Raw genomic sequence first — 57,671 nt, 5'->3', positions numbered from 1 at the left:
ACCAAGCGAGTTGTTTACCCGAGGACAAGTTAAAAGAAATTAAAAAATTACAAGCTCAAGGCAAAATTGTAGCGATGGCGGGCGACGGAATCAATGATGCTCCTGCTTTGGCCCAAGCCGATATAGGCATAGCTATGGGAACAGGTACAGATGTAGCTATTGAAAGTGCTAAAATCACCTTAGTTAAAGGCGATTTACAAGGAATTGTAAAGGCCAAAAAATTGAGTCACGCTGTGATGAAAAACATCAATCAAAACTTGTTTTTTGCCTTCTTTTACAATGTACTGGGAATTCCAATTGCGGCCGGAGTTTTGTATCCTTTTTTCGGGATTTTGCTTTCGCCTATGATTGCGGCACTAGCAATGAGCTTTAGCTCGGTTTCGGTTATTGCCAATGCGTTGCGATTAAGAAGAATTACAATTTAACTTTAAAATAAAGAGAGATGGAAAATCATAAAGAAGAAACTAAGAGCGCTAATTACCCCAAGTTTTTCCTAATGTTAGCTTCCTCATTTTTAGCGATGTATGTTACGATGTATTTGAATACGTATGCAATTGATCATGTCTATTTTAGCCTTACTAGGTTTTAAATGACTTGTTTAGGTATTTCTACAATGGCTTTGATAATGTTGCTTTTTATGTGGGGAATGTACACTGAGAAGAAGAAAAATAAGGCAATTTTAGTTGGAAGCTTATTATTGTTCAGCGCCGCTTTATTACTTGTTAGAACGCAAAAACCAATTATTGGCGATGTTTTATGGTTAAAAGGAATGATACCACATCATTCAATAGCTATTATGACTAGCGAAAGAGCTGATATCAAAGATCCTGAAGTTAAAAAGCTTGCGGATGATATCATTAAAGCACAAAAGAAAGAAATCGAGGAAATGAAAATGATGTTAAAAAGATTAGAAAATGAAAAATAGTAATATAATAATTCTCATTTTACTTTTACTAGTAGCCAATGAGTCGATAGGTCAAAAAGTAGTTCGTTACGACTTGCATGTACGCGACACTATTGTTAATTTTTCAGGAAAAGAAAAAAGAGCTATTGCAGTAAATGGACAAATCCCTATGCCAACCTTAACTTTTACCGAAGGGGATACTGCTGAAATACATGTGTACAATCATTTAAAAGAGTCTACCTCCTTGCATTGGCACGGTTTATATTTGCCTAATAAAGAGGATGGTGTGCCTTTTTTAACGCAAATGCCTATCGAACCGGGAGCTGAGTTTGTTTATAAATTTCCAATCATTCAGTCAGGAACACATTGGTACCACAGCCACAGTGGCTTGCAAGAGCAAATAGGGATGTATGGCTCTATGATTTTAAAGAAAAGATTGAATGATCCAACGTTTAGAAAAGGTATTGATGACATTCCTCAAATTCCGGTCATCCTAAGTGAATGGACGGATTACAAACCCGAAAATGTCCATAGAATGCTGCACAATGCTTCGGACTGGTTTGCTATTAAAAAAGGAACTACTCAAAGTTATGCCGAAGCGATTCATGCGGGGCATTTCAAAACAAAATTAACTAACGAATGGAAGCGCATGCTAGCCATGGACGTGAGCGATATCTACTACGATAAGTTCTTGATTAATGGTGCTAATGAAAGTCAGCTTTCCCAATTTAAAGCAGGAGATAAAGTGCGATTGCGTATTTCTAACGGAGGCGCTTCGAGTTACTTTTGGCTTACGTATGCTGGAGGCAAAATCACGGTCGTAGCCAATGATGGAAATGACGTAGAGCCAGTGGAAGTAGACCGACTAATTATTGGAGTTTCAGAAACCTATGACGTTGTTGTGACCATTCCAGCAGAAAATACTTCCTACGAATTTTTAGCCACAGCCGAAGATCGCACCAAATCAACTTCCTTATATATTGGTGGTGGAATCAAGCAATTGATCGCTCCTTTACCTAAGTTGAAGTATTTTGAAGGGATGAAAATGATGAACGACATGATGAATGTTGATGGGACAATGAATGACATGGGTATGAATATGAGTCTTCAAAAAATGGATATGAATACTGTCATGTACCCCGAAATAAGCGGACAAGCACCTATGATGATGCACGGGAAATCAGGCGGAATGAAAATGGATATGAAATCAGATGGAATGCAGATGGATAAAATGGATCATTCGGCTCATGCTATGGATTCGCCAGATATTGAGACTTTGAATTACAGTATGTTAAAAGCACCTCAAATAACTACTTTACCAAAAGACGCTCCTGTTCGTGAATTGCATTTTGAATTAACGGGAAATATGAATCGCTATTTGTGGAGTATGGATAATAAAGTGCTTTCGGAAACGGACAAAATTTTGATTAAAAAAGGAGAAAACGTTCGTATTGTGCTGCACAATAACTCGATGATGCGCCACCCGATGCACTTGCACGGACATGACTTTAGAGTATTAAACGGTCAAGGCGATTATGCACCGCTAAAGAACGTGTTGGATATCATGCCGATGGAAACGGATACGATTGAGTTTAACGCTAATGCCGATGGAGATTGGTTTTTTCATTGCCATATTTTGTATCACATGATGGCAGGAATGAATCGCGTTTTTAGTTATGAAAACTCAGCTCCTAATCCTTATTTGCCTAACAAAGCAGCAGCTTACAAAAAATTACAATCAGAAAGCAATGGATTGCATTTTATGGCAGAAAATAATTTTGCTACCAATGGAAATGATGGACAAGCGATGTTGCAAAATGCACGCTGGAGTTTTGGCACCGAATGGCGTTTAGGATTTCATGACGATCATGGTTACGAATCAGAAACGCATATTGGGAGATACATTGGACGAAACCAGTGGTTTATGCCTTTTATAGGTTTTGATGCCCGTTACAGAAAGTTAGGTATGAATGAAGTTGAGAACAATCTTTTTGGACAGACGAGCACGAAAGATAAACGTATTCAACTGAGTCTAGGTTTTAGTTATACGTTGCCTTTGTTGATTACCGCTCAAGCAGAAGTCTATCATGATGGTAATGTTCGCTTTCAGTTAATGCGCGAGGATATTCCTGTTTCAAAGCGAGTGCGAGGGGCATTTATGGTTAATACCGACAAGGAGTATATGGCTGGTTTAAAGTACATCGCTGGTAAAAACATTGGAATTACCACGCATTACGATAGCGATATGGGAGTAGGTTTTGGTATTAATCTTAATTATTAATGATAATAGAGTAAGAATACTACGGGTGTTTCTAAAAAAAAAGTCAGTACCCTTAATTTTACTGCCGCTAGGAATGAACTGTTTACGTTTTTTTAGAAATAAAATAAATAGTTCCGCCTAAGGTTTTTGGTTTTGCCTTTGCAAATGTAAAAAATAGTCTTATTTTTGCACCCGAAATAAAGCTATGGCCCGTTCGTCTATCGGTTAGGACGCATGGTTTTCATCCATGTAAGAGCGGTTCGATTCCGCTACGGGCTACTAAAAATTCCACTGAACCTCGAAAGTAATTTTCGGGGTTTTTTTGTGTTTAATTGTGAATCCCACTACTGAAATTATTTGCAAGTTATACAGAATATAAATTAGTATGCTTTCATTAGAAATTTTATGAAGTATGAGAAACGGGAGTCTTTTTTCTTAATGCAAATAAACCAATCACAGGTCCAATCGCTAAACAACTGTATATCCAACTGCTATTGGTCGATAATTGCAACCAACTAATTAATTGAATGCTAATAATGGTTATGGCAAAGCCAATACTGTTTACAATGGTTAAGGCGGTGGCTTTTACTTCAGGCGATGCGTTTTGAGCTACCAGGGTAGATAGGAGTGGAGAGTCGGCTACCACGACCATTCCCCAAAATACTAAGAAGGCTATAAATAGTGGAGCTGAGTTTTGTACGAAAAACAAGGGGCTAACGAGGCAACATAGGCAGGACAATGATAAGGCAATAATAGCTATTTTTTTAGCTCCAAATTTTTCAGATAAATAGCCACTCAGTACACAAGCGAGACTACCACTTCCAATAATTATAAAGGATAAGATAGGAATAGTAACATCTGGTATTGCATGTGTCTTCATGAAGGTGTGCAGCATTAAAGGTAAAAAAGCCCAAAAAGCATATAGTTCCCACATATGTCCAAAGTACCCAAACGCAGCTGTTCGTAGCTTTTTATTTTTGAATATGGCTGTAAAAGCTTTTAAAGTAACGCCTTGACTTTGTTTTCGAAATGGTCCATTTGGGACTAACAACAAGAGTAGCAAGCCACCTGAAATGGCGAGCCCAGTTGTACAAATAATTACAAATTCCCATGCTAAACTTCCAGCAATTCCCTTTAGAAAATGCGGAAATGCCGTCCCAAGGACTAAGGCGCCTACTAAAAAACCTAGTGATTTCCCAAGTCCTTGTTCAAAATAGTCAGCTGCAATTTTCATTCCGACAGGATAGATTCCGGCAAGGAAAAAACCAGTTAAAAACCGAATGACAAGTAGGGTTGTAAGCGTGTTTCCTTCCCATAACAAAGCAAGATTAAATGTTGCTCCTACAAGAGCGCTTAGGAAAAAGACTTTAGAAGGCGAGAACCGATCTGCAATTGCCAAAAGGGCATACAACAATGTTCCTAAAATAAATCCAAATTGTACTGCCGAAGTTAGATTTCCAACAGCGGTCGCTTTCAAATCGAAATTTAGGGCGAGATCAGATATGACCGCATTACTGGCAAACCATAGTGACGTACAGCAAAACTGAGCGAGTACAATTAGGGGTAAAATATGTTTTTTTACGACAAGCATGAAGGTGTTTTTCTATTTGAATTACTTAAAGTTGAAGTTACCTATGGTTAAGAAAAGGTAATTCGTTTGTCATTAATAGCGTCAATACGCAACATTTTATAGTCTAAAATATAATTTTGATACATGCGCCAAGGTGCTTTGTTTCCTTGACTTGGCAAAGTTTTGGCTGCTCTAGTAATATAGCCGGAGTTGAGGTTTAGTAAAGGAATAGGTTGCAAATTAGTTTCAATCACCTGTACCTTCATGGCTTTGTAATTGTGTTTGTCTAAATAATGAAGTGCTCTTGAAATATATTCACTAGTCAGGTCACTTTTTAAAGTCCAGGATGCATTCGTGTAACCAACAAAAATAAAGAAGTTAGGCAAGTCGCTTAACATTAATCCTTTGTACACAAATGATTTTGAAACGTCAAAGGGTTTTGAATCAATTTGAAATTGCACTCCTCCAAAAGCAACGAGATCGAGTCCTGTTGCCGTAATGATAATATCTGCTTCAAGTGTTTCTCCTGATTGTAAAACAATTCCGTTGGGTACAAAGCGATCAATGTGGTTTGTAACCACAGCTGCTTTTCCTTTTCTGATGGCTCTAAAAAAATCGCCATTGGGAGCAATACAAAAACGCTGTTCCCAAGGGTTGTAATTTGGAATAAAATGCGGGTCAACAGGAAAATCACCCAAACCTTTTTTAGCTCCGTTGATGATGAAATTTTTCATCTTCTCAGGAAAGTATTGGCACAGATTATAAAAAACGATCGTGTACAAAATGTTTTTGTAGCGAATCAATTTATAAGCCATTTTTTTAGGAAACCAACGTTTTAGTTTAGCCGCCATTTTATCATGATTAGGTAAGGCAGCAATATACGTAGGGGAACGTTGCAACATGGTCACCTTTTCCGCTTCTGCCGCGAGTTCCGGAACAATTGTTACCGCGGTAGCACCACTACCAATAACGACAATTTTTTTATTGGCTACAGCCATATCACTAGGCCATTGCTGCGGATGAATTATATGACCATTAAATAGTGACTGATCTTTAAATTCGGGTGTGTAGCCTTTAGTGTAATTATAATAACCGCTGCAACTAAAAAGAAACTGACAGGTATAAAGCGACTTTTCGTTAGTAACCGGGTTAATGGTGCTGATAGTCCAAAGTTTTGCATGAGTATTAAAATTAAAAGTAACCGCCTTTTGCTGGTACCTAATATGTTCTCTAACTTTATATTCATCAGCAGCTTCGTTGATGTAATTTAAAATTGTTGCGCCCTGAGCAAATGAATTCTTGTCTTCCCATGTTTTGAAGGAATAACCAAAGGTGTACATATCCGAATCAGATCGAATTCCAGGATATTGAAATAAACTCCAGGTTCCGCCCACTTCGGTTCGTGCCTCCAGAATTAAATAACTTTTATTCGGGTTTTTGCGAGACAAATGGCAAGCAGCACCGATACCTGATAAACCGGCTCCTATAATTATAACGTCCTTGTGATTGGAATTCATTTTATGTTTATTGAAAATAATGCTGTTGCAAAATACAAAATACCTAGCATAAAAAACACCATAATAATTGTAGTTATTATGGTGTTATTGTATTTATGATGTTCAGAATAAAAAAGCAATAATTACAATTTAATAAATACTTGCCTTAGATACTTTTAACAAATTCTAAAAACACTTGCTTGTGTAAATCCAAGTCCAAGTTGGGAGATAGGGAAGCACGTACAATATAATCTTTGTCGCCTTCCTTAGTCGTTCCTTGTGTTGAGGTTGCTGGAATTGTCCAATAACATCCTTTTAGTTGACCATAGCTTACGCAAAATTTACTCTCGTTAGGTATCTTCGTAATCATTAAGTTGATCAACTTTAGGTTTAGTTCTCGCTTATGCGCTTCTTTTTCTTCAGGAGTATTTCCTTTGGTTGGTAAGTCTAATGAAAAAACAGAAGGAGTAAAACCTTGGCTCGCTGGTTCTTCGGATACAAAGTTGATTTTAGCATCAGGCAATTCTTTAGTAATAAAATTGACAAAGTCACGTGTGTTTACATACGCGTCAGCAATTCTCTGATTCATCGATGGTAATTGCTCCGCTAAAATAGCATATTGCAAGTCGGTCGCTTCGTTGTCACAAATTGCTAGGTGTAAAGCGATTTTATCCATTAAAGCCGTTGTTTTTTCATTTCCAACGCAATAACCAGCGGTACATTTTCCGCCACTTGGGAATTTAGACCCGCTAGCAAAGGAAATCGTTCTTACGGTGGCAAGGATATCTTCTTCACCTAGAAAATGAACATTAGGACAAAAAGTTTGGTCTAGTATAAAAACGGCATCAATAGCGCTACTTCCTGATGCTGTTTTACGTTCTTGGCTTAATGCATTTTTTAAATCGATAAGGTTAGGAACTTCAACTCTTGGGTTGGTTGGAATCTCAGCAATTATGTAAGGAACCGCATCTTCAAGAGCGATTTGAGCCAGTACGGTATCAATACTTTGCACCATATCGTTATCCCCATCAACAAGAAGGTCTACAATTTCGACATTTGACAAGCATTCAGCAACACGTCGTGCCTGATCGTTTGTTCCACCATAACAATTAGGAGGTACAATAATTTTGATAGCTTTGTTAGGGTGATTGATAGCAGCATCATGAACTAATCCCATCATGATAGCGTACTGAATAGATAATCCGCTGGATGCTACAAGTGGCGTAATAGTCGTATTTGTTATGTTTTGAATAACTTTTAAAACGGCTTTTTTATCGGCAGCAACAGTACTTTTAGTTGCAGTACTTTCTTTTTGCGAAACAAGCGATTGTAAGGCAATTAAAGAGTCAGCTGGAGTCATAGCAACCGTTTCTCTGCGTCGAACGTGTTGAATTGCTGCAACATAATTTTCGTTTTCAGCTCCATTTACAACTAAAACACTTCCTAGTTCTCCGTGAAGACTAATATGGAAATCAACAGAGGTTGGAATCGCAATTTTGCCCACATTCTCCTCCGATGTGATTAAAATCGTACTAGCATCCGAAGACGGAATCATGCTACTATCCGTTATTTTCTTCAAGTCAAAGGAGTAGCCGTAAATATTTTTGATAATTTCAGCATCAAAATGAGTTGGCAACGGACCTATATGATAGATGTTGGTTGCTTTATTGTCTAAACTGTTTTTTCTTAAAACAGCTAGTATAGGAGTAGTTTTTGATGCAAAACTAATCACATTATCCGCTTTTAGGTTGTTTAGTTTAGCGATAGCCCACTCTAAAACGCAAGACAAAGGATGTCCCAGTCGTATGTAATCGTATGCAGTTGATAAATTATCTAAAGCTACTGTCGTCGCATTATTTTGGTTGTACAACGCTTCGAATTGATCTAAGAACTGCGTTTTGGCTAATTTCTCTTCATAAATATCTAGGCGATGTGTTGTTGTGCTTAACCATCCAGCTGGCATATTGCTTAAAACGTCTTGTATATAGGGTAATAAATTGTTTGTCATGATAGCATTTTTAAATCGGGTGCAATTTACGATAATTAGATTTATTTATAGAAGGGTTCCCTGTTTTGTTACGATGGCGTCTCACAGTTTAAACCATGTGAAATAGCAGATTCATTTCCTACGTTCATTCTGTTCGATATAGGATTTCCATTTGTCTTGCTTCAGCTTGCGATTAAGTAGTATCATGAATGTGTTTTGGGTTTGCTTCGTTCCTCGAATAGACTTTTGTTAATGGTCATTGCGAGGAACGACGCAATCTTACGTACGGGAGTACATGAGGGAATCATAGGATTTTTATTAGTGCTACAGCTTGCGATTAAGTAGTATCATGAATGTGTTTTAGGTTTGCTTCGTACCTCGCAAAGACTTTCGTTGGTTGTCATTGCGAGGAACGAAGCAATCCTACTCACGAGAGCAAACAAAGGCAGCGTAGGATTTCCAATTGTCATGAATCAGCTTGTAATAAGGTTTTATCATGAATGTGTTTTAGGTTTGCTTCGTTCCTCGCAAAGACTTTCGTTGGTGGTCATTGCGAGGAACGACGCAATCTTACGTACGGGAGTACATGAGGGAATCATAGGATTTTTATTCGTGCTACAGCTTGCGATTAAGTAGTATCATGAATGTGTTTTAGGTTTGCTTCGTACCTCGCAAAGACTTTCGTTGGTTGTCATTGCGAGGAACGACGCAATCTTACGTACGAGAGTACATGAAATTGATTTGCATGTTCAAATTGCAAAACACAACGATTAGTTAAAAGCAGCACAAATCATTCGTCAGAAATAATTACTCGTCATTTCTACCTTAAGTCCCGCGTGAAGGATGGCAGTGAAAATCCTTTTATGCAGCGCAGCAAATAAAAGATTGCAACGAACAGCCTGACGCACTGCAGCGAAGCGGAGGTGCGGCACGCCCAAAAACAACCACACTAACTCCCTTTTATTTGGTTAAAAATCAGTTGAAAACGCCGCTCAAGGTTCGCTGCTAAAAAGCTTGGTTGGCTTCGAAAAATTTTATAATTTTGCCATCCGAAATTATAATGTAAATTAAAGAAGAAGATGGATATTAAAAGAGTAGCAATAGACGCTGTAAACGAGACGATTGTAATGACAGTGGTTCACATGGATTACAAAGGTCAAGTAGCAAAAAGAATAAACGAAAAAATGCCATTGGCAACTGTAAAAGGATTCAGAAAAGGACAAGTTCCTAAGGATCTTGTTGCAAAACAATACGGTCGTGGGATTAAAGAAGAAGAGGTTAAAAAAGTAGTTGATTTGGCTTTAGAGCGTTTCATTCAGTCTGAAAGATTGAATCTTCTTGGAACTCCGCTTCCTAAAGTAAACGAAAACTTTGATTGGGATGCTGAGGAGTTGACTTTTGAGTACGAAATTGGTTTAGTTCCTGACTTTACATTAGACTTAGAGGCTAAAAACGATATCGTAAAATATGTTGTTACTGCTGATGATAAATTAATCGACGGTCAAGTAGCACGTATCCAAAAACAATTTGGTACTGCAATTCCACAAGAAGTTGTTGCTGCTGACTCTGACGTTACTGGAACTTTCGCTAACGAAGAAAAAGGAATTAACAACGCAACTACTATCGCTGCTGATCTTTTTAAAGACAAAGCGACCTTTGATTTATTCATTGGTAAAAAAGTAGGTGATGTAGTTACTGTAAATACTAAAGGTTTATTCGAAGACGACCACCAATTAATGGACGTTATGAAAGTAGCCCACGATGATGTTCACGGTTTAGAAGTAGATGTTACTTTTACAATCGAAGCAATCAACACGGCTCAACCTGCTGAATTGAACCAAGAATTGTTTGATAAATTGTTTGGTGCAGGAAATGTAGCTACACTTGACGAATTGAAAGCAAAAATTAAAGAGGATGCTGAGTCTCAATTTGCTGCTCAAGCAGACCAAAAATTATTAGCTGATGTTACTGATTTCTTGATCGAAAGCACCAAATTTGATTTGCCAGCTGAGTTCTTGAAAAAATGGTTGCAAACTGTTGGAGAGAAAAAATTATCTCCTGAGGAAGCTGAAGTTGAATACGCTCGTTCTGAAAAAGGATTGCGTTTTCAATTGATCGAAGGTAGAGCTATGGCTCAGTCTGACATCAAAATCACTTTCGAAGACTTAAAAACATTCACAACTAAAAACATCCGTCAGCAAATGGCACAATTCGGACAAACAAATCCTACGGACGAAGAAGTTCAAGGAATTGTAGCTCGTGTATTGTCTAACCAAGACGAAGTAAAAAGACTTTCAGACCAAGTAGTTGCAGAGAAATTATTGGAATTGTTTAAAGAAAAAGCAAACCCAACAACTAAAGAAGTTACTTACGACGAATTTATCGCTGCGTCTTACGGAGAATAAATTTAGTCTTTCAATTGATAAATTCGAAAGTCAAAAGTCCCACAACGGCCTTAGATTAGTAAAATTTTATGATTTGATTACCAAGAGTAAACAATAAAAAATGGTTATATTTGAGCGTCAGAAATTTATTTTTGACGCTCTTTTATTTTTTTAATTCAGGAGCTTATCCAGCCATACGCTGCAAGTTTTCTCCTCTTGTTCTCTTTTTTCTAAGCAAGAAAAGGAGCTTCCGCTGGTCGCTCTTTTCGTGCAAGAAAAAATGAGACAAGATTTCAAAAAGCTTTTCGCTGCTGTCTGGGCTAGAAATAAGACATAATGACACGATTTGTAAAGGGGAACGACCTTTGCAATACCGATACAACAATTTAGAGATAAAGTAATTTAGAACACATACACATGAACTACGGTAAAGAATTTAAAAAGTTTGCTACAAAGCACCAAGGAGTAAATGCCATGTATTACGATAAAATCGTTGCGGCAATGAATCCTACTAATATGACTCCTTATATTATTGAAGAACGCCAGTTGAATATTTCTCAACTAGATGTTTTTTCTAGATTAATGATGGATAGAATTATTTTTCTAGGAACAGGAATCGATGACCAAATTGCAAACATCGTACAAGCACAATTATTATTCCTAGAAAGCGCAGATGCGTCTAAGGACATACAAATTTACTTGAACTCTCCAGGAGGAAGCGTTTATGCAGGTCTTGGAATTTATGACACGATGCAATACATCAAGCCTGATGTGGCTACAATATGTACAGGAATGGCTGCTTCTATGGGAGCGGTATTGTTGTGTGCAGGAGCTGAAGGAAAACGTTCGGCATTGCCACACTCAAGAGTAATGATTCATCAACCATCAGGAGGAGCACAAGGTGTTGCTACTGATATGGAAATCAACTTAAGAGAAATGTTGAAATTAAAAGATGAATTATACAACATCATTTCACACCACTCAGGACAAACTTTTGATAAAGTGCACAAAGACAGTGAGCGCGATTACTGGATGAAAGCTGATGAAGCGAAAGAGTACGGAATGATTGATGAGGTTTTAAGAAGAGGATAAAAATACAGTCGAAAGTCGAAGGTCGAAGGTCAAAAGCAATGCTGTGAACTTTCGACTTTATGACTTTATGACTTTAGACTATAAAGAATGGCGAAAGAAAAATTAGAATGTTCGTTTTGTGGTAGAAAAAAGCCAGAAACGAATTTATTAATAGCAGGAATCGATGCGCACATTTGTGATAAATGTATCGAGCAAGCACACGGAATCGTTTTAGAAGAACTAAAATCATCAGGTAGTGCTAATCTTGTAGGTGATTTGATTTTGCAAAAGCCAAAAGAAATTAGAGCTTTTCTAGATCAATACGTTATTGGTCAAGATCAAACTAAAAAAGTAATGTCGGTTGCTGTTTACAATCACTACAAACGTTTAATGCAACAGCAGCAAGACGATGAGGTAGAGATTGAAAAAAGTAACATCATCATGGTGGGTCAAACCGGAACCGGAAAAACATTAGTAGCTAAAACCATTGCTAAAATGTTAGACGTTCCCTTGGCTATCGTTGATGCTACGGTATTAACAGAGGCTGGTTACGTAGGTGAAGATGTGGAGAGTATTTTAACTCGTTTGCTTCAAGCTGCGGATTATGATGTAGCCAAAGCAGAACGCGGAATCGTATTTATCGACGAAATTGATAAAATTGCTCGTAAGAGCGACAATCCATCGATTACACGTGACGTATCAGGTGAAGGGGTGCAACAAGCATTGCTAAAACTACTAGAAGGAACAGTAGTAAACGTACCACCAAAAGGAGGTCGTAAGCATCCAGACCAAAAATTTGTTGAAGTAAATACCCAAAACATCTTGTTTATCGCTGGTGGTGCTTTTGACGGAATCGAAAGAATCATTTCGAAACGTTTGAACCGCCAAGCTGTTGGATATTCGACTTCTAAAACAGCGGACAATATCGATAAAGACAACTTGTTACAGTATATTATTCCTAAAGACATCAAGGATTTTGGATTGATTCCAGAGATTATTGGTCGTTTGCCAGTATTGACACATATGGATCCATTAGACAGAGAAACATTGCGTTCGATCTTGACTACTCCAAAGAATGCTTTGATTAAGCAATACCAAAAATTATTCTTAATGGACGAAGTCGAATTCACCATTACAGATGAGGCTTTGGATTTTATTGTTGATAAAGCATTAGAATACAAGTTAGGAGCACGTGGATTGCGTTCGTTATGCGAGGCAATTTTAACGGATGCCATGTACGAATTACCTAGTTCAGATGATAAAACTTTAGTGATTGACGCAGAATATGCACAAGAAACTTTAAATAAAAATCTATTGAAAAGATTGGAAATAGCATCGTAACCATTGCATTTTTCTCAAAAATAACAACCTGTTCATTGATTTGGACAGGTTTTTTTATGGGTAAATTACAGTATTTGTTATTGTGTAATAAAAGTGGGAGGTTCTTTTTTTTATGCGCTTTAGATTACCGATTTTTGTTGAACAATCAATTCATTAGGTCATGGCAATAGAAGACAAAGAGATTATTTTATTAAAAGTTTCTGGACAGGATAAGCCCGGTGTTACAGCGGGACTAACTGCAGTATTAGCCAATTACAATGCTATTGTTTTAGATATTGGTCAGGCTGATATTCATGAAACACTTTCTTTAGGGATTTTGTTCCAAATAGAAGCGGGTTCTAATGCCGCTCCCGTTCTTAAAGATCTATTGTTTAAAGGTTATGAACTAGGAATTAAAGTAAAGTTTGTTCCTATTTCTATTGATGATTACGAAGGTTGGGTACAAACACAGTCTAAACAACGCTACATTATTAATATTCTAGGCGAAAAATTAGCTGCAAAGCAATTAGCTGCCGTAACGAAAATAATGTCAGACCAGCATTTAAATATTGATTCAATCAAAAGGCTTACGAGTCGTGCATCCATAATAATTGAGGAGGACAATCCTCGTTCTTGCGTGCAATTATCGGTTTCAGGAATTATAGAGGACAAGGCGAATATGACCGCTAGCTTCATGGAAATATCAAGAACGCTAGATGTCGATATTTCATTCCAAGAGGACAATATCTACCGCCGAAACCGCCGCCTGGTTTGCTTTGATATGGATTCAACTTTGATCCAAACTGAGGTAATTGACGAATTGGCGGACTTAGCAGGAGTAGGGGAACAGGTTCGTGCCATAACCGAGGCGGCAATGAATGGTGAACTTGATTTTAATGAAAGTTTCAAACAGCGTATGGCCTTACTAGAAGGTTTGAGCGAAGAGGTACTTCAGAATGTGGCAATAAACTTGCCTATAACTAAGGGAGCACATCGCTTGATGCGTGCCTTAAAATACTACGGCTATAAAACAGCAATTCTATCGGGAGGATTTACTTATTTTGGTAAGTATTTGCAAAAAGAGTTAGGGATAGACTACGTTCATGCCAATGAATTAGAAATAGTAGATGGTAAATTAACAGGTAAGTATATTGGTGAAATTGTTAACGGAGAAAAGAAAGCCGAATTCCTAAAAGCAATCGCCGAAAAAGAAGGCATTCACATTAATCAAACAATTGCAGTAGGCGATGGCGCTAATGATTTACCCATGCTTAATTTAGCAGGCTTAGGAATTGCATTTCATGCTAAACCAACAGTTAAAGAAAGTGCCGAGACTTCTATTTCGAGTTTAGGACTTGATGGGGTTTTGTATCTCTTGGGTTACCATGACAGGCATATTGATATGGTGTAAAAGTAATAGGTGTTATTTTTTTGTCAGTAAATCAAGCAATAACGATTGTTACACCATGATTTTAACTTGCATACTCTTCAACTGCTCTAAATAATCCCGTTGGTTAGACAGTCTTGGTATTTTATGCTGACCACCTAGTTTGTTGTGATCTTTTAACCAATCATAAAATAAATTGGCACGCCCGACATTTATCACTAATGGATTTAGAGTCATGTTGTTGTATCTTTTGGCTTCGTAATCAGAGTTTAAGGATTGCAGTGTATCATCAAGAATAGCTCTAAATGCTTCCATATCTTCCGGTTTTTTCCTAAACTCAATCATCCATTCGTGGGCTCCTTTTTCTTTGTCGATCATAAAAATAGGCGCAACTGTATAGTCAATAACTTCCGCATTTGTTAAGCTACAGGCTTTAGCAATCGCTTGATCGGTGTTTTCGACCATTAATTCCTCACCAAAAACATTAATATGGTGTTTCGTTCTACCAGTAACTCTAATTCTAAAAGGGCTTAAGGAAGTAAAGCGAACCGTATCGCCTATAAGGTAGCGCCACAATCCAGAGTTAGTCGTTATCACAATTGCATAATTCTTATTCAATTCGACATCCGCTAGACGGATCACTTTTTGATTGGATGTACCAAAGGTATCCATTGGAATAAATTCATAGAAAATTCCGTAATCCAACATCAACAATAAATCACTTGAATTGTTTGAATCCTGAATCGCAAAAAAGCCTTCGGAGGCATTGTAAATCTCGTAATATTTAAAGTCTTTTTTAGGAAGTATCGTTTTGTATTGGTCACGGTACGGATCAAAATTTACACCGCCATGAAAATAAACTTCTAGATTAGGCCAAATATCAAAGAGGTTGTTGTTACCTGATTCCAGTAGCATTTTATTGAGTAACACTAACATCCAAGAAGGAACACCGGCTAAACTAGTTACGTTTTCTCTTTTAGTTTCGTTGATGATGGCACCCATTTTAGTTTCCCATTCGTGCATTAACGAAATTTTGTTGCTAGGTGTGCTGCTAAACTCTGCCCAAATTGGCATGTTTTCGATCAATATTGCTGATAAATCGCCAAAATAAGTATTATTGTTTTCATAAATTTGAGAACTTCCACCTAAGCGCAAACTTTTGCCAGTAAACAGCTCTGAGTTTTCGTTATTATTTAAATAAAGACATAACAAATCCTTGCTGCCCTTATAGTGGCAATCCTCTAAAGCTTCATTACTCACCGGGATAAATTTGCTCTTGGCATTGGTCGTTCCGCTGGATTTGGCAAACCATTTTATAGGCGTTTCCCAAAAAACATTTTGTTCTCCCTGCCGCGTACGCTCTATTAACGGCTGCAATTCTTCGTAGGTCGAAATCGGAATTCTCTCAGCAAAAGCAGTGTAGGAAGTCATTGAGTCAAAATCATATTTTTTTCCTACAACCGTATATTTTGACGCCTGCACTAAATTCATAAGCAATTCCTCTTGAACCTCATTAGGGTATTTCAAGAAAAGTTCGATCTGATGGATACGCTGTTTGAGTACCCAGGATGCAAACGAATTGATTAGTTGTGTTGGCATTTAATAATGAATAGGGTTATGAAATTTACCTTAGGAATGATAACTTTACCAAAAATAGCAAAATTTGTTAAACATCATATTTAAAATTTAAACTTAATGCAATACCAAGGAGTCCTAACAAAAATGCAAACCGAATTTGGAGACCTTATTCAATACTATTTGGTTTTTGAAGATAGTTTTTTACACCTGAATCAGTTATTGGATAAAACTATTGCCATTGAATTCAGCGGCTACCAATGCTTGAATTGCGGTAAAAAGAAAAAGATTTTCCGTCAAGGATTTTGCTACGATTGTTTTTACTCCAGCGCACAAGTGGGTGATTGGATCATGAAACCCGAGCTGAGCACGGCGCATTTAGGTATCGAAGACCGTGATTTAGTTTATGAGCAAAAGGTGCAATTGCAACCACATATTGTTTATTTAGCCTTGTCAAGCGAGGTAAAAGTGGGGGTTACCCGTGGCACGCAAGTCCCAACCCGATGGATCGATCAAGGGGCTAATGAGGCCATCGCTATCGTCGAAGTACCCAATCGATACCTTGCAGGAATTACGGAGGTAGCCTTAAAAAACCATTATGCTGATAAAACCAACTGGCGTAAAATGTTGACAAATGACATTGAACCAACTGATTTAGTGGCGGAGCGATTGAAAGTACGGGACTTAATTCCGGCTGAGGTGCAGGAATATTTCTATAATGATAAACATGATTTGTACGAGATGCATTATCCCGTTTTGCACTACCCCACAAAGGTCAAAAGCTTAAGTTTGGATAAAACTCCAAGTTTTCAGGGCAAGCTAACAGGTATAAAAGGCCAATACTTGATTTTTGAAGACGGAACCGTATTTAACGTTCGCGGATCAGAAGGGTACGTAGTCCGAATTTCAGTTTAAGCCCATTTTTTGGTGCGTGACCCATTTTAAAAATAAGAAAAATATTTTTAAAATGGGTCGGGCTATTCGCTATATCTTTTATACGGTCCCAAAAAACGGGACTCTATAAAAGGATGCCGCTTCTATCCCTCACGCGACTCAATGCTGGAGAGCACGTTTTGTTTCCTATTGACGCTCATTCATAAATTAAAAAAGAGAAATCAGATTGCTGATTTCTCTTTTCTAGTAAAAACTAGTCTCTATTTATTGACACTGGTAGTATCCACTGCTTTTTTCTTTTTATTAAACAAGCCGTTTATAATAGTGGTTGCTTTGGCTTTCACCTCCTCTTTGGCTTTTTCCTGTACTTCTGCTTTGGTCGTAGGTAAAACAGTTTTAGTTGTGTCACCTGGTTTTTTGTTTTTATTGATCAAATCTGTAAGCGCTGAAGTTCCTTTATTCACTAGGCGTTCTTTTTGCTGCTGCACCAATTGATTGGTCAAATTAGTAACAGCAGTTTTGATATCCGTACTTATTTTTGGACTAGAAAAACTACCTGTTAAAATAGCATTAATCGGAATATTTTCAAACTTAGCCGCATCCGCAGGTGTTAGTTTGGCAATTAATGCACTAGCTTCGGTTCCCAAATACTTACTTGGAACATCAAATTTCACATTGTAATTCATAACCTGATCAAAACCATGTGTTCCGCCTATTGTGGCTTGAATGTCTTTGTATTTAATAGTGAACGGCTTTACATTTACTTTTCCGTCTTTAAAAGTTATAGCTGCTTTTATATCATTCAAATTTAATTTACTAACGTCAATAAATTTTAAATTGTTACCCAATGCAGTTAGTAAAGTAGAGTTATCAGCGTTGACAGTGGTTGACAGCAATTGTCCTAACAAATCTCCTGTTAATGTTTTTAAATCGGGGCTCATAGAATCGGTTAGATTTCCGTTCAATTTGATAGTTGAGTTCAATTTCCCGTTGATAATTCCGGCAAGCGGAGCTAACTTTTTAAGTAGGTCTAATTGAGTAAATGATTCTGCGATATTAACCTGATTTAAGCCTAAATCCATCGCAAAAGTTGGAGTTTTACCTTTGGTAGAAACAGCACCATTTAGTCCTATGGTACCACCAAAAATACTTGTTTTAACGTTATCCATGGTTAATTTTTCGTCTTTTACGATCAGTTTTCCGGACACATTTTTTAGTGTTAAATTATCGTACAATACCGTATTTGCTTTTGCGGTAAGCGTACAATCTAAGAAAGCAGGTATTTTCATAGCCTCGGCTGGCTTTGTTTCTGTTTTAGTGGTTGCAGTTTCTGTGGTCATAAAGTCACTCACCGCTAACTGATTTGAGGTCAGGTTAAAGTTTCCTTCTAAATTTTGATTCTTAAAAATAAAACCATAAAAATTTTCTAACACTCCTGTTACGCCAATATCACTTTTTCCTGTAGTGGCTTTGAACGCTTTTAAATTAACTCTACTAGGATCAAATTGAATTAAAGCTTCACTTATGTTCAAAGTTTTGCCGTTTTCATCCACGTACTTAAAATTAGAGAGGCTCATGGTACCTGCGTTATCGATTTTTTGATATTCGCTTTTTTCGACCGAGGCCATGTCAAATTTAGTAATAACATTCGCATTTAATATTCCTGACAACGGTTTGTCTAGTTTAATTGGATAGGCTTTGGAAAGGTTAGCCAAATTTATCGTCCCTTTCAGCATAGCGTCAACAAGAGCATTTTGGGTTATGTTTTTTATATTGGCTTTGGCGCTAAAAACATCTTGATCAATTTGAAACGAAAGCTTGTCTAGGTTCACATAGGTGTCATTTAGAATTCCCGTTTCGTTGATTATTTTAGTATCAATGACAATATTTTGAACTGATTTAGGTAAATTAGGATATTTAAAAGAAGCATTATTGGATTTGATGTCCACATTAAACTTAGGAACACTGGTGTCAGAGTATAATCCTTTAGCAAAGCCTGCCACTGTAAAATCACCAGTAGTTTTTACATTGTCTAAACTAGCTGCATAAGCTGCAGGAATGATACCCAAGAAATTCTTGAAGGACGAGGTAGGTGTTTTGAATTTTAAATCATACTCCTGACCTGCTTCTACTAATTGTATGAATCCATCAAATTCCAATGGTAATTGGTTTACTAGGGCTTTGTTCTCTTTAAAAGTATACTTGCTATTGATTAAATCGATACCTAAAGTCGCATCTAATGTCAACGGTACTTTATTCATGTAATTCACCTTATCCATATCTAGGCTAATCTTAGCAGTGGACTTTGTCTTTAAATCTAATTTTGAAGCTGTAAAATCACCTGTTCCTTCATGGTTTAAACTGTCAATGACCATTTTTATTTTAGAGCCTTGATCAAAATAACGAAACGTGAAATTTTCGACCTTGTAGTTCTGAATGTTCAGTGCCAGCGGTTTACTTTTGCTATCATCAGTTGCTTTATTATCCTTTATTGCAATGTCATAATTACCAACTCCATCTTTATTAAAAATAATGTTTATAAGTCCGTTAGTGGATGAGATTCCGTCAATAATAATGGGTTCATTGTCGCCTTTAAACAATTCTTTGATCGACATTTTTAAATCTACTGTTCCTAACGAAACTAAGGTATCTCCAGCAAAAGGGGCTTTATTGATTATAGCTAGCTTTTGAATGTTGACGGTAGCGTTAGGGAAATTACGAAACAAACTCAAATCAGCCTCTGCAAAACTTACTTTAGCATCCACTTTATCGTTGATAACCTGGGTGATTTTTTCTTTTATTTTACCATGAAAAAAGAATGGTATAGCAAATAAAGAAGCTACAAGTAGTAAGAGTACAATTCCGAGTATTTTTAAAAGTTTCTTTAACATCTGAAGGGAGTATTTTTAATTTTTAAAATTTCCAGCGGTCTTTCTGCAAGATCGATAGTACAAAAATACTATTTTAAAGAAGAGTTACTTTATAATATTGTTAAAATATGTTATGAGTTTTCTCACTATGAAACAGTTGGCAAGGCTACAAGTATAAAAAAATCCGTTTCTTGAAGTAGAAACGGATTTAAAAGGTAAATCATGGAAAGCGGATTTGTATTACTTGATATTTATTTGAAAAGGAAGCATCGCTTGTACTCCTTTTTTCATTTGTAGGTGTTTTACTTCTTGTAATAGTTCGTAATTTTCGGCGCCTATTTCATTTTTTATAAAGTTTTCTTTAGACTGAGCAAAAGGGAATCCTGCAAGTAGATCGTTAAAGTCTTTTTTATACTCAGGATAATTTTGGGTGGTGTATTTTTTAGTTTTTCCTAACATAGCGGCTTCTTTAATGGCTGCATCAAGACCACCAATTTTATCTACTAAACCAATTTTTATTGCCTCGGATCCAGACCAAACTCTTCCTTGACCAATAGCATCCACTTGTTCAAAGGTCATTTTTCGGCCTTGTGCAACATGCGTTACGAAAGTTTTGTATATAAATTCTACTCCTTCTAAAGTAACTGCTTTGAATTTATCATTCAAAGGAACGAAAGGGCTGTATGGTGCCGCATTTTCATGCGTATTAACTTGCTCTACATTGATTCCAATTTTAGTTGTAAGCTGGCTAAAATTGGGTAAAATACCAAAAACACCAATGGAACCCGTTATCGTATTGTTTTCTGCAAAAATGGTGTTTGCATTACAGGCGATATAGTAACCGCCTGAGGCTGCGTAATTACCCATTGATACAACGATAGGTTTAACTTTTTTAGTTAATTCAATTTCTCTCCAAATCAAATCAGAGGTAAGCGCACTTCCACCAGGGCTGTTTATTCGAAGAACAATCGCTTTTACATCTTTATTTTTTCTAGCATCTTGCAAAGAGCGGCGCATGGAACCTTCACCGATGGTATTTACGTCACCTTCTCCACCTTCAATTTCACCTTGAGCGTAAATAATAGCAATTTGGTCTTTGGCATCGCTTATTTTTGAGGTGGTCATGACTTTTTTAGTGTAATCAGCAATTGAAACTGTGTTGTAGTCTTCGTCTTTGGCTACATCAAGTTTCTTTTTGATGTCATCATGGTAGATGTCTTCGTATGCAATGATGTCTACTAATTTTTGTTCTTTGGCCATTTCAGGTGTACGCGCTAGTAAACCGTTAGCAATTTCATTTAATTTTTCGATCGAGATATTTCTGCTCTTGGAAATATCGGCTGTGACTGAGTTCCAAACAGCATTCAGTAAGGCAGTAACTTGCTCCCTATTGGCAGTGCTCATTTCGTTTTCTAAAAAAGGTTCCACTGCACTTTTGTATTTTCCATGGCGAATGACTTCCATCTTTACACCTGTTTTTTCTTGCAGCCCTTTGTAAAATAGGATTTCCGATGACAATCCTTTAAAGTCCATTTCCCCTACGGGATTAATGTATATTTTGTCAGCAACCGAATTTAAGTAATATTCTTTTTGAGAATATGCATTAGAATACGCCATGATAAACTTCCCTGATTTCTTAAAACCAAGTAAAGCATCTCGTAACGCTTTACTTTGAGCCATGCCTAGTTGTGAGTTGCCATTCAAGATCGAAATACCTTCAATATCAGTATCTGTTTTAGCTTCTTCGATGGCATTAATTACGTCGATTAACCCAATATTTTCGCCTTCAGAAAAAATAGTAACCCATGGATCTTTATATTTTCCGGCATAGTCGTATTGAATATTTTCTAAGTTTAATTCGATAACTGAATTGCTTTTGACAGCTATTTTTTCAGAATCACCACCAAAAACTGCCCCTATAAAGAGTATTCCAAAGAAGAATAGCATAAAAAAAACAAATAGACCAATGATGGTCGCCAATACATTTCCTAAAAACTTCATAAATCTTATTTTATTGATAGGTAGCAATTATGTACTAATTGTTACAGTTCTTTTATTTTATTAGGCACCCCTTTGTGCCAACAGTTTGTGCAAATATATTGCTTATTATAAAATTGTTTTAGTTAATTTGTGCTTAATATGAAATCACAACATCAGGTCGTTTTATCGTTGGGTAGTAATCAAGGTAATAAACTAGAAACTATCGAGGCGTGTATTGCTTTAATACATAAGGAAATAGGTACTGTTATACAGGTGTCAAAAATCTATGAAACACCATCTTGGGGTTTTGAAAGTGCCGCTTTTTATAATTGCGCCTTGGTTTTACACAGCTTTCATACTGCTCAAAAAGTCTTAAATTTAGCGTTAAAAATTGAAAAAAAATTAGGGAGAATTAGAAATAATCAAGCGGGGTACCAAGCTCGAATTATTGATATTGACCTAATCGCATTTGATGAAGAGGTTATCAATACTGATAAATTACAAGTGCCACATCCTTTAATGCAAAACAGGAAATTTGTTTTAATGCCTTTTCTTGATTTAGGGATTCAGTGGAAACATCCCGTTTTACATAAGACGGTTACAGAATTGCTAGAATCCACCACTGACTCAAGTACTTGTACTGTGGTTGCAAAAGTGAGCAATCCACTGAGTAGTATTTCATTCGACCAATTCAATTACGTTGCTTTTGAAGGGAATATTGGAGCAGGGAAAACAACTTTAGTTACTAAAATAGCAGAGGATTTTAATGCTAAAACGGTGTTAGAACGTTTTGCTGACAATCCTTTTTTGCCTAAGTTTTACAAGGATCAAAATAGGTATGCCTTTCCATTAGAAATGTCTTTTCTTGCAGATCGTTATCAACAACTATCTGATGATTTAGCACAATTTGACTTGTTTAAAGATTTTTTAGTTGCCGATTATCATATTTTTAAATCACTAATTTTTGCTAAAATTACTTTGGCAGAAGATGAATATCGTTTGTACCGCAATTTGTTTGATATTATTTATAAAGAAATGCCCAAGCCTGACTTGTATGTTTATTTATATCAAAATTCAGAGCGCTTGCTCCAAAACATTAAAAAGAGAGGACGTAGTTACGAACAAGATATTTCGGCTAGTTATCTAGAAAAAATTAATAGTGGCTATTTGGACTATATCAAGTCACAATCGGATTTGAATGTACTTATTATTGATGTTTCTGATAAAGATTTTGTAAAAAATCAAGAAGACTATCTTTTTATCCTAGATGAAATTAAAAAGAAGTTGAATTAGTCTCTATTATCTTTTCAAGGAAAAATGACCTTTTTTCTCCATCCCGGACTCATCAAGTTTTAAAACATACCAGTAATCATCTGCGGGTAATGGGCTTCCGTTGAAAGTACCATTCCATTTTGGATTTTTCGGAGTAAGAATGCCTATTAATTTTCCATAGCGATTGTAGATACTCACCTTGGCAGTAGGAAATTCGAGTAGTCCATCGACTTGCCAATAATCATTATAAGTATCATTGTTAGGTGTGAAATATTTAGGAACTACTATAGCAATGAAGGTTTCGCTGGCACTACTACAAAGGTTTACTTCTCGTACATAAGCAGTTTGGGTTCCGCCAGGAGCGTTATAAAACACATTGGCTTTTTGGTAATCAATTCCGTTTATAGAAAATTCATAATAATCCTGACTTTGACTTAAGTTAATTGTTACGGTAGAATCATTGACGTCGATGGAACTTATTACAGGAACCTCGTGTTCAGTCACCACAATAGTTTTTTCACTAGTACAATTATCGCTATTGGTGATTGTTACCGTGTACGTTCCTATTGTAGTAACTGTAATTTTTTGGGTGGTTTCGCCAGTCGACCATAAATAAGACAAATTGGGTAGTCCAGCGTCTAATAGTAACGAATTATCTTGTTGGCATTTTACAACTTCTTCACTCGTAGTTGATGGAAGAGGAAAGATACGTACCTCGACTGCGGTTCGGCTGGCGCTCGTGCAACTGTTATTGACAGCTTCTGCGTAGTAAGTTGTGGATTGATTTAAAAACGGACTTGTAAAACTATTTCCAGTTGCTAATAGTCTACCGTTATTGGGTGCATCATACCAATTAATTGTTCCTACTGAACTCGTTGCAGTGATTGTTGCAGTTCCAGGGCCACAACTTGAAGAGGGACTTGTGCTTACAATAGTTGGAATCGAGTCAATGGTAGCGGTTACAGCTGTTCGGGTCAATGTGGTACAATTATTTGCCGTTGCATCCACATAGTAAGTGGTTGTACTTGTCAAGCTAGGAGTAGTAAACGCATTACCAGTCGCTATTGCTGTTCCTCCAGTTGCAGTTGTATACCAATTGATCGTGCCTTCAGAAGCCGTAGCCATAAGTGTTACCGGTCCGGCTTGACACCGTGCCGCAGGAGTGGTAGTTGCAATTAGTGGCGTTGGAATTATAGTAGCGGAAACCGCAGTTCTTGTTGCTGTAGTACAGTTTGCATTGTTACCTTCTGCATAGTAGGTTGTAGTTGATGTTAGTGTAGGTGTCGTAAAGGAAGTACCATTAGCAAGTGCCGTTCCTCCTGTCGGACTACTATACCAGGAAACAGTTCCAACCGAAGCAGTTGCTTGCAGTGTTACAGTACCGCTACCGCATCTAGTAGCAGGTGTTGTCGTGGTGATAGTAGGTGTTGCTGTTACTGTTGCTGTTATGGCAGTTCTACTGCTGCTGACACAGCCATTATTAATTGCGTCGATGTAATAAGTAGTGCTGTTAGAAAGGGTAGGTGTGGTGAACGTATTTCCCGAGGCAAGTGGCGTACCACCAGTTGAAGCAGCATACCAATTTATCGTTCCAGCTGAAGCAGTTGCCGATAATTGAACGGAACCCGTATCACATCTTTGAAAAGGAACAGTTGTGGTAATTGTGGGTATCGGAGAAATAGTCGCGATTACAGGAGTTCTAGCTCCAGTTGTACAGCCATTCGCGTTGGTAGCTGCGTAAAAAGTAGTTGTTGTATTTAGTATGGGTGTTGTAAATGATGTACCAGTTGCTAATAAAGTACCATTGGTAGGGCTATCGTACCATTGAACAGTACCACCATTTGCAACAGCTTGCAGTGTGCTGCTTCCTGCCCCACATCTAGTGCTTCCGGTACTTCCAACAATGTTAATCATTGTCATTTTCGTGCTTGCCGATGTTTGAAGAGGTGTTTCACCTGGTAATCCGCCGTACTCAACGATGTACCCTTTTGGCTGGTAGTTTCCGCTAACATCACCAGTTAATACTAAATCATTCCAAGAGCCAGGAATTCCAATCCCAGGTGCTGTAATATGGGCATAATCTTCGTTAGTGCCATTGGATTGATTTGGTTCACCATTGTTCCAAAAAGCGAAGTTAAATGGTGCAGTAGTAGTTCCGTTTGCTTGTCCTATCCAAAAAGTAATTCCGGTCCCTAAATTAGCAAGTCCTTCCGGTCCAGTAACCCATTTCCAAGTACCTTCAATCTCACTATCGCTGCCGCCGATCCATCCTGCTCCTGGCGCTTGTGTACCAGCGAGCTGTGCTTCATCTGCTGCAGTTAAAGTAGCAAGATACCCTTGTAGACCGTAGTAGTTTCGAGCACTAGCAGCATTACGAGCATCTATCCACGAAATTCCAAGTGCTGATACGTATTCATAAAAATGCCCATTACTAGGTAAATAACTAACGTTACTTAAACCTAAGTTTATTGAAAAAGCCCTGTTTCCAGTTGGTGAAAGTGACGAACTGGAATAGACCACATCTTTTATAGCTGCTTCAAAATCAGAATAAGGAATGCCAATTGGGTTAGAGAGTGTGAGTTTTCCTTCTAATGAAGACCAACTACTAGTAATGTTCGGATGAGACCCAATTAAACTCAGTAGGTCTTGCGCAATCACATATCCTGATGCTATTTGTATTGTAACCGATTTGGTTGTTGGTTCTAAGGGGTCATTAGTTATAATGACGGTCTCTACAATTTTTTGTTGAGTACCGGGACAATATATTTGGTTTCCGGTTACCGTTATGGTAGGCGGAATAATTGCAGCAATTGTGCTTTTTTTGTTCTTTTTAAGTAGATGTTTAGTTTTTTCAGTGCTATTAGCAAATCCTGTATTTGAATAACTCAAGGACAGCAGTGCGAATAAAAATAGGAGGCCAAACTTTTTCATGGTGGAAGATACAAAAAGGTAAATAGTAAAACAATTAATTAGGATATTGCATCTTAGCAAACAAATCCCACACCACGATTCCCGCGCTAACTGATATGTTTAGAGAATGCTTAGTTCCTAATTGCGGGATTTCGATGCATCCATCACACATAGCTACAGCATCTTGAGATACACCATGAACTTCATTACCAAAGACTAAGGCGTATTTTGTGTTTTTAGTAACCGTAAAGTCTTGCAAAAAAACTGCACTTTCCACTTGTTCAATAGCTAAGGTAACAATATTTTCCTTTTTTAAGTTTTCAAGTACTTCAAGTACATTTTCTTGGTGTTCCCAGATAACTGTTTCGGTTGCGCCTAAGGCTGTTTTGTGAATTTCCTTATTAGGTGGAGTAGCGGTTATTCCGCACAGGTAAATCTTTTCTATTAAAAAAGCATCTGCCGTTCTAAAAACAGAGCCAATATTGTGTAAACTTCGAATATCATCAAGAACTAATATAAGGGGAGTTTTATCAGAAGTTTTAAAATCTTCAATTGATTTACGTTCTAGCTCGTTGTTTTCCAGTTTTCTCATTCTAAAAGAGGTATTGTTTTTTTAATAAAAAAAGCCCCCGCTTTGGCGGGAGCTTTTTATTATGTCTTAATTTGAAATTTAGCTTTTTGAAGCATTGTCATCTAAAACTACTCCTTTTATTGTTAGGATTTTAGTTGCTTGTCCTTCAGCGTTTGAAGTTACAGTAACTGTTTTTGTAAATGGACCCACTCTATCAGTAGCATATTGTACACCAATTACACCTTTTGCTCCTGGAGCGATTGGCTCTTTTGGAGAAGTTGGAACAGTACATCCACAAGATCCTTGTGTATTAGTAATAATTAATGGTTTAGTTCCATTGTTGGTGAAAACAAATTCACGTTTCCCGTTTGAATTGTGAGCAATTGTTCCGTAATCGATTGTTTCCGAAGCGAAAACCATTCCTGCACCATTAACTTTAACCGTTTTTGCAGCTGTTGCTTTGATTTTTTTAGCAGTTTCTTGAGCGTTAGAAGAATTGATTCCTAAAACGGCAACTAAGGCAAGTAAAAATATTTTTTTCATTTTAATACAACTTTATAATTATTAGAACAAATTTAAAGAAAAAATCGTGCCAATGACTTAAATTTTCCTTAAAAATGCTTTTAATTTTTGATTTAGGCGTTATTCGCCTTAAAATATTTAAATTCGCTGATCTATTTTCTCATTAATTAAAATACAAAATAAGTTGGCATCTAAAGATAAAACGGTTAAAGAAACTCCATTAATGAAGCAGTACAATGAAATCAAAAGGAAGTATCCTGATGCTTGTTTGTTGTTTCGCGTGGGAGATTTTTATGAGACATTTGGCGAAGATGCAGTTCGAGCTTCAAAAATTTTAGGAATAACATTGACCAAGCGAGGAGCTGGCTCAGAAACCGAAACCGCTTTGGCTGGTTTTCCGCACCATTCGATAAATACTTATTTACCTAAATTAGTGAAGGCGGGTCTTCGAGTGGCTATTTGCGATCAGCTGGAAGATCCTAAAATGACGAAAACTATTGTCAAACGAGGTGTAACTGAACTCGTGACGCCAGGTGTTTCGATGAATGATGAAGTGTTGCAGTCTAAAACAAATAATTTCTTAGCTTCGATTTATTTTTCAAATAAAAGCATAGGGGTTTCATTTTTAGATGTGTCTACTGGTGAATTCCTAACTGCACAAGGAAACGCAGAATACATTGATAAGTTATTGCAGAATTTCAATCCCTCTGAGGTTTTAATCCAAAAAAACAATAAAAACACGTTCCGAGAAACTTTTGGTGATGATTTTCATTGCTTTTACCTAGAAGATTGGATTTATAAGGAAGATTACGCCTTTGAGACCTTGACGAAACATTTTCAAACCATTTCATTAAAAGGGTTTGGTATTGAGGAGTTAAAGGAAGGGGTGATCGCTTCAGGAGCAATTTTATATTATTTATCCGAAACGCAGCACAATAAAGTACAGCATATTACGGCAATCCAGCGTATTGCTGAGGATGCGTATGTGTGGATGGATCGCTTCACCATTCGTAATCTCGAATTGTATCACAGTTACAACCCTAACGCAGTTACTTTATTAGATGTAATTGATAAAACGCTTTCGCCAATGGGTGGTCGTTTGCTAAAAAGGTGGTTAGCGCTTCCTTTAAAAGATCCAACCAAAATTAGAAATCGCCATCAAGTGGTGACCTATTTGAAGGAAAACCAAGAGGTTTTGCATAAGATGCAAAATCAAATTAAACAAATATCGGACTTAGAACGCTTAATTTCTAAGATTGCTGCCGGAAAGGTATCGCCACGCGAAGTGGTTTATTTAAAAGAATCCTTGGACGCGATTATACCGATCAAAACTTTAGCGCTAGAAAGTAAGCAGGAAGCCGTTAAGATAATTGGTGATAGCTTGCACAGTTGTGACTTGCTGCGTGAAAAAATAAAAACAACCTTAAATCAAGATGCGCCTGTCGCTGTTGCAAAAGGGAACGCGATTGCCAAAGGCGTAAATGCTGAGCTAGACGAGTTGCGAGCGATTTCTACTTCAGGAAAAGAATTTTTAGAAGGTATTGAGGCTAGAGAGTCGGAACGCACGGGGATTACTTCATTAAAGATCTCTTTTAATAATGTTTTTGGATACTATATCGAAGTACGAAATACCCATAAAGATAAGGTTCCTGCGGAGTGGATAAGAAAGCAGACTTTAGTCAACGCCGAGCGATACATTACCGAAGAGTTGAAAGAATACGAGGCTAAGATTTTAGGTGCCGAAGAAAAAATTCACAAAATTGAATCAGAATTATTTGAGCAATTGGTACATTGGATTGCGACGTATATCAAACCAGTGCAACTGAACGCAAATTTAGTGGCGCAATTAGATTGTTTGTGTTCCTTTACCCAATTAGCTTTAGAAAATAAATACGTTTGTCCTGAGCTCGATGAATCATTTGATTTGGAAATAAAAAATGGTAGACATCCTGTTATCGAAAAGCAGCTTCCTGTTGGGATTCCTTATATTGCTAATGACGTTTTTTTAGATAGAGAAAGCCAACAGCTGATCATGATTACGGGTCCTAACATGTCGGGTAAGTCCGCTATTTTGCGTCAAACGGCTTTAATCGTATTGCTAGCGCAAATGGGAAGTTTTGTCCCTGCTGAAAATGTACGTATGGGAGTTGTAGATAAAATTTTTACTAGAGTAGGAGCCAGTGATAATATTTCGATGGGAGAATCTACTTTTATGGTCGAGATGAATGAAACAGCTTCCATCTTGAATAATATTTCTGATCGCAGTTTAGTGCTGCTAGATGAAATTGGGCGTGGTACGAGCACCTACGACGGAATTTCGATCGCATGGGCTATTGCCGAGTTTTTGCATGAGCATCCTTCAAAGCCTAAAACCTTATTTGCTACACATTACCACGAGTTAAACGAAATGAGCGAGCTATTGCCTCGAATTCAGAATTATAATGTAGCAGTTAAGGAATTAAAAGATACGGTGCTTTTTGTTCGAAAACTAGTAAAGGGAGGAAGTGCTCACAGTTTTGGAATTCATGTTGCTAAAATGGCGGGAATGCCGCAAATTGTAATCTTGAAAGCGCAAAAGCTTTTGAAAAAATTAGAGAAAGATCATTCGGGCGAAGCTTTAAACGGAATTAAATCCGAGAAAGAAGAGATGCAAATGAGTTTCTTTAACTTAGACGATCCCTTACTGGAAGAAATCAAGGAGGAAATACTAAATTTAGATATTAATACAATTACACCAATGGAAGCCTTGATGAAATTAAACGAAATTAAGAGAATGTTGACTCGAAAGTAATTTTTTTTTAATTTTTAAAGTTTAGGTTATCAAAACGTTAGCTTTTTTATTGATTTTTTTTCTAAAAAAGGCTTGTTTAATTCAAAAAAGGTGCTAAATTTGCATCCGCAATACAGAACAAGTATCGCGGTTCTTTTTAAAAATTGAAAATGCGAAAATAGCTCAGTTGGTAGAGCGCGACCTTGCCAAGGTCGAGGTCGCGGGTTCGAGCCCCGTTTTTCGCTCGATACCAAATAATGCTCGGATGGTGAAATTGGTAGACACGCTGGACTTAAAATCCAGTGAACAGCAATGTTCGTGCGGGTTCAAGTCCCGCTCTGAGTACAAAGAAAGCTTCAAACTATGTTTGAGGCTTTTTTTTTGTCCCCAATAATTAGGGTTGGTCAACGAATTACAAGGTCTAAAGTTGTAATAGTGGTCGTGATTGTGGTATGTTTGCGTGATCACGCTTAAAGTGGTAATTAACTTGTTTGTTCTAAAAAAAAACTATGGCTTCTTTTGTAATTAGTAAAAGATTTAGTGGAGATTATAAGTTTGAATTTGCTTCTCGCAAAGGCAAGCCTATTTTTACAAGTAATGCTTATGAGTTAAGGATGGATTGTGAGTCGGCGGTAGAGTACTTGCGATCAGTACTTGAAACTTGCTCTTATGTGAAGTTTAAGACTTCTAAAGGAAAGTATTTCTTTCGTGTAGTTATTAATGGGCAAGTAGTGGCGGTAAGTCGTAAATACAGCACGGAATTAATGGTGCAGAAAGGAATCGATGAAATTGTAAAGTACGGGTCTAAAGCTGAGATTTTAGATTTTTCAAACAACAATTTTGAATTTACAGATTAGTAGCGTTCTGCACTAAAAATAAGTATCTCGGTCTTTATAAAAAAAAAAATATTGGCACAAAAAAAAGCCGCTACTAAAGTAAACGGCTTATTTTTTTTTGCTTGTGTCTGAAATTATTCAGCAGCAGGAGCTTCAGTAGTTGCAGCAGCAGCAGTATCAACAGCTACAGTATCAACAGCTACAGTATCAACAGCTACAGCAGTAGTATCAGCTACAACTTCTTCAGCAGGAGCTTCAGCTTTTTTACAAGATACAACAGTTAAAACAGCAACAACAGCTAAACTTAAAAATACTTTTTTCATCTTAATTTAATATAAAAGGTTAATTATTAATTCGGAGCAAAGATATAAAATTTTTGATATGTAGAATAAATTTTCAATTTTTTTTTAAAAATAATATTTTCAACCCTTTTTCTTGATTCTGTTTTACGTAACCTGCTGCCTGTAAAGGGGTTTACGTGCTTAGTTGCTTGACAAAGGAGTCTGTTTGTTTTTCATAGCAGCCACTAAGGCTCTTCTTTAGCTGTTGTTTAGTGGGTGAGTAGGCAAATATTTGATTATGAATAGTTTATATTTTGCCAAAATAGGATGGCCGAATAAGTATTTATCCAAATAAACTAAAGCAAAATTTTATAAAAACGCAAATTCGAACTGTTTTAACTGCTTCAACCAATAGAAATGCAGTGCTATTGCTATCGAAATTGATTTTTTGACAGAAAGCAAGAAATTAAAGACATAAAAAAGAGAGTGATCCAGTTATGGAGCTATCGTATTTAAAATGATGTTGGTTGCTCCTTTATTCATTGTTACAAATGTGCTACATATATGTCCTTTCTCGGTTCGGTATGTTGCATCTGCGTTCAATTCAGTAATCGTGTTTTTTAATTGTTGCGCATTAGAAATTGCGTGACAACCTTGTAATCTGATTAAGGCAGTTGCTTCCGCAAAGTGCGAATAATTGGGGCCTATAATGATTGGTATTCCAAAGGTGGCTGGTTCTAATATATTATGCACTCCGGGATTTCCAAATCCTCCTCCCACGTAAGCGATATCAGCATAACTATAAATCTTAGTTAGTATACCAATGGTGTCTATGATAAAAACATCATATTCTGCTAATGGCATAGTAGGATTGTAAAGGTAATCGGAATAGAGTACTGTTTTTTTAGTGATCGAATTTTTCAAGCTGGTAATTTGATCTTTTTTGATGTTGTGAGGCGCGATTACTACTTTTATATTATGCGCTGTTTGATTGATGTATTTTGTCAGTAGGGCTTCATCTTTTGGCCAAGTACTTCCCGCAACTAGTGTTGTTTTGTTGTTTTTAAAAGCAGCAATAAACGATAAACTGTTGTCTTTTTCTAAAATGGTTGCTACACGATCAAAGCGCGTGTCTCCGGAGACAGCAACATTTGTTTTGCCTAATTGCACTAGTAGGTTTTTAGATTTTTCGTTTTGAACAAAAAAGTAGGTAAAGGCATCTAGTGCTTTTACGTAGAACGCCCCATACCATTTAAAAAAGAGTTGGTTTTCTCTAAAAATCCCCGAAACTAAATAAGTCGGTATTTGGTGTTCCTTTAATTCGTTGAGGTAGTTAGGCCAAAATTCGTATTTGATAAAAAATACCATATCAGGATGAACGGCTTTTATAAATTCCTTTGCATTTGATTTAGTATCTAAAGGCAGATAAACAGTAGCGTGGGCCACTATATTGTTTTTACGTACTTCATAACCTGAAGGCGAAAAAAAACTGATTATTATTTTGTGCGAAGGGTATTTGGCTTTTATACTTTCAATTACAGGAAGACCTTGTTCGTACTCTCCTAATGAGGCGGCATGGAACCATATAGTAAGGTCTTCGGGTTTTATTTTGCTGGAAAGTTCTTTAAAAACCTCTTTTCTACCATCGACAAAAAGTTTGATTTTTGGTGCGAAAAGCGCAATCCCAGGTAATAGCGAACTAGCGATATTGGTTAAAATATTATACAGAAAAAGCATATGAAAAGTTTTATTTTGCTAAAATACTGTTTCTTTTGTTTATCATTTAAATCTTAGCGGTTAAATTGCTATTTTTGCAATAAGAAGTAGTAGAAAAGGCGTTAGTTGGCGATTTCGAATACAATTAAAATTTCTTCCCAACTAGGTTGAGGTAGCAGCGGGCTTTGCTCAGTCTTCTAATTTTAACTTTAAAAGCTGCTTCTGGTAAATTTAAATAGAGATGAAAAAAATACAAATGGTTGACTTAAAAAGTCAATACGATAAGATTGCTACCACTGTTAATGATTCAATCCAAGAGGTTTTAGACACTAATACTTATATTAACGGACCACAAGTACATCAATTTCAAAAATCATTAGAGGAATATCTTGATGTAAAGCATGTAATTCCTTGTGCTAACGGAACCGATGCTTTGCAAATCGCCATGATGGGATTGGATTTAAAGCCGGGTGATGAAGTGATTACTGCTGATTTTACTTTTGCTGCAACTGTGGAGGTAATAGCTCTTTTACAATTAACACCGGTTCTTGTTGATGTGGATCTGTACAACATGAATATTTCTATTGATCGCATTAAAGCGGCAATTACACCTAAAACTAAGGCGATTGTTCCGGTACATTTATTTGGACGTGCTGCTAATATGGAGGCAATCATGGCATTAGCTAAAGAACATAATTTGTATGTTATTGAAGATAATGCTCAAGCGATTGGAGCCAATTGTAAATTCTCTGATGGAACCAAAAAGAAAGCAGGTACAATAGGACATGTAGGAGCAACTTCATTTTTTCCATCTAAAAACTTAGGTTGTTATGGTGATGGTGGAGCTATTTTTACGAATGATGATGCCTTCGCTCATAAGCTACGCGGAATTGTAAATCACGGAATGTACGAACGTTACCATCATGATGTAGTAGGTGTAAACTCTCGTTTGGATAGCATACAAGCAGCTGTGTTGAATGCTAAGTTACCTTTATTAGACTTGTACAATAAGTCGCGACAAGATGCCGCTAGAAAATATTCTGCTGCATTTGAAGGACATAAAAATATTATTGCTCCGCAAATTTGTGATATCTGCGATTGCCACGTTTTTCATCAATATACCTTACGTATTATAGATGCTGACCGCAATGGCTTAATGCAACATTTATTAGATAACGGAATTCCATGTGCTATTTACTATCCAATTCCTTTACATGCTCAAAAGGCGTATCAAGATGAGAGATACAAAGAAGAGGATTTTCCGGTAACGAATCAGTTGGTTAAAGAAGTGTTATCGTTGCCGATGCATACCGAATTAGACGACGAACAAATTAAGTTTATCACCGACTGTGTTCTGAGCTTTTTAAATAAATAAAATAGAAAGGCACGGTAATTCGTGCCTTTTGCATTACAAACGAATAAATAGTCGTTACAGAAAAAGAAAATAAATGAAGATACTAGTAACAGGAGGTTTAGGATTTATAGGTTCACATACTGTTGTGGAACTGCAAAAAGAAGGATATGAGGTCGTTATTATTGACGATTTATCAAATACTTCTTTAAAGGTTATGGATGGTATTGAATCAATTTCAGGAATTGTTCCTGCTTTTGAAAAATTAGATTTACGTGAGAAAGGTAAAGTCCAAGACTTTTTTCAAAGACACTCTGATATAGAAGGAGTCATTCATTTTGCCGCTTCAAAGGCAGTGGGCGAAAGTGTTGGAAATCCTCTTCTATATTATGAAAATAATGTTAATGCTCTAGTGTACTTATTACAAGAACTACAGAAAAAAGAAACAGCTAATTTTATATTTAGTTCGTCTTGTACCGTTTATGGTCAAGCCGAAAACATGCCAATCACTGAAAATGCGCCAATTCAAGTAGCCATGTCGCCCTATGGAAACACCAAACAAATTGGTGAAGAAATCATTACAGATACGGCCAAGGTAACGGGAATTAACGCCATTTTGTTGCGTTATTTCAATCCTATTGGAGCACACCCTTCGGCAGCGATTGGTGAGTTGCCGCTAGGAGTTCCTCAAAATTTAGTTCCGTTTATTACTCAAACCGGAATGGGGTTAAGAAAAGAACTAGCCGTTTATGGCGCTGATTATCCAACTGCAGATGGAACCGCTGTACGAGATTATATTCATGTTGTTGATTTGGCAAAAGCCCATGTAATTGCCTTGCAACGACTACTAAATAAAAAGAATCTTGAAAAAGTAGAAACTTTTAACCTAGGTACAGGTACAGGAAGTTCGGTATTAGAAGTCATATATGCTTTTGAAAAGGTAAGTGACAAAAAGTTACCATATAAATTAGTGGATCGCCGCGAGGGAGATGTCACCGAAGCGTATGCTAATACCACCAAAGCAAATACTATTTTAGGTTGGACCGCCCAATCTACTTTAGAGGAAGCATTAGCAAGCGCCTGGAAATGGGAACAAAAAATTAGAGAATAAAAAAAAGACTGTCAATAGACAGTCTTTTTTTTTTTTACTTCTTAGATTCTTCTTTCATTTCCTCTGCTTTTTCATTCATTTTAGCAGCTCCTTCTTTCATTTTGTTGCTAATTTTAGATTTAGTAGAATCGATGGCAGCGTCTACTTTTACAGCTGCGGTATCAACGGCTTGGTCCATTTCGTTTCCTATGGCATCTGTAGCTTCGCCTACTTTGTCTTTGGTTTCTTGTTTACAAGAAACGATTGTTAATGCTGCAACAATCGCTAATCCTAAAAAGGTCTTTTTCATTTTTATTCGTTTTAATAGTAATTATTCGATTTTTCTAAGATTTAAAGATAAATAAAAAATCCCCACAATCTAAGGTTGTGAGGATAATTATAATCTAGCGGTTAAAAAGCGGTTAAGCGTTTGCAGTAGCAGCTTCTTTATCTATTTTTCCAATTAAGCCTGCTAATACTTTTCCTGGACCAACTTCTGTAAACAAAGTTGCTCCATCAGCGATCATTTGCTGAACTGATTGCGTCCATTTTACGGGAGCAGTTAGTTGAATGATTAAATTTTTCTTGATTTCATTGGCATCAGAGACTGCTGTTGCTGTTACGTTTTGATACACTGGGCATATCGGTGTAGAAAAAGTAGTTGCTTCAATAGCTGCAGCCAGTTCTTCTCTAGCTGGTTCCATCATAGGCGAGTGGAAAGCACCACCTACGGGTAATAACAAAGCGCGTTTTGCTCCCGCTTCTTTCATGGCAACACAAGCAGCTTCTACAGCAGTTGTTTCGCCTGAAATCACTAATTGTCCTGGGCAATTGTAATTGGCAGCAACAACAATTCCGTCAATTGAGGCGCACACTTCTTCTACCACATTATCAGCAAGTCCTAAAACAGCTGCCATGGTCGAAGGTTTGATTTCACAAGCTTTTTGCATTGCTAACGCTCTTTGTGACACTAATTTTAATCCGTCTTCAAACGATAAAGCACCATTAGCAACCAAAGCCGAAAATTCGCCTAATGAGTGACCCGCTACCATTTCGGGTTTAAAGTCAGCACCTAAAGTTTTGGCTAATATAACCGAGTGTAAAAAAACAGCTGGCTGCGTCACTTTGGTCTCTTTCAATTCCTCTGCCGTGCCTTCAAACATAATATCAGTAATTCTAAAGCCCAAAATAGTGTTTGCTTGCTCGAACAAATCTTTTGCTAAAGCGGAGTTTTCATATAAATCTTTTCCCATTCCTGTGAACTGAGCGCCTTGACCCGGAAATACATATGCTTTCATATTTTTATTTTATAGATTGAGTGATTTTTAAATTTCATGAGTAAATCAGCAACAAAAATACTATTTTTTTAAGAACTACCATAGTAAGGTATAGGAGCAGCACTTTTGGCATTCATAACACATTTACTCCCGCTTTCGCTTGTATCTCTTCACTTCGTTACGAGGATGCCAGCTCAATCGGGGCTATTTCTGGCGTATACTGCTTCTAAAACGGAAGTTTTTTACCTCTCGATTCATTTATGAAGTACTATTTTTTAATGAAATGCCGCCTTTTAAGTGTAACAAAAAAGGTAATTCAATACTAATAGAGTAAATTATATGGTGTTATGAAAAAAAGTGTTTCGATTGTTTTTTTCCTGTTTGTTTGCTTTTTGCTGTTTTATGTAGGCATGCCAACAATCAACTACGGTTTTATAGGGTTGCCTTTTACGTTGTTAGTTTTGACTGTCTTGGCAGTCGTTCTTTCCACAGGATTGAAAATGTCAGCCGATAAAAAACAAGTGCAAATCGCTAAAAAGCCTAATCGCTTTTTATTTATTACAATAGCGGTTTTATTAGGATACATGATTGTCACACCTATATTAACCAGTCTTCCGTTGTTTCGAGCAGCTTCTTATCAAACCTTGATAGGTAAAGTGGCTAGTGGCCAAAAGATATCCAACCATATTGCGCCTATTTCTATCGACGAAATCAGAGTAGTCGACGAGGATTTAGCCCATCTTTTAGGTGAAAAAGTGTTAGGATCGCAACCGGCCTTGGGTAGTCAAGTGGAGCTTGGAGAATTTTGTATTCAAAAAGTCAAAAACGATCTGTATTGGGTAGCACCATTATTGCACTCTGGTTTTTTTAAATGGATGAATAATCAAGAAGGAACAGCAGGTTATGTGATGGTATCAGCAACCAATGAACGAGATGTGAAGTTGGTTCAAAATATTGAAGGGAAAGATGTTAAGATAAAATACCAACCCGAAGCTTATTTTCAATCTAATATTCAACGACTTTTATATTTCAGTGGCTATAGTACGGTTGGTTTAACCGACTTTAGCTTTGAAATTGACGACGAAGGTATTCCTTTTTGGGTAGTTACAAAATACGAAAAAAGAATCGGTTTTAGTGGTAACGAAGCGGTTGGAGTTGTGCTAGTAAATGCTCAGACGGGTGCAATTAAAGAATATTCAATCGCAACAACCCCAACATGGGTAGACCGCATTCAACCCATTAGTTTTATCGAAGATCAACTAAACGATTGGGGAGAATACGTTCATGGTTACTGGAATTTTTCTAATGCTAATAAACTGCAAATTACAGAAGGTTTAACGCTGGTATACGGAGATGATAATAAATCGTACTGGTACACCGGTTTAACATCGGTAGGGAAAGAGGAGTCAGCAGTAGGTTTTGTTTTAGTAGATACTAGAACTAAGGAAGCGACTTTTTATAAGCAAAGTGGTGCCACCGAATATGCTGCACAAAGCTCTGCACAGGGTAAAGTACAAGAAAAAGGGTATGAAGCTTCTTTGCCAATACCGTATAATATCAACAACATTCCAACCTATGTTATGACTTTAAAGGACAAAGGAGGATTGGTAAAAATGTTCGTTATGGTTGCCATATCTGATTATACTATTGTTGGAGTTGGTAATACCATGCGAGAAGCCCTGACTTCGTTTAAGAATGTCTATAATATGTCAGGCAACAAGATAAACCCTAACAGCGTTTCGAATAAAAAAATCATGAATTCGGTTGTAACCAGAATTCAAAATGATGTAAAAAATGGGAACAGTTTTTACTATTTTAAAATAAAAGATTACCCCAATATTTTTGTAGGCTCGTCTCAAATTTCGAGTCAGCTGCCTGTAACTATGATTGGAGATTCGATAAAAATATCTTTCGATGTAGACACAGAGGAAGTGATTGATGTTTCGACTTTTGAAAACCTCAATTTAAAAAAGAAATAATTTTGGTTGATTATTTGTAGTGAAAAGAGGCTGAATTCATTGGTTTGAATTCAGCCTTTTTGTTTTTAAAAATGTAACCTCTTGTTACGCGACTGTGGTATTATTCTAGTAAAATTGTTTTGATGAAAGTTATTAGTAGTTCATAGGAACTTCCATCAGCAGGATTTCGGCTGCTGTATTTGTATGAATTGCTAATTGGTTTACATCTTGTATCCCTAAAGCATCTCGGGTATCTAATTCGTGACCGTTTATTGTTAAATTACCTGATAATATAAAGGCATAAACGCCATTGCCTTCTTTTTTTAAATCGTAGGTAATGCTGCTATTTTTATCAAATTTACCCAAATGAAACCAAGCATCTTGATGAATCCATACTCCTTCATCCTCTGGATTAGGAGATAGGATTTGTTGTAAAGTGTTGATTCGGTCTGCTGGGTCTAGCGAAATTTGTTGGTAACGTGGTGTTACATTTTTTTTATTTGGGAAAAGCCAAATTTGTAATGACTTTGTTTTTAGGTCGGCATTTGGGTTAAACTCACTGTGTTGAATCCCAGTTCCTGCACTCATTACTTGGATATCCCCGTTTTTTATAGTCGCAGCATTTCCCATACTGTCTTTGTGCGCTAAATCACCTTCTAACGGAATTGTAATGATTTCCATGTTGTCGTGCGGGTGTGTACCAAATCCCATTCCTTCACCAATGATGTCATCGTTTAGAACCCGTAAGGCTCCAAATTGAATTCGGTCTGGGTTGTACCAGCTACCAAAACTAAAACTAAAGTTAGCTTGTAGCCAGCCATGATCAGCATGTCCTCTTGTATTTGCTTTATGTAAAACGGTATTTTCCATTGGATATAATTCTGCAATAGTATAATGCAAAGTTACCTACATTGGTCCCAACGAACCCTTAACCTAGGTTAAGAAAGGTTATGGATAAAAATTAAATTTTAATGTATCGACAGAGTGTTGGATTTTAACCGGAAAAGCTAGATGTTACTACTTTAAAAGTAGCAGTTCAAAAAAAAGTAGCGCGTAACCAGTTATAATGTCTTCTCTTTCCCATTGGTATGCAAGTATAAAATAGGTCTGTGTCGCCTATAGAAAAGGATGATAAATCTCAAACTTGAGGGATTTCTGGAACCAAAATTATAATAGTCACAGCCGATTTAGAAAGTATTCTAAAGGAATTAGATGCTTTAAAAGCTGAAAGTGAATTAATAGGAAGGGGCGTTCAAGTAGTCACACGGTTTCCTCTCAATTCCAGTAGAGAGTGAAATTGTCTTTGCCAAGAAGTAGTTTGGTTCTAAGTGTTAGTTTTTTTTGAGCTTAGAATTGTTATTGTTTTTGGTCTGTTTTCTTCTCTTCGGGTATTAATTTAAAGGATGTCGCCACGAAACGGTCGTTTACCACTGCACCAACTACTTCTGCTTTTCGGATTGCTGCACAAAAACCATCTGCTGCATGAGCATCTCCATGAGAATCTATAGAAGTGCCATCGACAAAGTACGATTTGCCATCAATACGCACAGCAAGGTCGCAGGCATCGCCTTTCATCCCAAATTGGCATTGACCACAAGAAGCTTCAACAATTTGTGCTTTAGGAGCTTTTTTCTTTTCTTGAGCGCTAAGTGATACACTAATAAGTAAGAGGGCTGCAATGATTATTTTTTTCATGATGACTTTTTTAAAAGCCTAAGGTAGTTCTTTTTTAAAACACTGCGTCTAATTAGAATAATTTTTGAACATATAAATCCAAAGTAATCTTGAAAAGCGGATGTTAAATGCTGAAAAAGCTAACATTACTGTCATAATGATGGGTATCATTCTCAAATCGAATGTTTCTTCAAAAAATAAATGAGCCACCATATAAGTAGCAATTCCTTGGGCTACAGATAAACCATAGTTAACGTACATAGCACCAAAAAAATAACCGGGCTCTTTCTCAAATTTATAGTTACAAGTTAAGCAGTATTCGTTCATTTTTGGAAATTTAAATTTAAAGAAGATGTTCTTTTCTTTAAATACCTTGCCTTGTTTGCAGTTTGGGCATTCGTTGTTTAGGATGTGTGCGAGCATGTGTAGCATGGCAATTTTATTTTTTACAAAGGTATTCGTTATCTAGTTTCTAGCTATTTTCTATCTTCGCTAATTATAGGACAAAAAAGACATTTCATCATGAGCAAATATCCCGTTTATTCTATTGACCAATTTAATTGTAACTCAGTTACAAGTGATTTGTACATTAACACCTTCAAGGATCATTTGGTTAATCATAATTTTATTGAAAAGCCACATCGTCATGATTTTTATGTTTTGGTTTTTTTTACAAATGGTAGTGGATCTCATGAAGTCGATTTTGATCGATTTTTGGTTCAACGTGGTAGTGTTTTTGTATTGCAACCGGGGCAAATGCATCATTGGATTTTATCTGAGGATACAGATGGGTTTATTGTTTTTTATAGCGCTGAAATCTATAATCTCTATTTTGGGAATAAAACAATAGACAACTATCCATTTTATTTGTCAGTACAGAATAGCCCTGAAATTATACTGGAGGAACCTGAAATAGCTGCTGTATTACCTTATTTTGAGAAGTTGATCAGTGAAACGTTAACAAATCAGTTATTTAAACGAGATAAGATTATGAATTTATTAGATAGTATTCATATTGATTTAGCTCGAAAGTATAGTGAGCTTCATTGGCATGAAGCCCACTCGTATAATTTAAAAATTAAGAGTTTTGAGCAACTTTTAGAAAAGAAATTCAGAGAGGAAAAATCAGCAGCTTATTATGCTGCAGCTTTAAATATCACCTTAAAACATCTAAATCGTATTTGTAATGAAATACTAAAAAAAACAACTACCGAAGTAATTGTAAATCGTATTATCCTTGAAGCAAAACGAATGTTACTTGATCAAAATTGGGCTGTGAACGAAATAGGTTCGGCATTGGGGTACGACGATTATTCCTATTTTGCTCGCTTATTTAAAAAAAGCTGTGGTATGACACCAACCAATTTTCGATTACAAAAAAAATATTAAGCTAGTACATTTATTAATGCAGCCGCTTTTTTTGCGCTGTCTACAATGATTTCTATAGGTGTTTCTATGGAATCGTTTACCAAGGCAACTCCCATTCTGCGGTACGGTCTTGAACTTGGTTTTCCAAAGATTCTAAAGTCTGTTTTGGGTAAGTAAGCAATTTTTTCTATTCCTGTAAATGTTGGATTAGTGGAGTTTTCAGAGGCTAAAATTACAGCACTCGCTCCCGCTTTTTCCAAGGTGATTTCGAAAATAGGTAGGCTTAGAATAGCTCGTAAATGCAATTCGAATTCATTAAAGTTCTGTGTGCCGGCTAGGGTTACCATACCTGTGTCGTGGGGTCGTGGGGAAAGTTCCGAAAAGTAAACACCATCATCAGCTAGGAAAAATTCCACTCCAAAAAGTCCTGCGCCACCAAGAGCTTCGGTTACTTTTTCGGCCATGTCTTGAGCTTCGTATAAATCCTTGTCCGAAATTCGGGCTGGTTGCCAACTTTCTTGATAGTCTCCTCGTTCTTGGCGGTGACCAATTGGTGCGCAAAATAAGGTTGGATTGTTGTTTTGAGTGACCGTTAATAAGGTAATCTCTGAGTTGAATTTCACAAAAGCTTCTACAATAACTTCGACAACATCTCCTCGAGAACCTTCTACGGCATAATTCCATGCTTTTTCTATGTCGGCAGTGGTTTTTATCGTCGATTGTCCTTTTCCTGATGAAGACATCAAGGGTTTTACAACGCAGGGCATACCTACTGCTTCAACTCCTTTTTGCAATTCTTCGGCAGTTGTAGCATAGCGATAATTAGCTGTTTTTAATCCTAGTTCTTTGGCGGCTAGATCACGAATGGCTTTTCGATTCATTGTAAAGTTGGCCGCTTTCGCAGAAGGAACTACGGTAATGCCTTGTTTTTCGTATTCATAAAAACGTTCGGTTCGAATGGCTTCTATTTCAGGAACGATAAAATCAGGTTGGTGTTTAGTCACAATGCGATCCAGTTCAGCACCGTCCAGCATATTAATGACTTCAAATCCATGAGCTACCTGCATGGCTGGTGCGTTCTCATAACTGTCTACAGCAATTACGGTTTGCCCGATGCGTTGTGCCGCAATTACAAATTCTTTCCCTAATTCACCGGAACCTAGCAGTAGTATTTTCATTTTTTGAAGTCTTAATTAGAATGTAAAAATAAGGAATTGCTTTTTTTTCAGTGGGAATTGATGGATTATTTTCTGTTAAAAAAATAGTATTAGGATGTTTAATCAAGTAAGAAGGTATCAATGACTTTGTGATATTGTGATTGAAAGATAATTTGTTTTTTTGCGTGAAGGATAGGAGCGGCATCCTTTTATATGGTCCCGATTTTTTCGGGACTATATAAAAGATAGAGCGTATAGCCTGACCCTTTGGGCACGCCCAAATACAACAAAACCCCAAGAAAATCTTGAGGCTTTGTTTGTATCGTGTGAGTTAGATTTTATGACTTTGGACTATCCTGCTAAAGCCTCTTTAATTCGTTTTAAAGCTTCTGTTAAAATGGCATCACTTGTTGCGTAAGAGAATCGAATACAGTCAGGATTACCAAATGCGTCACCTGTAACTGTGGCTACATTAGCTTCGGCTAATAAGTACATTGATAAATCCATGGCGTTTTTGATTTCAGTTCCTCTCAATGTTTTTCCGAAGAAAGAAGACACATCAGGGAAGACGTAAAATGCGCCCTCAGGAACATTGATTTTTACTCCAGGAATTTCTCTAAGCAAACCTACCACTAGGTCTCTACGAGAATGGAAGGCGTCAACCATATGTTTTAATACAGATGGGTCAGCATCGACAGCGGTAATAGTAGCACGCTGCGCAACTGAATTGGCTCCCGAAGTTACTTGACCTTGTATTTTAGTGCAGGCTTTAGCAATAAATTCCGGTGCTCCAATATAACCAATGCGGTATCCCGTCATTGCAAATGCTTTGGCAACTCCGTTCACCGTGATTGTTTTTTCAAACATTCCTGGGATCGATCCTATGCTACAAAAAGTTCCTGAGAAGTTAATGTGCTCATAGATCTCATCAGCAACAACATATACATGTGGATGTTTTTCCAAAACGACTGCTAGAGCAGTAAGTTCCTCACGGCTATATACCGATCCTGACGGATTGCAAGGAGTAGAGAACCACATCATTTTTGTTTTTGGTGTGATTGCTGCTTCTAATTGTGCGGGTGTGATTTTAAAATCGGTTTCGATAGAGGTAGGAACTTCTACGGGTACACCGCCAGATAATTTTACAATTTCGAAATAAGAAACCCAGTACGGTGCAGGTAAAATAACCTCGTCGCCATCGTTTAACATCACCTGAGCGATGTTGTATAGAGATTGTTTTGCTCCTGTCGAGACAACAATGTTTGCTGGTTTGTACTCTAAATTATTGTCTCTTTTAAATTTTCGGCAGATAGCCTCTTTCAAGTCGCCATATCCATCTACTGGAGAATAGGTGCTGTAATTGTCATCGATAGCTTGTTTCGCTGCTTCTTTGATGAAGTCAGGCGTATTAAAGTCAGGTTCCCCTAAACTTAAACTGATGATGTCTTTTCCTTGTGCTTTAAGCTCTCTTGCCAAAGCTGCCATTGCTAACGTTTGTGATGTGGCAAGGTTGTTAATTCTGTCTGAAAGTGGATTGCTCATTAATTGTGTGTTGATTCCCTACTTAGTTATCAGCTTTTAGGGTAGTTAGTTATTGTTTAGTTTTTTTAGTTCGTGTAGTTATGCCAGCTCCGGTTTCATCCCCAGTTCTTTTAAATGCTTAAAGTGCGCAACAACTGCAGCACGCATTGTTTTGTATTCATAATAGGGTAGGTTGCATTCTTGCGCCGTTTCGCGGACAATTTTTGCAATTTTACCGTAGTGAATATGACTGATATTTGGGAATATATGGTGTTCTATTTGATGGTTTAATCCTCCCGTGTACCAATTAATGATTGCGTTTTTTGGCGCAAAATTAGTAGTGGTAAACAATTGGTGAATAGCCCATGTATTATCCATTTCTCCTAATTCGTTAGGCGATGGATTAGTAGTCTCCTCTACAACATGTGCTAGTTGAAAAACAACACTTAAAATCAATCCTGCTGTATAGTGCATCACAAAAAAGCCAATAAGCACTTTCCACCAAGTGATTCCAATAACGATAGGCAATACAATCCAAATCGATACATAAATTACTTTGGTGATGATTAAAGTCGTCCAAAGAATTTTTGGGCTTTTAGCCTCTCCATAAGATAACTTTCTTTTTAAGTAGCTTTTCATTTGCTTGAAATCGGTGGTGATTGCCCAATTAAAAGTCAATAGTCCGTATAAAAACACAGAATAATACTGCTGAAAACGGTGAAAATTATGCCATTTTGCATCTTTGGTAAAGCGGATAATTCGTCCTGCATCTAAATCCTCATCGTGTCCTGGGATATTGGTGTAGGTATGATGCAATACATTGTGTTGGACCTGCCAGTTGTATACGTTTCCTGCCAACACATAAATGGTTCCTCCCATGAATTTATTTACCCAACCTTTGGTAGAGTATGACCCATGATTCCCATCATGCATCACATTCATTCCAACTCCTGCCATACCTATTCCCATGACAATCGTCAATAGTAAATGGCCCCAAAAAGGTAAGTCTAGTGTTAGGATTAAAAAGTAAGGCGCAAGAAAAACGGCAAAAAGTATGATTGTTTTTAAGTATAACTTCCAGTTTCCTGTTTTTTGCAGGTTATTTTCTTTAAAGTAGTTGTTTACTCGGGAGTTAAGCGTCCTAAAAAATTTTAGAGTATCCTGCTTGGCAAAAGTAGGTGCGATATTATTCATAAGTCAGTAATAAGTTTCAAAGATAATTATTATAAATTTTTGGATATACAAAATTGGCATAAATATTTTAACTGTAAAGTATTACTTTTGTTAAAAAAAATAGAGATGGACGAGATATTGAAGTATTTTCCTAATTTGACTGCTATTCAAATAGAGCAGTTCCAAAAATTAGATTTTTTATACCATGATTGGAATGAAAAAATTAATGTTATTTCTAGAAAAGATATTGACTCGTTATACACTAAACATATTTTACATTCTTTAGGAATTGCTAAAGTTATGAAGTTCGAACCTGGAACCTTTGTGCTAGACGTGGGTACAGGAGGAGGGTTTCCTGGAATTCCGTTAGCGATTCTTTTTCCGGAGACTCGTTTTTATTTAATTGATGTCATTGCCAAAAAAATAAAAGTAGTTCAAGGTGTTGTTGACGGTCTTGAATTAAAAAATGTAAAAGCAGAACAACTACGCGCCGAGAACGTAAAAGGAGATTTCGATTTCATTGTGAGTCGTGCGGTAACCAATATGCCTGATTTTGTTTCTTGGATAAAAACCAAAATCAAAAAGCAACAAAAGCATAAATTGAAAAACGGAATCTTATATCTTAAAGGAGGGGATTTAACAGAGGAACTTGCTGCTTTCCCTCAAGCAACAGAATATAATTTAGCCGACTTTTTTGAAGATGAATTCTTTGAAACTAAAAAAGTGGTGCATTTACCGTTGAAGTTTGTGGTCTAGTCGTAAGGTCGAAAGTCATCAAGCCTAAGTGCAATAAAAAAGCCGAATCTAATTTTAGATTCGGCTTTTTGGTGTTAACAAAAGTTATTTAAGACTTTCGACTTTTAAACTTTTAGACAATTATTTATTCTCCCAAAAATGGGTATCTGTAATCTACGGGAGTAACAAATGTTTCTTTAATAGTTCTTGGTGAAACCCAACGCAATAAGTTCAAAGGTGAACCTGCTTTGTCGTTTGTTCCTGAAGCTCTAGCTCCACCAAATGGTTGTTGTCCTACAACAGCACCTGTTGGTTTGTCATTGATATAGAAGTTACCAGCAGCATTTTGTAATTTTACAGTTGCTACTTCAATTGCGTAACGATCAGTACTGAAAACAGCTCCTGTTAAGGCGTACTCTGAAGTTGAATCAACTAATTCTAAAGTCTCTTCCCATTTAGCATCTTCGTAAACGAAAATCGTTATAACCGGTCCGAATAATTCAGTTTCCATTGTTGAGTAATGCGGATTTGTAGTTACGATAACCGTTGGCTCAATAAAGTATCCAACTGATTTGTCGTAGTTCCCTCCAACGATGATTTCAGCGTCAGCATCCTTTTTAGCTTGGTCAATAAAACTAGCTAGTTTATCAAAAGAACCTTCGTGAATAACTGCAGTAACAAAATTGCTAAAGTCTTCTGGTGAACCCATTTTCATTGATTTTACATCAGTGATAATTTGCTCTTTCACAGCTGGCCACATACTTTGCGGAACGTAAGCTCTCGATGCCGCTGAACATTTTTGACCTTGAAATTCAAAAGCTCCACGTACAATCCCTGTAGAAACTTGTTTTGGGTTAGCACTAGAGTGAGCGATGATAAAGTCTTTTCCTCCAGTTTCCCCTACGATTCTTGGGTATGTTTTATAGTGGTGAATGTTTGTTCCTATTTTTGCCCAAATATCTTTAAATACATGAGTTGAACCCGTAAAGTGTAATCCTGCGAAGTCACGGCTAGCTAGAACAGTATCGGTTACCATTAAAGCGTCTCCAAAAACTACGTTGATAACGCCATCAGGAACTCCCGCTTCTTTGAAAACTTCGATAATAATTTGAGCTGAGAATACTTGACTATCACTTGGTTTCCATACCACAACATTACCCATCATTGCAGCACTCGCTGGAAGATTGGCAGCAATTGCTGTAAAGTTAAAGGGTGTAATCGCGTATACAAATCCTTCAAGAGGACGGTATTCTAGACGGTTCCACATGTCTGACGACGATGCTGGTTGGTCAGCGTAAATTTGAGTCATGAATTCTACGTTAAAACGTAAAAAGTCAATCAGCTCACAAGAAGCATCAATCTCTGCTTGGTGAATATTTTTAGATTGCGCGATCATTGTCGCTGCATTGATTCTAGCTCTGTAAGGTCCTGCAATTAGCTCTGCTGCTTTCAAAAAGATAGCTGCACGTTGCTCCCAAGCCATGTTTGCCCACGCTGTTCTAGATTCTAATGCATTTGCAATAGCTTTTTCAACATGCGATTTTTCAGCTAGGTGATAAGTTCCTACGATATGTTTGTGATCGTGAGGAGCCGTCATGTTTTTTGTATTTCCGGTTCTAATTTCTTCGCTTCCGATGTACAACGGAACGTCAATTTTAGAATTCCACATTTTTGTGTAAGCTGCTTGTACGGCTGCTTTTTCAGGTGAATTTGGTGCGTACCCTTTTACTGGTTCATTTACCGCTTTTGGTACGTGAAAAAATCCTTTTAGCATGATATTGTAATTTTTAAATCTGTTATGAGACAGATAAGATTAGACAATTGTAACAACAAACTACTCAAAAATAGTTTGAATAATTCGTGATACAACAAAAGTACAAAGGATTAATTACAATCTTGTCAAATAAAACAGAAGAAGCTAGAAAATATTACAAAGGGTTTTTAATTAAGTGCAAATGGAGCAGCCAATTTAAAGTTAGGGATAGCTACTTTAAAGTTTCGAGTACTCGTAAAGTTGACCATATTAAAATACCCTTTCATGCCTCCAAAAGGCGATGAGAGTAAACAGCCTGAACTGTAAGTGTGTTGTTCGCCGGGTCTTAAGATTGGTTTTTTGCCAATGACTCCCTCACCATCAACTTCTTCTTTATCGTTTAAGGAGTCAAAAATATCCCAATGACGAGTCATGAGCTGGACCGTGTCTTTACTATGGTTTTCTATTGTGATGTGGTAGCTAAAGGCATATTGCAGTTTGTAGTTTTGATAGTAGGTGCCTTCAAAACTAGTTAGTACAGATATTTTTATGCCGCTTGTTATTTGAGATACCATAATGACGAACTTAAAAGTGAGTGATTATCAAAAATACGTAAATTGATTTTAAATAAGTCTTGCTACTTTTGTTTTTTAATTGATAACATTGATCGAGTTAGCATTTCCTTTACCGATTACTCGATCGTATCGATCAATACTTTCCTTGTAATAAACTAAAATTGTATATTCATTTTCAGTTTGATAAAAATTACCGTCAATGGCGTCTTCATAATCAATCTTGCCTTTTGCATCAGCAATAGTATATTCGTAATTGGTGAAACCTTGTTTGATTAAAATCGCCTTTTCATAAAGGCCTTTTTTAGTGTTATACTCCATTTTGAACTCGGGATTCAAGCTGTAGTTATTAAACATTCCAACTACATAAATATCTTTGTCTGATTGAAAAGCAGGTGCCGAAAGTGAGAAGTAAACCCATGCATAATCGGCTTCAATTGCATTGTTAAATCCATTAATATTTTTTACAACAAAATTACCATTGACATCTTGATAAAAAGTATAAGGCAAATTAGCTCTTGCTGTATTTGTATAAAGCAGTGAACTGTAAATGGCTGTACTAGAATCCGATCGAGAGACATTGTTACCAGCGGCTCTTATATCCTTGTTTTCAAAATAATGGAATTCGTTTCCAGCCCAAAATTGGGTTTCTCTGTCGTATTTGTACACTAGTTGATTGCCAATCGTGTATTGTGGTACAATGGTTTTAATAGCATTGTTGATTTTTCCGTTTTGCATCAGTAGCACTTTTATGTTTTTCAATGGATTTTGAAAATTGATTGTGCTTGAGCTGATGCTGAAATCCAGGTTGTGTTTCTGTTCTATATTGCTTAATGTTCTGCTTCGTTTTACTTGAATTGGAACCGAAGCTAGATCTTCGTAAAGGATGAATTTTCTTGAGAATAGGACTTCTCTGTCCTCATTTAAAATCTTTAAAATATAATTACCGCTAATTAATAGTTGTTGGGTAAACTTGTTGGGTAGGGATAAGGTATAGTGCGAATAAAGTTGCAGCGCATTGAATGAGTTGCTGTAGTCTTGGATTCGTTGGTTGTCAAATCCTTGTAAGTATTCGTTTTTAGGAATTGCGGTGGGTACCCAATTGTAATCGCAATGAACAATTTCGTAGTAATAATCCGCTTCGTTGCCAAATAAGTCATCGAAAACAAATTGAAAACCATTACCTAAGGGAAATATAGGAACGACATTTTGATTATCCTGCAAAAAGCTAACTGTCTTAATATTGTAAGGCGGCGCTATTTCATTTTCTACTTGAGAAAAAGCGGGCTGTAGTGAAAATAGCAGAGCGATTATTATTCTGATAAATGATTTAAGCATATGATTCAAGTTCCTAATTGTAAATATAACTAATTAAGTAGCGCTATTATTATGCCATTTATGATTTCACTCAGGTAGATTATTTAAAACAAACCGGAATTATCTCTCCCTTGGCCAAACAATATTTTTCTACTAATTCAGGCGCTAGGGTGTTAGTGTAATCTTCTTCTACTACCGTAAAACCAATGCTTCTTAATTTATCAAAATAATCACGACCATAAATACGTACGTGATCGTATTGACCAAAAATCTTTGCGCGTTCTTTTTGATCGGTAATCGTATCATCTGCAAAAGTGGTAGCCCGTTTTAAATCCTGCGGAATTTGTAAAATTGCCATTCCGCCTGGTTTCAGGACACGATACAATTCCTGCATGGCTTTTGTATCATCCGGAATATGCTCTAAAACGTGGTTGCAAAGAATTACGTCATACTGATTGTCTTTAAAAGGCAAATTGCAAATGTCCGCTTTCACATCCGCTAGAGGCGAAAACAGATCGGTTGTTGTGTAATCTAAGTTTTTTTGATTGCGAAACAGTTTATAAAACGCTTGCTCAGGTGCAAAATGCAATACTTTTTTAGGTGCTGTAAAAAAGTCGGTTTTATCATTTAGGTACAACCATAACAAACGGTGTCTTTCCAGCGAAAGTGTACTTGGTGAAAGCACATTGTTTCGCTGCGTTTCATAACCGTACGGCAGCATCGATTTAAAACTTTTGCCATCAATAGGATCAGTGAATTTATCTCCCTTTAGAGAAAAAGCAATAATAGGACGCGCCACATAGCTCAATCTAATTAATAAGGGACGAGGAATGGTATTGAGTACGAGTTTAAATAATTTTTTCATATTGGTTACACAGAGATTTACAAAGATCACGCAAAGATTCACGAAGTACTTAAATTTCCTTGTTTGAATTTATAAACCGTTTTATATTGTTTTTTAATATTTTAGAATTAAAATTTATCAATAGCCCTAAAGGGTACTTTCCTAATTTTAGATAAGTCAGTATTTGAGCAAAATGAACGGATGTAAATTCATCCACTGTTTTTAGTTCAATTACTAGGATATTTTCAATTAGCAAGTCTATCCTATAACCTTGATCTAATTTGATTTCTTTGTATTTAATAGGAAGTCCTACTTCTTTTTCAACTTTTAATCCCGCTTTTTGTAACTCATAAATCAAACAGGCTTGATAGGCTGATTCTAAAAGACCAGGTCCTAAAGTGCGATGTACTTCAATAGCCAATCCAATAACTTTGTAGGAAAGTGCATTTAACTCCTCACTCAATTCTAGTGGCCTGTCTTCCATTAAACTGTTTTTAAAACTTTGTGAATCTTAGTGTTTTCTTGGGTACTCTTTGCGAAAGTTTATACTACTAGCGGCACTTTTCTGAACTCATCCTCTTCATTGCTAACAATTCCTAGTGCTTTATAAATATAGGCGAATGTTGAAAGCAGTTCTGGTTTTCCGTCAATAAGAGCGATATCGTGTTCAAAATGTGCAGAAGGTTTTCCATCGGCAGTCAATATTGTCCAACCGTCTTTTAGCTGTTTGATGTTGCGTGTACCTTGATTAATCATCGGCTCTAGCGCGACAACCATTCCTTCTACAAATAATTTCCCACGGCCTTTTTTACCATAATTTGGCATTTCAGGATCTTCGTGCATTTTTTGACCTAAGCCATGACCTACTAGTTCACGAACGACCCCGTAACCATGGCTTTCAGTATATTTTTGAATTGCATTACCTACATCCTCTACACGGTTTCCAATTTTAAACTCACGGATTCCTACGTACAAAGATTCTTTAGTTACTTGCAATAATTTTTTAGTTTCTGGAGCAACTTCACCTACTTCAAAAGTATAAGCGTGATCACCATGATAGCCATTTTTATAAGCACCACAATCGATAGAAATGATATCTCCGCTTACAAGAGGTGTATTGTTGGGAATCCCGTGAACCACCTGTGCATTTGGACTCATACAAAGCGAATTTGGAAAACCATACAAGCCAAGGAAAGAAGGTTCAGCACCATGATCACGAATGAAGGTCTCGGCTAATTTGTCAAGGTATAAAGTGGTAACTCCCTCTTTAACTTCGGCAGCGAGCATCCCTAATGTTTTGGATACGATCAAAGCACTTTCGCGCATTAATTCTATTTCTTCACGTGATTTTACGATAATCATAGTTCTAATTTTTGAGTGTGCAAAAGTACAATTTTAATTTATTTAATCGGGATTTGCCATGATTTTATATAGTTCGGAGTTCGACACACAATACTCATTGCGCAAAGCGATGGCAGCTAATTGTGCAGTAATTAAACTACTCTCACGGCTATTGATCAAAAATAATGAGCTTTCGCCAAAAATAAACAAGCGCTCCTCTGATTGTAGCATAGTGTTGTAATCCCGTGCTAACTCATTAGCCATTAGTCGTTGTTTGTTTAAGGATGTGATAACCTCTTTTTGAGCTTTTATTTTATTCGAAAGTTGTAAACGTTCGAGATTTAAGCTATTGGTTGTTTCTTGGATTTTGAATTTGGCTAGTTTCAAACTACCACGTTCTTTTCGTAGAAAAATAGGATAGGCAAAGTTGATTCCCAGCTTGTAATTTTCGAATTTGTAGCTATCAATATACTGCGGCTCAGAAATATAGGAGTAGGAGAGGTCAATTTTAGGCAACAATGCGTTTGCTTTCAACTTACGATCCACCTCTAACATATCTATTTTAGTTTCTAAAGCGCTAATTTTTGGATGTCCATCTATAGAAAAGTTGTTGGCAAGCAAATCATTTGTTTTCAAGGTTTCTTGAATGGTGTTTTCAATTAATTGCTCAGGAAATAATACATCTGATAGTTCCATAGGAATGGAATTGTCCAACCACAGGAAATTAGATAATTCTAGTTTAGACTTTAGTAATTTTAGCCGAGAGTTTTCCAAACTAAGCTGACGGTTTTTTAAACTAATACCTGCTTCAACACTATCAATAGCCCTTTTATCTCCTTGTTTGATTAAGGATTGGATGGCTTTAAAACGTGTCTCTGCATTAGTATTGTACTGCGAATACATTTGAAATTCTTCGTAATTTTTTTTCCAATTAAAATAAGCAACTGATGCGTCATACAAAACCGCAATGGCAAGTAGTTTTCTCTCCGCTTGCCCTAGTGTCATTTGTAATTTCGCTTTGCGCAAATCAGCCATTCTTTGATTAATAAACAAACCTTGTCCTAAAGGAACCGAGATTCCAACAGCAGCTAAACCATCGGCAGGAACGGTGTTTTGCGGATTTAAGTAGTATCCTTCATTTTGTTCAAAACCGGCTTTTATTTCGATTCCGTACCAAGTAGGGATTTTGAAACTACTGTTTAAAATCGAATAATATTCAGTGTCTTTGAATTGCTTTTTATCAAAGTCCACCGCAATTTTAGGATCAAACGCACCTCTAGCAGCCATTAATTCGGCTTGCGCTTTATTGATTTCTAGATTAGCGGTTTTTACCAATGGATGAAACTTTTTGACATACCCTAGGTATTCATTAAAAGTGAATTCCATTTGTTGTCCAAGTTTTGTTTCATTCTCTACTTGTTGCCCTTGGCTATGCCAAGCGAAAAAGAGTAAAAATAAAATGGAATATTTCATTATTTTTTTTCTTTAGATTTTGGTGCTTTTTCAGGTACTTCATAGTAATCTGGCGGGAATCCGTTAAGGGTACGCCATATTTCAAACCAAACTGGTACTGTATTTAACAGTGCAATTGTTTGCGCTCCTGATCCTATACTCAATTGTTTTGGCCATGGAGCTTCTTCGGGATCGGGTGCAATTAAAACTCTGAATTTTCCATTGTCGCTTATGAATTTTTCAACGGCAATTATTCGGCCTCCAAAGGTTCCGTACGACATATCAGGCCATCCTGAAAAAACAATCGTTGGCCAACCATCAAACCAAATTCTCATTTTTGCTCCTTTTGAAATCAATGGTAAGTCCAACGGATTGACAAAAGTCTCTACGGCAATATCGTATTCAGATGGCATAATAGTCGCAATAGGCGTTCCTTCCTTGATTGTTTCGCCTATACCTGCTTGCAGTGCACGGTTGATGTAGCCATTTTGTGCAGCCTTAATGTAGTACATCCCGTTACGAATACTATAATTCGCATATTGATTTTTTAGTTTGTTTACTTGCGCTTCCGTATCATATTGATTGCTTAATGCGGTAAACTGATCACTCTCGGCTTTTGCGACCTTTTCGTTATATTCAGCTACGATGCGGTTTAATTCTACTTTAGCGTTAAGTAATTCATTTTGAGTGGTTAATAATTTGTTTTCTTGTGTAATAATTTTAGCTTCAACTTCTTGTTGCTTTAATCGCTTTTCCTCGACATCCGTTAGCGCTTTAAGGCCTTCATTGTTCAATTGAACCGCACGATTGAACTGCGTATTGGCAATTTTTAGTTGTGTTTTTACAGCTACTAAATCAATCGAATCACTTTTTATTTTGAAGCGAGCTTGTTTTAATTTGTTTTCAGCTTGCTGTAGCTTTAGGCTTTTTTCACTTTGGATGGACGCAATTTGACTCTCTAAAGCGCCATATTTAGAGCTATATGAATTCAAAGCTTGGCTTTTAGCATCTAATTGATTTTTAGTATTTTGAACTAAATTAGGGTCCATGTAGTCCTCCTTTATTTCTGAAATGAATAAGATGGTGTCTCCTTTTTTTACATAGTCACCTTCTTGTACATACCATTTTTCTATTCGGCCGGAAATCACACTTTGTATGGATTGTGGGCGCTGGTTGGGTTTTATAGTCGTAACCGCACCTTTTCCGTTAATGTTTTGTGTCCAAGGTAAAAATAATGTTACCAATGCAATGACCGCTATTATAGTTATCAATCGGTTTAATATTTTATAATAGGGTCTAGATGCTAAGCCTTTTACTGTTTTAAACCGATCCAAGTGTGCGGATGCATGTTTATTGTTGTCAGATATATTTAACATAAATTATATTTTTTGGTCTAAAATGATTTCTCCTTTTTGCATAGATATAAGTCGAGAGCATTTGGTCTTCCAATATGGATTTTTAGAAGAGACAATAATGGTCCAATTGTGTTCCTTAGCAGTAATAAAATCGATGATTTGGTTCGCAATTGGATCATCCATATGATCAGTAGGATCTTCGTAGAACAAAATTTTAGGTTTACTGACAATACTTCTCGCTAATAATATTTTTTGAGCATTAGATGACGACAGTTGCTTTCCTTCCGGGAATAAAGGGGTTTCGAGACCTTTAGGCAATGCCATGATAAACTCTTTTAACTGCATCCCTTCAATCGCCCATTTTAATGTTTCGTCATTTACGGCTTTAGTTTTAAAGGTGATGTTCTCTAAAACCGTACCCTCGAACGGTGTTTCTCCATAAATGATACTTTCTATTTGTGAACGAAACTGATTCAAATTAATCTTTTGAAAGCTATTATCATTAATAGAAATTGAACCATTTTGGGGTTGTATTAAGCCGGATAATACCCGAATTAAAGTAGTTTTTCCAGAGCCGTTTGGTCCTTCAATAAAGATGCGCTCTCCTTGATTAATGTGTAAAGAGATATTATTTAGGATTTTAGTTTTTGAATCGGGGAATTTAAAATTAATTTTCTCTACTTCTAAGGCTATTGAAGTATAACAGTTGTCGTAATCAACAGGGAATTCCTCTTCTAATTTCATATCCGTTATTAAACCAATTTTTTCTACAGAGGTCAAGACATCATACAAAGTTTCAAGTCCAATAACGATTTTCTCAACAGAATTGATTACCAACAAAATGATGATTTCAGCCGCTACAAATTGTCCAATATTCATTTGCTGCGAAAGCACTAAGTAACCACCGATAGATAATAAACTTGCTGTAATTATTATTTTAAAGACGATTAGCTGGCTGAACTGATTTTTTATAATCGAAAAATGCTGTTCTCGATAACTTAAGTAATCAGACACTAATGCATCATTTTTACTTAAAGCGTAATCATGATGTAAATTATTTCTAAAACTAAAGTTATTTCGTGCTATTTCCTGTAGCCAGCCAGCAACTTTGTACTTATACTTAGACTCTTTCATACTAGTTTCGAGACCTGGATTGTATGAGAACCTAAAGATAAAATATAAAAGCAGCAACAGTAACATTCCAAAAAAGATGAAATAATTGTGGTATAACGATAATAAAATAATACCAAAAATAATTTGAAGGATTGCCGCCGAAAAATCGATTAATAATTTTGCAGTTCCTTTTTGAATCATCAGGGTATCAAAAAAACGGTTCGCTAATTCCGGTGGGTAGGTATTATAGTATTCTTCAAATTTAATCTTTGGTAAGCGTACGGCAAATTCAAATGAAGAACGAATAAATATTTTTTGTTGTAAGTTCTCCATAATACGCAATTGCATCAAGGCGAGAACACCTACAAGGGCAACTCCAAAAACAACCAAAACAATCAAAACAATCCATGAAGCACTTGCTCTTCCGGATTGAATAAAGTTAGTAATTGCTTGGATACCCAAGGGTAGTGATAAACTAATAAGTCCAGATAAGATTCCATAGAAAAACAATTGGTACACGTCTTTCTTATCTAATTCTAGCAAATTATAAAATCGTTTTAAAGGTTTCATATGTTGTATGTTAATTATTTATTGCTGTTTTTTGTGACTAACTCCTTATGCCTTTTTTACTACTATTGTATCGATGAGTTCCAAGAAAAAATCAGTAGGAGAAACGGAGTCATCACAATCAGTAATTGTCGAGAGGTGGTCTTTTAAAAAATGTTGGTGCAAAGATCCTTTCACAATAGTCGAAATTAAACTTTTGGCAAAAGGATAATTGGGATTAATCTCATGTACGATGGCTACAATGCGGTTAATTAATCGCTTGTAAATGATGAAATAACCTTCTTTATTTTCTTCGTCAACCTCTTTAGTATACAATGTTTTGGTAAACTCTATGATTACAATTTTATTTAATTGTTTTTCATTTACATGCGCCGTACGTTCATCATCTAAGATTTTTTCAGTGACGATGGTAATGGCGCGTTTTAGTCGTTCTACTGGATCTTCGATGTTTGTTAACTTAAAAAGCATTCTATATTCGATCCAGCTCCAATACCAAGAACATAGGTAAACCAGTAGTTTGTGTTTGTTTTCAAAGTAACGGTAAATAGAGCTTTCATTAGAGCCAATACGTTCCCCTAATTTTTTAAACGTAAAAGTATCAAAACCTATTTCGTCAATTAAAATAATACTCTCTTTTATTATTTTTTTTCCTAGAACGGATGTTTCAGGATCTTTAACAAAAATCTTTTCAGGAATTTGAATTTTTATATTAGTTGGAATATCAATCATTTTAGAAATTTATTTTAAAACCAAAATTAAGGTTTTTAAGTTCAATACTATCTGGAGTTATATTATTTTCGTTCAAATCTAAACTCTTTAAATGAGAAAGTGAATTCATGTTTCTCGGGATTTCTTTTAATTCATTTTTGCGTAAACTCAAATATTCTAAATTTTGAAGTTTAAACATTTCTTTTGGAATAAAAGTAATATTATCATTCTCTAAAAATAATGATTTCAATTTAGGGAGTTTTGCAAGAACAGTAAGTGATGCAGGCAAATCCATGCTATTTTCATCATTGAGATATAGCGCTTCAAGGTTTTTAAGTTTTGAAAACTCTTTTGGTAAGACTTTCAAGTCGTTCCCACTTAAGTCCAAAGTTTTTAAGTTTTTAAGTAAAAACAACTCTTTTGGGAGCATTGTTAAATGATCGTTTTTTAAACTAAGGTATTCTAGATTGATAAATTTAGAGAAGTCGATTGTAGAAATATCAACTTTGTTATTGGTTAAATCTAAACGTTTTACAGCTGCTGGATTAGAAATATCAGTATCTATTTGTGCTTGTATACTTCCTGTACATAACAGTGTAAATATAAAACTTTGAAGGAATATGTTTTTCATTTTGAGTGAATTTAAGTTAGTTGTTTTTTAAAAAGTGTGATGTAGGCTCAGTTGAATTTGATCTTTACCAGCATTTTCAGTAGATTGATTCATGAATCCCACTTGCAATCGTACTTTGTCTGTTAATCCATATCCTAC

Annotated in this window: 46 protein-coding genes, 3 tRNA genes and 1 pseudogene (2 of these 50 only partly in view); 19 read left to right on the top strand and 31 right to left on the bottom strand. The window is 36.5% G+C overall.

What is annotated here, in order from left to right; genetic code table 11:
• The 4 genes and pseudogenes from ACZ2G0_RS01210 to ACZ2G0_RS01195 form a co-directional block, all read left to right on the top strand.
• On the top strand, positions 1-425 hold the end of the coding sequence (locus ACZ2G0_RS01210; RefSeq protein ID WP_470308643.1) for a heavy metal translocating P-type ATPase. The gene continues 2,071 nt to the left of window position 1, outside the view; the window shows 425 of its 2,496 coding nt (coding positions 2,072-2,496); its start codon lies beyond the left edge, outside the window; the stop codon is at positions 423-425.
• Between the two features lie 17 nt (positions 426-442).
• Positions 443-925, top strand: a pseudogene (locus tag ACZ2G0_RS01205) (DUF305 domain-containing protein).
• Positions 915-3,185, top strand: coding sequence for a multicopper oxidase domain-containing protein (locus ACZ2G0_RS01200; RefSeq protein ID WP_470308642.1), 2,271 nt, complete (start codon positions 915-917; stop codon positions 3,183-3,185). The pseudogene ACZ2G0_RS01205 and the gene ACZ2G0_RS01200 overlap by 11 nt, the downstream one beginning before the upstream one ends.
• A 186-nt stretch (positions 3,186-3,371) precedes the next feature.
• Positions 3,372-3,443, top strand: a tRNA-Glu gene (locus ACZ2G0_RS01195).
• Positions 3,444-3,567: 124 nt separating this feature from the next.
• Here the strand turns inward: ACZ2G0_RS01195 and ACZ2G0_RS01190 are convergent.
• From ACZ2G0_RS01190 to ACZ2G0_RS01180, 3 genes are all read right to left on the bottom strand, one after another.
• Positions 3,568-4,755, bottom strand: coding sequence for an MFS transporter (locus ACZ2G0_RS01190; RefSeq protein ID WP_470308641.1), 1,188 nt, complete (start codon positions 4,753-4,755; stop codon positions 3,568-3,570).
• A gap of 47 nt (positions 4,756-4,802) precedes the next feature.
• On the bottom strand, positions 4,803-6,251 hold the full coding sequence (locus ACZ2G0_RS01185; protein ID WP_470308640.1) for a flavin-containing monooxygenase: 1,449 nt from the start codon (positions 6,249-6,251) through the stop codon (positions 4,803-4,805).
• A 145-nt stretch (positions 6,252-6,396) separates the two neighbouring features.
• Positions 6,397-8,238 carry a cystathionine beta-synthase gene (locus ACZ2G0_RS01180; RefSeq protein ID WP_470308639.1) on the bottom strand — a complete coding sequence of 614 codons (1,842 nt, stop codon included), beginning with the start codon at positions 8,236-8,238 and terminating at the stop codon, positions 6,397-6,399.
• Between the two features lie 1,058 nt (positions 8,239-9,296).
• On the opposite strand from ACZ2G0_RS01180, the gene ACZ2G0_RS01175 reads away from it, so the two are divergent.
• The 4 genes from ACZ2G0_RS01175 to serB all read left to right on the top strand — a co-directional run bounded on the left by ACZ2G0_RS01175 (position 9,297) and on the right by serB (position 14,403).
• On the top strand, positions 9,297-10,622 hold the full coding sequence (locus ACZ2G0_RS01175) for a trigger factor (RefSeq protein ID WP_470308638.1): 1,326 nt from the start codon (positions 9,297-9,299) through the stop codon (positions 10,620-10,622).
• A 396-nt stretch (positions 10,623-11,018) separates the two neighbouring features.
• Positions 11,019-11,693, top strand: coding sequence for an ATP-dependent Clp endopeptidase proteolytic subunit ClpP (clpP, locus tag ACZ2G0_RS01170; protein WP_144889473.1), 675 nt, complete (start codon positions 11,019-11,021; stop codon positions 11,691-11,693).
• An 87-nt stretch (positions 11,694-11,780) separates the two neighbouring features.
• Entirely contained in the window at positions 11,781-13,013 is a 1,233-nt protein-coding gene (clpX, locus tag ACZ2G0_RS01165) for an ATP-dependent Clp protease ATP-binding subunit ClpX (RefSeq protein ID WP_470308637.1), read from the top strand.
• Between the two features lie 160 nt (positions 13,014-13,173).
• On the top strand, positions 13,174-14,403 hold the full coding sequence (gene serB / locus ACZ2G0_RS01160) for a phosphoserine phosphatase SerB (protein ID WP_470308636.1): 1,230 nt from the start codon (positions 13,174-13,176) through the stop codon (positions 14,401-14,403).
• 48 nt (positions 14,404-14,451) lie between these two features.
• Here the strand turns inward: serB and ACZ2G0_RS01155 are convergent, their stop codons facing one another.
• The gene (locus ACZ2G0_RS01155) at positions 14,452-15,978 is read right to left on the bottom strand and encodes a GH3 auxin-responsive promoter family protein (protein ID WP_470308635.1); all 1,527 of its coding nucleotides are present in this window, start codon (positions 15,976-15,978) and stop codon (positions 14,452-14,454) included.
• A 96-nt stretch (positions 15,979-16,074) separates the two neighbouring features.
• On the opposite strand from ACZ2G0_RS01155, the gene ACZ2G0_RS01150 reads away from it, so the two are divergent.
• Positions 16,075-16,869: a DUF2797 domain-containing protein gene (locus ACZ2G0_RS01150; RefSeq protein ID WP_470308634.1), complete on the top strand. Its 795-nt coding sequence runs from the start codon at positions 16,075-16,077 to the stop codon at positions 16,867-16,869.
• Between the two features lie 239 nt (positions 16,870-17,108).
• On the opposite strand, the gene ACZ2G0_RS01145 is transcribed toward ACZ2G0_RS01150, so the two are convergent.
• Both ACZ2G0_RS01145 and sppA read right to left on the bottom strand, forming a co-directional pair.
• Positions 17,109-19,739: an AsmA family protein gene (locus ACZ2G0_RS01145; protein ID WP_470308633.1), complete on the bottom strand. Its 2,631-nt coding sequence runs from the start codon at positions 19,737-19,739 to the stop codon at positions 17,109-17,111.
• A 219-nt stretch (positions 19,740-19,958) separates the two neighbouring features.
• On the bottom strand, positions 19,959-21,719 hold the full coding sequence (gene sppA / locus ACZ2G0_RS01140; RefSeq protein WP_470308632.1) for a signal peptide peptidase SppA: 1,761 nt from the start codon (positions 21,717-21,719) through the stop codon (positions 19,959-19,961).
• 138 nt (positions 21,720-21,857) lie between these two features.
• On the opposite strand from sppA, the gene folK reads away from it, so the two are divergent.
• Complete coding sequence (gene folK / locus ACZ2G0_RS01135; protein WP_470308631.1) at positions 21,858-22,991, top strand: 2-amino-4-hydroxy-6-hydroxymethyldihydropteridine diphosphokinase; 1,134 nt, start codon at positions 21,858-21,860, stop codon at positions 22,989-22,991.
• 6 nt (positions 22,992-22,997) lie between these two features.
• Here folK and ACZ2G0_RS01130 read toward each other — a convergent pair whose 3' ends face one another.
• The 3 genes from ACZ2G0_RS01130 to ACZ2G0_RS01120 all read right to left on the bottom strand — a co-directional run bounded on the left by ACZ2G0_RS01130 (position 22,998) and on the right by ACZ2G0_RS01120 (position 26,994).
• Complete coding sequence (locus tag ACZ2G0_RS01130) at positions 22,998-25,901, bottom strand: Ig-like domain-containing protein (RefSeq protein WP_470308630.1); 2,904 nt, start codon at positions 25,899-25,901, stop codon at positions 22,998-23,000.
• 34 nt (positions 25,902-25,935) lie between these two features.
• Complete coding sequence (locus ACZ2G0_RS01125; RefSeq protein ID WP_470308629.1) at positions 25,936-26,472, bottom strand: RNA methyltransferase; 537 nt, start codon at positions 26,470-26,472, stop codon at positions 25,936-25,938.
• A 78-nt stretch (positions 26,473-26,550) separates the two neighbouring features.
• Positions 26,551-26,994 (bottom strand): DUF1573 domain-containing protein, encoded by a 444-nt coding sequence (locus tag ACZ2G0_RS01120; protein ID WP_300286549.1) that lies wholly within the window; start codon positions 26,992-26,994, stop codon positions 26,551-26,553.
• A 163-nt stretch (positions 26,995-27,157) separates the two neighbouring features.
• Here ACZ2G0_RS01120 and mutS point away from each other — a divergent pair, with 163 nt between their 5' ends.
• The 4 genes from mutS (at position 27,158) to ACZ2G0_RS01100 (ending at position 30,600) form a co-directional block, all read left to right on the top strand.
• The gene (gene mutS, locus ACZ2G0_RS01115; protein WP_470308628.1) at positions 27,158-29,764 is read left to right on the top strand and encodes a DNA mismatch repair protein MutS; all 2,607 of its coding nucleotides are present in this window, start codon (positions 27,158-27,160) and stop codon (positions 29,762-29,764) included.
• A gap of 151 nt (positions 29,765-29,915) precedes the next feature.
• A tRNA-Gly gene (locus tag ACZ2G0_RS01110) sits at positions 29,916-29,988 on the top strand.
• Between the two features lie 14 nt (positions 29,989-30,002).
• Positions 30,003-30,088: transfer RNA gene (locus tag ACZ2G0_RS01105), tRNA-Leu, on the top strand.
• Between the two features lie 164 nt (positions 30,089-30,252).
• Positions 30,253-30,600 (top strand): YegP family protein, encoded by a 348-nt coding sequence (locus ACZ2G0_RS01100; protein ID WP_470308627.1) that lies wholly within the window; start codon positions 30,253-30,255, stop codon positions 30,598-30,600.
• A 113-nt stretch (positions 30,601-30,713) separates the two neighbouring features.
• Here ACZ2G0_RS01100 and ACZ2G0_RS01095 read toward each other — a convergent pair whose 3' ends face one another.
• Positions 30,714-30,902: a hypothetical protein gene (locus ACZ2G0_RS01095; RefSeq protein WP_470308626.1), complete on the bottom strand. Its 189-nt coding sequence runs from the start codon at positions 30,900-30,902 to the stop codon at positions 30,714-30,716.
• A 453-nt stretch (positions 30,903-31,355) separates the two neighbouring features.
• The gene (locus tag ACZ2G0_RS01090) at positions 31,356-32,597 is read right to left on the bottom strand and encodes a 3-deoxy-D-manno-octulosonic acid transferase (RefSeq protein WP_470308625.1); all 1,242 of its coding nucleotides are present in this window, start codon (positions 32,595-32,597) and stop codon (positions 31,356-31,358) included.
• 220 nt (positions 32,598-32,817) lie between these two features.
• Here ACZ2G0_RS01090 and ACZ2G0_RS01085 point away from each other — a divergent pair, with 220 nt between their 5' ends.
• Positions 32,818-33,951: a DegT/DnrJ/EryC1/StrS family aminotransferase gene (locus ACZ2G0_RS01085; RefSeq protein WP_470308624.1), complete on the top strand. Its 1,134-nt coding sequence runs from the start codon at positions 32,818-32,820 to the stop codon at positions 33,949-33,951.
• Between the two features lie 73 nt (positions 33,952-34,024).
• Positions 34,025-35,038 carry a UDP-glucose 4-epimerase GalE gene (gene galE, locus ACZ2G0_RS01080; protein WP_470308623.1) on the top strand — a complete coding sequence of 338 codons (1,014 nt, stop codon included), beginning with the start codon at positions 34,025-34,027 and terminating at the stop codon, positions 35,036-35,038.
• A gap of 34 nt (positions 35,039-35,072) precedes the next feature.
• On the opposite strand, the gene ACZ2G0_RS01075 is transcribed toward galE, so the two are convergent.
• Both ACZ2G0_RS01075 and fabD read right to left on the bottom strand, forming a co-directional pair.
• Positions 35,073-35,327 (bottom strand): hypothetical protein, encoded by a 255-nt coding sequence (locus tag ACZ2G0_RS01075; RefSeq protein ID WP_470308622.1) that lies wholly within the window; start codon positions 35,325-35,327, stop codon positions 35,073-35,075.
• A gap of 112 nt (positions 35,328-35,439) precedes the next feature.
• Positions 35,440-36,315, bottom strand: a complete 876-nt coding sequence (gene fabD, locus ACZ2G0_RS01070; protein ID WP_470308621.1) for an ACP S-malonyltransferase — start codon at positions 36,313-36,315, stop codon at positions 35,440-35,442.
• A 326-nt stretch (positions 36,316-36,641) separates the two neighbouring features.
• On the opposite strand from fabD, the gene ACZ2G0_RS01065 reads away from it, so the two are divergent.
• Positions 36,642-38,273, top strand: coding sequence for a hypothetical protein (locus ACZ2G0_RS01065; RefSeq protein ID WP_470308620.1), 1,632 nt, complete (start codon positions 36,642-36,644; stop codon positions 38,271-38,273).
• A 132-nt stretch (positions 38,274-38,405) separates the two neighbouring features.
• On the opposite strand, the gene ACZ2G0_RS01060 is transcribed toward ACZ2G0_RS01065, so the two are convergent.
• The 3 genes from ACZ2G0_RS01060 to ACZ2G0_RS01050 form a co-directional block, all read right to left on the bottom strand.
• Positions 38,406-39,122 (bottom strand): pirin family protein, encoded by a 717-nt coding sequence (locus ACZ2G0_RS01060; RefSeq protein WP_300288505.1) that lies wholly within the window; start codon positions 39,120-39,122, stop codon positions 38,406-38,408.
• 486 nt (positions 39,123-39,608) lie between these two features.
• A complete protein-coding gene (locus tag ACZ2G0_RS01055; protein WP_470308619.1) occupies positions 39,609-39,947 on the bottom strand; it encodes a DUF6370 family protein in 339 nt (112 codons plus the stop codon).
• Between the two features lie 48 nt (positions 39,948-39,995).
• Complete coding sequence (locus ACZ2G0_RS01050; protein WP_470308618.1) at positions 39,996-40,253, bottom strand: DUF983 domain-containing protein; 258 nt, start codon at positions 40,251-40,253, stop codon at positions 39,996-39,998.
• A gap of 195 nt (positions 40,254-40,448) precedes the next feature.
• Here ACZ2G0_RS01050 and ACZ2G0_RS01045 point away from each other — a divergent pair, with 195 nt between their 5' ends.
• A complete protein-coding gene (locus ACZ2G0_RS01045) occupies positions 40,449-41,315 on the top strand; it encodes a helix-turn-helix domain-containing protein (RefSeq protein ID WP_470308617.1) in 867 nt (288 codons plus the stop codon).
• On the opposite strand, the gene purT is transcribed toward ACZ2G0_RS01045, so the two are convergent.
• The 3 genes from purT to ACZ2G0_RS01030 all read right to left on the bottom strand — a co-directional run bounded on the left by purT (position 41,312) and on the right by ACZ2G0_RS01030 (position 45,166).
• A complete protein-coding gene (gene purT / locus ACZ2G0_RS01040; protein ID WP_470308616.1) occupies positions 41,312-42,472 on the bottom strand; it encodes a formate-dependent phosphoribosylglycinamide formyltransferase in 1,161 nt (386 codons plus the stop codon). The two genes, ACZ2G0_RS01045 and purT, sit on opposite strands and share 4 nt — an antisense overlap.
• Before the next feature lie 330 nt (positions 42,473-42,802).
• On the bottom strand, positions 42,803-43,993 hold the full coding sequence (locus tag ACZ2G0_RS01035; protein WP_470308615.1) for a pyridoxal phosphate-dependent aminotransferase: 1,191 nt from the start codon (positions 43,991-43,993) through the stop codon (positions 42,803-42,805).
• A gap of 78 nt (positions 43,994-44,071) precedes the next feature.
• Positions 44,072-45,166, bottom strand: a complete 1,095-nt coding sequence (locus tag ACZ2G0_RS01030; protein WP_470308614.1) for a fatty acid desaturase family protein — start codon at positions 45,164-45,166, stop codon at positions 44,072-44,074.
• 105 nt (positions 45,167-45,271) lie between these two features.
• On the opposite strand from ACZ2G0_RS01030, the gene rsmG reads away from it, so the two are divergent.
• Entirely contained in the window at positions 45,272-45,901 is a 630-nt protein-coding gene (rsmG, locus tag ACZ2G0_RS01025) for a 16S rRNA (guanine(527)-N(7))-methyltransferase RsmG (RefSeq protein ID WP_470308613.1), read from the top strand.
• A 124-nt stretch (positions 45,902-46,025) separates the two neighbouring features.
• Here rsmG and pruA read toward each other — a convergent pair whose 3' ends face one another.
• The 12 genes from pruA to ACZ2G0_RS00965 form a co-directional block, all read right to left on the bottom strand.
• Positions 46,026-47,654, bottom strand: a complete 1,629-nt coding sequence (pruA, locus tag ACZ2G0_RS01020) for an L-glutamate gamma-semialdehyde dehydrogenase (protein WP_470308612.1) — start codon at positions 47,652-47,654, stop codon at positions 46,026-46,028.
• Positions 47,655-47,821: 167 nt separating this feature from the next.
• Entirely contained in the window at positions 47,822-48,208 is a 387-nt protein-coding gene (gene apaG / locus ACZ2G0_RS01015) for a Co2+/Mg2+ efflux protein ApaG (protein WP_470308611.1), read from the bottom strand.
• A gap of 75 nt (positions 48,209-48,283) precedes the next feature.
• Positions 48,284-49,543 carry a type IX secretion system plug protein gene (locus ACZ2G0_RS01010; RefSeq protein ID WP_470308610.1) on the bottom strand — a complete coding sequence of 420 codons (1,260 nt, stop codon included), beginning with the start codon at positions 49,541-49,543 and terminating at the stop codon, positions 48,284-48,286.
• 79 nt (positions 49,544-49,622) lie between these two features.
• The gene (locus ACZ2G0_RS01005) at positions 49,623-50,387 is read right to left on the bottom strand and encodes a class I SAM-dependent methyltransferase (protein WP_470308609.1); all 765 of its coding nucleotides are present in this window, start codon (positions 50,385-50,387) and stop codon (positions 49,623-49,625) included.
• Between the two features lie 49 nt (positions 50,388-50,436).
• Positions 50,437-50,850: a GxxExxY protein gene (locus tag ACZ2G0_RS01000; RefSeq protein WP_300284849.1), complete on the bottom strand. Its 414-nt coding sequence runs from the start codon at positions 50,848-50,850 to the stop codon at positions 50,437-50,439.
• A gap of 59 nt (positions 50,851-50,909) precedes the next feature.
• A complete protein-coding gene (gene map / locus ACZ2G0_RS00995) occupies positions 50,910-51,728 on the bottom strand; it encodes a type I methionyl aminopeptidase (protein ID WP_470308608.1) in 819 nt (272 codons plus the stop codon).
• 42 nt (positions 51,729-51,770) lie between these two features.
• On the bottom strand, positions 51,771-53,180 hold the full coding sequence (locus ACZ2G0_RS00990; RefSeq protein ID WP_470308607.1) for a TolC family protein: 1,410 nt from the start codon (positions 53,178-53,180) through the stop codon (positions 51,771-51,773).
• Positions 53,180-54,535 (bottom strand): HlyD family secretion protein, encoded by a 1,356-nt coding sequence (locus ACZ2G0_RS00985; RefSeq protein ID WP_470308606.1) that lies wholly within the window; start codon positions 54,533-54,535, stop codon positions 53,180-53,182. Before ACZ2G0_RS00985 ends, ACZ2G0_RS00990 begins: the two co-directional genes overlap by 1 nt.
• A 3-nt stretch (positions 54,536-54,538) precedes the next feature.
• The gene (locus ACZ2G0_RS00980) at positions 54,539-56,197 is read right to left on the bottom strand and encodes a peptidase domain-containing ABC transporter (RefSeq protein ID WP_470308605.1); all 1,659 of its coding nucleotides are present in this window, start codon (positions 56,195-56,197) and stop codon (positions 54,539-54,541) included.
• Between the two features lie 45 nt (positions 56,198-56,242).
• Entirely contained in the window at positions 56,243-56,923 is a 681-nt protein-coding gene (locus tag ACZ2G0_RS00975) for a TetR/AcrR family transcriptional regulator (RefSeq protein WP_470308604.1), read from the bottom strand.
• Between the two features lies 1 nt (position 56,924).
• Positions 56,925-57,533: a leucine-rich repeat domain-containing protein gene (locus tag ACZ2G0_RS00970; protein ID WP_470308603.1), complete on the bottom strand. Its 609-nt coding sequence runs from the start codon at positions 57,531-57,533 to the stop codon at positions 56,925-56,927.
• 27 nt (positions 57,534-57,560) lie between these two features.
• Positions 57,561-57,671, bottom strand: partial view of a DUF2490 domain-containing protein gene (locus tag ACZ2G0_RS00965; RefSeq protein WP_470308602.1) — the 3' end only. Its footprint extends 579 nt past the window's final position; the window shows 111 of its 690 coding nt (coding positions 580-690); the start codon falls outside the window, past its right edge; the stop codon is at positions 57,561-57,563.

Source organism: Flavobacterium sp. KKT103, assembly GCF_055640565.1.
This window is presented reverse-complemented; position numbering and strand designations above follow the sequence as displayed.

Excerpts from the sequence above, each read along its gene's own strand:
- ACZ2G0_RS00985 (WP_470308606.1), bottom strand. The coding sequence starts at position 54,535 with ATGTTAAATATATCTGACAACAATAAACATGCATCCGCACACTTGGAT.
- ACZ2G0_RS01125 (WP_470308629.1), bottom strand. The coding sequence starts at position 26,472 with ATGAGAAAACTGGAAAACAACGAGCTAGAACGTAAATCAATTGAAGAT.
- ACZ2G0_RS01035 (WP_470308615.1), bottom strand. The coding sequence starts at position 43,993 with ATGAGCAATCCACTTTCAGACAGAATTAACAACCTTGCCACATCACAA.
- map (WP_470308608.1), bottom strand. The coding sequence starts at position 51,728 with ATGATTATCGTAAAATCACGTGAAGAAATAGAATTAATGCGCGAAAGT.
- ACZ2G0_RS00975 (WP_470308604.1), bottom strand. The coding sequence starts at position 56,923 with ATGATTGATATTCCAACTAATATAAAAATTCAAATTCCTGAAAAGATT.
- clpP (WP_144889473.1), top strand. The coding sequence starts at position 11,019 with ATGAACTACGGTAAAGAATTTAAAAAGTTTGCTACAAAGCACCAAGGA.
- ACZ2G0_RS01185 (WP_470308640.1), bottom strand. The coding sequence starts at position 6,251 with ATGAATTCCAATCACAAGGACGTTATAATTATAGGAGCCGGTTTATCA.
- ACZ2G0_RS01145 (WP_470308633.1), bottom strand. The coding sequence starts at position 19,739 with ATGTTAAAGAAACTTTTAAAAATACTCGGAATTGTACTCTTACTACTT.
- ACZ2G0_RS01000 (WP_300284849.1), bottom strand. The coding sequence starts at position 50,850 with ATGGAAGACAGGCCACTAGAATTGAGTGAGGAGTTAAATGCACTTTCC.
- ACZ2G0_RS00970 (WP_470308603.1), bottom strand. The coding sequence starts at position 57,533 with ATGAAAAACATATTCCTTCAAAGTTTTATATTTACACTGTTATGTACA.
- folK (WP_470308631.1), top strand. The coding sequence starts at position 21,858 with ATGAAATCACAACATCAGGTCGTTTTATCGTTGGGTAGTAATCAAGGT.
- ACZ2G0_RS01150 (WP_470308634.1), top strand. The coding sequence starts at position 16,075 with ATGCAATACCAAGGAGTCCTAACAAAAATGCAAACCGAATTTGGAGAC.
- ACZ2G0_RS01095 (WP_470308626.1), bottom strand. The coding sequence starts at position 30,902 with ATGAAAAAAGTATTTTTAAGTTTAGCTGTTGTTGCTGTTTTAACTGTT.
- serB (WP_470308636.1), top strand. The coding sequence starts at position 13,174 with ATGGCAATAGAAGACAAAGAGATTATTTTATTAAAAGTTTCTGGACAG.
- purT (WP_470308616.1), bottom strand. The coding sequence starts at position 42,472 with ATGAAAATACTACTGCTAGGTTCCGGTGAATTAGGGAAAGAATTTGTA.
- ACZ2G0_RS01060 (WP_300288505.1), bottom strand. The coding sequence starts at position 39,122 with ATGGAAAATACCGTTTTACATAAAGCAAATACAAGAGGACATGCTGAT.
- ACZ2G0_RS01050 (WP_470308618.1), bottom strand. The coding sequence starts at position 40,253 with ATGAACGAATACTGCTTAACTTGTAACTATAAATTTGAGAAAGAGCCC.
- ACZ2G0_RS01130 (WP_470308630.1), bottom strand. The coding sequence starts at position 25,901 with ATGAAAAAGTTTGGCCTCCTATTTTTATTCGCACTGCTGTCCTTGAGT.
- ACZ2G0_RS00980 (WP_470308605.1), bottom strand. The coding sequence starts at position 56,197 with ATGAAACCTTTAAAACGATTTTATAATTTGCTAGAATTAGATAAGAAA.
- apaG (WP_470308611.1), bottom strand. The coding sequence starts at position 48,208 with ATGGTATCTCAAATAACAAGCGGCATAAAAATATCTGTACTAACTAGT.
- ACZ2G0_RS01085 (WP_470308624.1), top strand. The coding sequence starts at position 32,818 with ATGAAAAAAATACAAATGGTTGACTTAAAAAGTCAATACGATAAGATT.
- rsmG (WP_470308613.1), top strand. The coding sequence starts at position 45,272 with ATGGACGAGATATTGAAGTATTTTCCTAATTTGACTGCTATTCAAATA.
- sppA (WP_470308632.1), bottom strand. The coding sequence starts at position 21,719 with ATGAAGTTTTTAGGAAATGTATTGGCGACCATCATTGGTCTATTTGTT.
- ACZ2G0_RS01175 (WP_470308638.1), top strand. The coding sequence starts at position 9,297 with ATGGATATTAAAAGAGTAGCAATAGACGCTGTAAACGAGACGATTGTA.
- ACZ2G0_RS01065 (WP_470308620.1), top strand. The coding sequence starts at position 36,642 with ATGAAAAAAAGTGTTTCGATTGTTTTTTTCCTGTTTGTTTGCTTTTTG.
- ACZ2G0_RS01005 (WP_470308609.1), bottom strand. The coding sequence starts at position 50,387 with ATGAAAAAATTATTTAAACTCGTACTCAATACCATTCCTCGTCCCTTA.
- clpX (WP_470308637.1), top strand. The coding sequence starts at position 11,781 with ATGGCGAAAGAAAAATTAGAATGTTCGTTTTGTGGTAGAAAAAAGCCA.
- ACZ2G0_RS01030 (WP_470308614.1), bottom strand. The coding sequence starts at position 45,166 with ATGAATAATATCGCACCTACTTTTGCCAAGCAGGATACTCTAAAATTT.
- ACZ2G0_RS01200 (WP_470308642.1), top strand. The coding sequence starts at position 915 with ATGAAAAATAGTAATATAATAATTCTCATTTTACTTTTACTAGTAGCC.
- ACZ2G0_RS01120 (WP_300286549.1), bottom strand. The coding sequence starts at position 26,994 with ATGAAAAAAATATTTTTACTTGCCTTAGTTGCCGTTTTAGGAATCAAT.
- pruA (WP_470308612.1), bottom strand. The coding sequence starts at position 47,654 with ATGCTAAAAGGATTTTTTCACGTACCAAAAGCGGTAAATGAACCAGTA.
- galE (WP_470308623.1), top strand. The coding sequence starts at position 34,025 with ATGAAGATACTAGTAACAGGAGGTTTAGGATTTATAGGTTCACATACT.
- ACZ2G0_RS01180 (WP_470308639.1), bottom strand. The coding sequence starts at position 8,238 with ATGACAAACAATTTATTACCCTATATACAAGACGTTTTAAGCAATATG.
- ACZ2G0_RS01090 (WP_470308625.1), bottom strand. The coding sequence starts at position 32,597 with ATGCTTTTTCTGTATAATATTTTAACCAATATCGCTAGTTCGCTATTA.
- ACZ2G0_RS01055 (WP_470308619.1), bottom strand. The coding sequence starts at position 39,947 with ATGAAAAAAATAATCATTGCAGCCCTCTTACTTATTAGTGTATCACTT.
- fabD (WP_470308621.1), bottom strand. The coding sequence starts at position 36,315 with ATGAAAGCATATGTATTTCCGGGTCAAGGCGCTCAGTTCACAGGAATG.
- ACZ2G0_RS01190 (WP_470308641.1), bottom strand. The coding sequence starts at position 4,755 with ATGCTTGTCGTAAAAAAACATATTTTACCCCTAATTGTACTCGCTCAG.
- ACZ2G0_RS01010 (WP_470308610.1), bottom strand. The coding sequence starts at position 49,543 with ATGCTTAAATCATTTATCAGAATAATAATCGCTCTGCTATTTTCACTA.
- ACZ2G0_RS01075 (WP_470308622.1), bottom strand. The coding sequence starts at position 35,327 with ATGAAAAAGACCTTTTTAGGATTAGCGATTGTTGCAGCATTAACAATC.
- ACZ2G0_RS00990 (WP_470308607.1), bottom strand. The coding sequence starts at position 53,180 with ATGAAATATTCCATTTTATTTTTACTCTTTTTCGCTTGGCATAGCCAA.
- ACZ2G0_RS01155 (WP_470308635.1), bottom strand. The coding sequence starts at position 15,978 with ATGCCAACACAACTAATCAATTCGTTTGCATCCTGGGTACTCAAACAG.
- ACZ2G0_RS01100 (WP_470308627.1), top strand. The coding sequence starts at position 30,253 with ATGGCTTCTTTTGTAATTAGTAAAAGATTTAGTGGAGATTATAAGTTT.
- ACZ2G0_RS01045 (WP_470308617.1), top strand. The coding sequence starts at position 40,449 with ATGAGCAAATATCCCGTTTATTCTATTGACCAATTTAATTGTAACTCA.